Annotated in this window: 35 protein-coding genes (1 of these 35 only partly in view); 22 read left to right on the plus strand and 13 right to left on the minus strand. The window is 36.1% G+C overall.

Annotated elements, in window-relative coordinates; genetic code table 11:
* Window positions 1-694 carry the end of an alpha-L-rhamnosidase gene (locus VB796_RS02830; protein ID WP_323344991.1) on the plus strand. It extends 2,051 nt beyond the left edge of the window, so 694 of the gene's 2,745 nt are visible here — the last part of the coding sequence; the start codon falls outside the window, past its left edge; the stop codon is at window positions 692-694.
* Between the two features lie 219 nt (window positions 695-913).
* Here the strand turns inward: VB796_RS02830 and VB796_RS02835 are convergent, their stop codons facing one another.
* Both VB796_RS02835 and VB796_RS02840 read right to left on the minus strand, forming a co-directional pair.
* Window positions 914-1,963 carry a DUF4249 domain-containing protein gene (locus VB796_RS02835; protein WP_323344992.1) on the minus strand — a complete coding sequence of 350 codons (1,050 nt, stop codon included), beginning with the start codon at window positions 1,961-1,963 and terminating at the stop codon, window positions 914-916.
* Between the two features lie 12 nt (window positions 1,964-1,975).
* Window positions 1,976-4,408: a TonB-dependent receptor gene (locus VB796_RS02840; protein ID WP_323344993.1), complete on the minus strand. Its 2,433-nt coding sequence runs from the start codon at window positions 4,406-4,408 to the stop codon at window positions 1,976-1,978.
* 255 nt (window positions 4,409-4,663) lie between these two features.
* Between VB796_RS02840 and hemE the strand changes: the two genes are divergently transcribed.
* Both hemE and VB796_RS02850 read left to right on the plus strand, forming a co-directional pair.
* On the plus strand, window positions 4,664-5,689 hold the full coding sequence (gene hemE, locus VB796_RS02845; protein ID WP_323344994.1) for a uroporphyrinogen decarboxylase: 1,026 nt from the start codon (window positions 4,664-4,666) through the stop codon (window positions 5,687-5,689).
* Between the two features lie 448 nt (window positions 5,690-6,137).
* Entirely contained in the window at window positions 6,138-7,214 is a 1,077-nt protein-coding gene (locus VB796_RS02850; RefSeq protein ID WP_323344995.1) for a T9SS type A sorting domain-containing protein, read from the plus strand.
* Between the two features lie 217 nt (window positions 7,215-7,431).
* Here VB796_RS02850 and ribD read toward each other — a convergent pair whose 3' ends face one another.
* The gene (gene ribD / locus VB796_RS02855; RefSeq protein ID WP_323344996.1) at window positions 7,432-8,478 is read right to left on the minus strand and encodes a bifunctional diaminohydroxyphosphoribosylaminopyrimidine deaminase/5-amino-6-(5-phosphoribosylamino)uracil reductase RibD; all 1,047 of its coding nucleotides are present in this window, start codon (window positions 8,476-8,478) and stop codon (window positions 7,432-7,434) included.
* A 49-nt stretch (window positions 8,479-8,527) separates the two neighbouring features.
* On the opposite strand from ribD, the gene prmC reads away from it, so the two are divergent.
* Entirely contained in the window at window positions 8,528-9,391 is an 864-nt protein-coding gene (gene prmC, locus VB796_RS02860) for a peptide chain release factor N(5)-glutamine methyltransferase (RefSeq protein WP_323344997.1), read from the plus strand.
* 241 nt (window positions 9,392-9,632) lie between these two features.
* Here prmC and VB796_RS02865 read toward each other — a convergent pair whose 3' ends face one another.
* Window positions 9,633-11,525 carry an amidophosphoribosyltransferase gene (locus VB796_RS02865; RefSeq protein WP_323344998.1) on the minus strand — a complete coding sequence of 631 codons (1,893 nt, stop codon included), beginning with the start codon at window positions 11,523-11,525 and terminating at the stop codon, window positions 9,633-9,635.
* Window positions 11,526-11,808: 283 nt separating this feature from the next.
* Entirely contained in the window at window positions 11,809-12,051 is a 243-nt protein-coding gene (locus VB796_RS02870; RefSeq protein ID WP_323344999.1) for a MoaD/ThiS family protein, read from the minus strand.
* 181 nt (window positions 12,052-12,232) lie between these two features.
* On the opposite strand from VB796_RS02870, the gene moaA reads away from it, so the two are divergent.
* On the plus strand, window positions 12,233-13,216 hold the full coding sequence (moaA, locus tag VB796_RS02875) for a GTP 3',8-cyclase MoaA (protein WP_323345026.1): 984 nt from the start codon (window positions 12,233-12,235) through the stop codon (window positions 13,214-13,216).
* Here moaA and VB796_RS02880 read toward each other — a convergent pair whose 3' ends face one another.
* On the minus strand, window positions 13,217-14,659 hold the full coding sequence (locus VB796_RS02880; protein WP_323345000.1) for an AAA family ATPase: 1,443 nt from the start codon (window positions 14,657-14,659) through the stop codon (window positions 13,217-13,219).
* 162 nt (window positions 14,660-14,821) lie between these two features.
* Here VB796_RS02880 and VB796_RS02885 point away from each other — a divergent pair, with 162 nt between their 5' ends.
* The gene (locus VB796_RS02885) at window positions 14,822-15,799 is read left to right on the plus strand and encodes a bifunctional ADP-heptose synthase (protein WP_323345001.1); all 978 of its coding nucleotides are present in this window, start codon (window positions 14,822-14,824) and stop codon (window positions 15,797-15,799) included.
* A 388-nt stretch (window positions 15,800-16,187) separates the two neighbouring features.
* Here VB796_RS02885 and VB796_RS02890 read toward each other — a convergent pair whose 3' ends face one another.
* Window positions 16,188-16,499, minus strand: a complete 312-nt coding sequence (locus tag VB796_RS02890; RefSeq protein ID WP_323345002.1) for a hypothetical protein — start codon at window positions 16,497-16,499, stop codon at window positions 16,188-16,190.
* A 227-nt stretch (window positions 16,500-16,726) separates the two neighbouring features.
* Window positions 16,727-17,107 carry a RidA family protein gene (locus VB796_RS02895; protein WP_323345003.1) on the minus strand — a complete coding sequence of 127 codons (381 nt, stop codon included), beginning with the start codon at window positions 17,105-17,107 and terminating at the stop codon, window positions 16,727-16,729.
* A 108-nt stretch (window positions 17,108-17,215) separates the two neighbouring features.
* Here VB796_RS02895 and VB796_RS02900 point away from each other — a divergent pair, with 108 nt between their 5' ends.
* From VB796_RS02900 to VB796_RS02920, 5 genes are all read left to right on the plus strand, one after another.
* Window positions 17,216-18,577: a HAMP domain-containing sensor histidine kinase gene (locus tag VB796_RS02900; protein ID WP_323345004.1), complete on the plus strand. Its 1,362-nt coding sequence runs from the start codon at window positions 17,216-17,218 to the stop codon at window positions 18,575-18,577.
* Between the two features lie 219 nt (window positions 18,578-18,796).
* Window positions 18,797-19,075 (plus strand): hypothetical protein, encoded by a 279-nt coding sequence (locus tag VB796_RS02905; protein ID WP_323345005.1) that lies wholly within the window; start codon window positions 18,797-18,799, stop codon window positions 19,073-19,075.
* Window positions 19,076-19,236: 161 nt separating this feature from the next.
* Window positions 19,237-19,413, plus strand: a complete 177-nt coding sequence (locus VB796_RS02910; protein ID WP_323345006.1) for a hypothetical protein — start codon at window positions 19,237-19,239, stop codon at window positions 19,411-19,413.
* A gap of 32 nt (window positions 19,414-19,445) precedes the next feature.
* Window positions 19,446-20,135, plus strand: a complete 690-nt coding sequence (locus VB796_RS02915) for a response regulator transcription factor (RefSeq protein ID WP_323345007.1) — start codon at window positions 19,446-19,448, stop codon at window positions 20,133-20,135.
* A gap of 46 nt (window positions 20,136-20,181) precedes the next feature.
* Window positions 20,182-20,811 (plus strand): LysE family translocator, encoded by a 630-nt coding sequence (locus VB796_RS02920; RefSeq protein WP_323345008.1) that lies wholly within the window; start codon window positions 20,182-20,184, stop codon window positions 20,809-20,811.
* Window positions 20,812-20,863: 52 nt separating this feature from the next.
* Here the strand turns inward: VB796_RS02920 and VB796_RS02925 are convergent, their stop codons facing one another.
* Genes VB796_RS02925 through VB796_RS02935 form a run of 3 tightly spaced genes read right to left on the minus strand, consistent with a single transcriptional unit; the run spans window position 20,864 to window position 22,405 of the window.
* Complete coding sequence (locus VB796_RS02925; RefSeq protein WP_323345009.1) at window positions 20,864-21,550, minus strand: Crp/Fnr family transcriptional regulator; 687 nt, start codon at window positions 21,548-21,550, stop codon at window positions 20,864-20,866.
* Window position 21,551: 1 nt separating this feature from the next.
* Window positions 21,552-21,947 (minus strand): DoxX family protein, encoded by a 396-nt coding sequence (locus tag VB796_RS02930; protein ID WP_323345010.1) that lies wholly within the window; start codon window positions 21,945-21,947, stop codon window positions 21,552-21,554.
* Window positions 21,944-22,405 (minus strand): YHS domain-containing (seleno)protein, encoded by a 462-nt coding sequence (locus VB796_RS02935; protein ID WP_323345011.1) that lies wholly within the window; start codon window positions 22,403-22,405, stop codon window positions 21,944-21,946. Before VB796_RS02935 ends, VB796_RS02930 begins: the two co-directional genes overlap by 4 nt.
* Before the next feature lie 172 nt (window positions 22,406-22,577).
* Between VB796_RS02935 and VB796_RS02940 the strand changes: the two genes are divergently transcribed.
* Entirely contained in the window at window positions 22,578-23,024 is a 447-nt protein-coding gene (locus tag VB796_RS02940; protein WP_323345012.1) for a DoxX family protein, read from the plus strand.
* A 129-nt stretch (window positions 23,025-23,153) separates the two neighbouring features.
* On the opposite strand, the gene rpsJ is transcribed toward VB796_RS02940, so the two are convergent.
* Window positions 23,154-23,459 (minus strand): 30S ribosomal protein S10, encoded by a 306-nt coding sequence (rpsJ, locus tag VB796_RS02945; RefSeq protein WP_184135098.1) that lies wholly within the window; start codon window positions 23,457-23,459, stop codon window positions 23,154-23,156.
* Window positions 23,460-23,982: 523 nt separating this feature from the next.
* Here rpsJ and rpoB point away from each other — a divergent pair.
* From rpoB to ftsA, 4 genes are all read left to right on the plus strand, one after another.
* Complete coding sequence (gene rpoB / locus VB796_RS02950; RefSeq protein ID WP_323345013.1) at window positions 23,983-27,843, plus strand: DNA-directed RNA polymerase subunit beta; 3,861 nt, start codon at window positions 23,983-23,985, stop codon at window positions 27,841-27,843.
* A 109-nt stretch (window positions 27,844-27,952) separates the two neighbouring features.
* On the plus strand, window positions 27,953-32,287 hold the full coding sequence (gene rpoC, locus VB796_RS02955; RefSeq protein WP_323345014.1) for a DNA-directed RNA polymerase subunit beta': 4,335 nt from the start codon (window positions 27,953-27,955) through the stop codon (window positions 32,285-32,287).
* A 286-nt stretch (window positions 32,288-32,573) separates the two neighbouring features.
* The gene (locus VB796_RS02960; RefSeq protein ID WP_323345015.1) at window positions 32,574-33,338 is read left to right on the plus strand and encodes a cell division protein FtsQ/DivIB; all 765 of its coding nucleotides are present in this window, start codon (window positions 32,574-32,576) and stop codon (window positions 33,336-33,338) included.
* An 81-nt stretch (window positions 33,339-33,419) separates the two neighbouring features.
* Window positions 33,420-34,805, plus strand: coding sequence for a cell division protein FtsA (gene ftsA, locus VB796_RS02965; RefSeq protein WP_323345016.1), 1,386 nt, complete (start codon window positions 33,420-33,422; stop codon window positions 34,803-34,805).
* Window positions 34,806-34,925: 120 nt separating this feature from the next.
* Here the strand turns inward: ftsA and VB796_RS02970 are convergent, their stop codons facing one another.
* Window positions 34,926-35,345 (minus strand): nucleoside-diphosphate kinase, encoded by a 420-nt coding sequence (locus tag VB796_RS02970; RefSeq protein WP_323345017.1) that lies wholly within the window; start codon window positions 35,343-35,345, stop codon window positions 34,926-34,928.
* 197 nt (window positions 35,346-35,542) lie between these two features.
* Between VB796_RS02970 and VB796_RS02975 the strand changes: the two genes are divergently transcribed.
* The 6 genes from VB796_RS02975 to VB796_RS03000 all read left to right on the plus strand — a co-directional run bounded on the left by VB796_RS02975 (window position 35,543) and on the right by VB796_RS03000 (window position 42,918).
* Window positions 35,543-36,568 (plus strand): bifunctional oligoribonuclease/PAP phosphatase NrnA, encoded by a 1,026-nt coding sequence (locus tag VB796_RS02975; protein WP_323345018.1) that lies wholly within the window; start codon window positions 35,543-35,545, stop codon window positions 36,566-36,568.
* Between the two features lie 82 nt (window positions 36,569-36,650).
* Window positions 36,651-37,517: an FKBP-type peptidyl-prolyl cis-trans isomerase gene (locus VB796_RS02980; RefSeq protein ID WP_323345019.1), complete on the plus strand. Its 867-nt coding sequence runs from the start codon at window positions 36,651-36,653 to the stop codon at window positions 37,515-37,517.
* Window positions 37,518-37,699: 182 nt separating this feature from the next.
* A complete protein-coding gene (locus VB796_RS02985) occupies window positions 37,700-38,608 on the plus strand; it encodes an FKBP-type peptidyl-prolyl cis-trans isomerase (protein WP_323345020.1) in 909 nt (302 codons plus the stop codon).
* A gap of 12 nt (window positions 38,609-38,620) precedes the next feature.
* Window positions 38,621-39,490, plus strand: a complete 870-nt coding sequence (locus VB796_RS02990; RefSeq protein ID WP_323345021.1) for an FKBP-type peptidyl-prolyl cis-trans isomerase — start codon at window positions 38,621-38,623, stop codon at window positions 39,488-39,490.
* 65 nt (window positions 39,491-39,555) lie between these two features.
* A complete protein-coding gene (locus VB796_RS02995) occupies window positions 39,556-40,131 on the plus strand; it encodes a non-canonical purine NTP diphosphatase (RefSeq protein WP_323345022.1) in 576 nt (191 codons plus the stop codon).
* Window positions 40,132-40,377: 246 nt separating this feature from the next.
* On the plus strand, window positions 40,378-42,918 hold the full coding sequence (locus VB796_RS03000; protein ID WP_323345023.1) for a DUF5686 and carboxypeptidase-like regulatory domain-containing protein: 2,541 nt from the start codon (window positions 40,378-40,380) through the stop codon (window positions 42,916-42,918).
* Window positions 42,919-43,330: the final 412 nt, after the last annotated feature.

Here is a 43,330-nt window from a genome sequence, read left to right on the forward strand (position 1 = left end):
TTCTCAAACGGCTTATGTTTTGGCTTTGATGTTTGATTTATTACCCCAAAATCTGCAAAGTAAAGCGGCTGATTATTTAGTAAAAGATATTAAAAGTCGTCAAAATCACCTTTCAACGGGCTTTTTGGGAACGCCTTATTTATGCCACGTACTTTCTCAAAGCGGACATACCGACGTTGCTTATGATTTGCTTTTGCAAGAAACTTATCCTTCTTGGCTTTATCCTGTAAAAATGGGAGCAACTACCATTTGGGAACGTTGGGACGGACAAAAAGTGGATAGCACTTTTCAAGATGTAGGGATGAACTCGTTTAATCACTATGCTTACGGAGCAATCGGTGATTGGATGTATCGAGTAGTGACAGGAATAGAAATTGATTCAAAATCAACGGGTTATAAGCATTTTTATATTAAGCCAGAACCTTCGGCGAAATTGTCTTACGCAAAATCATCGTTAAATAGTCCTTACGGAGAAATTGCTTCGGGTTGGGAATTGAAAGATGGAAAAATCAAATTAACCGTTAAAATTCCTGCTAATACTATCGCCACGATAACGCTACCAAAAGGTACAAATGAGGCAACAGAAGGCGGAAAAACAATCGCACAATCAGGTTTCCAAAATATAAAAACTACTGAAAAAGGACTTGAATTTGATGCTGGGGCGGGAGAATATGTTTTTGAGTATAAGTTTTAATTGTTCCAAAATTTAGTTCAACGCAGACAGGGTTCAAACCCTGTCTGCATTATTATTTCGGAAGAATAACGGGTTTGTCACAATACGAACGATAGACCACTGATGAAACGGATTATACTGATTTTATCTGACTGTGTGTCCCAGTGTAAATCCGTAAAATCAGTTCAATCTGTGGTCTAAATTTGTCTGCGACAAATAGTTTATCGTTTCGTTATTTTATCACTTCAACAAATCATATTCTATTTTAGTCATATTATATCCTGCAAAAACGCCCAGTCCGCCTTTTACATTAGAATACGTCAAAACGGCTTCACTAAATGGGTCATCATTATTGATTCCTTGCGAGTTAATTAAACCCTTATTATACTGATAATAAGCCTTATCGGTTACAGCTAAATAAATAGAAAGTTTGTTGGATATTACCAGTGTATTTTGTGGATTTGGATTACTGGAGTCGGTAGAATAGTATCCTAAAGAAATGTTTGCCTTTTTAAAATTTAAAGTTTTACCATTCTGTTTATAATCACTGATAAAATCACTAAAAGACTGTTGTTCCGTAATAGTTTGTGTAATAAAACCGCCTTTCCCATCATTATATTTATATATTTTATTAGTATAATAAGCAATGGCATAATAACTTTCTTCGGATACTAAATCTTTCACCGTTACATCAAATCTTCTTGATAATGTATAATATCTATTTGTTATCACGCCATTCGTATTTGAATAACCATTCTGAATAGAATCAATTGAGCTTCCTTTCAATATAGTAAAATCATTACCATCAATTAATTGCCTACTGGGAATTGTACAAGTAGCCGAAACATCGGGCAAATTGAGTGCTTTGGCAGTAAGCGTATAAGTTTTTCCTGCCACGATTGGGAAGTCTTTCGCCTTCAAAAAATATCCTCTACGTGATTGAGGAATGGGTTTGCCTGTTGATGGGTCATACTCTGTTCCAAAAGGATTAATGATGGTTTGTAATTGAAAAGTCGCTTTTTTCTGCCCATCCGAGATTTCCACAATTGCTCCTTCAATAATTGGTTTTGCTTCACTGCCAAAACCTCCATAGGATTGATTACTTGGAAAAGTACCAACAACGGGTCGAGTTTTAGACACTTTTACTTCCAAAAGGGTATCTTGTGGGGAAATAAAAGATTCAATCACCAAACGTTCTTCGTAGGGTAAATTAATATTTTCAACCACCGTTTCGCATGAAAGCATTGTGCAGGTTGATAATAAAAAAAAGAGGTATTTAAGTGTTTTCATCGGTGTTTAGGATTAGAATTTGAAACTATAACTTAACGAAGGAATAATCCCTAATAAAGAATAGCGAGTTAGATTTCGAGTAGTTGCTTGAGTCGCATTGTTATAAGTATTCGAAAAAGAATAGAAATACGGATTCTTGCGATTATAGAGATTATAAATACTGAATTCCCAAACTCTTTCATGTCCTTTTTTCATAATTTTATGAAACTGTACGCCAATATCTAAACGGTGATAAGCCTCAGCTCTAAAATTATTGCGTTCGCCATAATCAGGATATTCTCTGAAATAATTATAAGTGTAACCCGTACTTCCAGGAATGCCAAAAGGAGAAACGCCAGGGTTGTGAACATTGGCAGTATAAGCCGCCGTAGGTACTGTCAAAGCATTTCCTGTACCATAAATCCATGTTCCAGAAAGGGTAGTGCGAGGAGATAAATGATAAATACCAACTACCGATAAGTCATGGCGGCGGTCATTTTTTGCCCAAAATTCTTTCCCAAAATTCAATTCATCAAATTGATGTTTTGTCCATGAAAGCGTGTAGCCAATCCAGCCCGTCAATTTTCCAACTTTTCGTTGTAGTAAAATTTCTGCTCCGTAAGAACGCCCTTTGCCCGAAGTCACTTGGTCGTCCCACGATTTGCCTTGTTCTTTATCCTTCGCTAATTCTTCTGGGCCATCCTGCAACAATGACGAAGAGCCTTCTTTATACGCCACGATATTATCCATTTCCTTGTAATATCCTTCAACAGTTAAGGCAAGGTTCTTTTCGTTAAAATCCTTAGCCATACCCATCGCAAATTGGCGTGACCGTTGGGCAGGAAGTTTATCCGTAGAAGGAACCCACAAATCAGTCGGAAGGCTTGCCCCTGAGTTAGAAAGCAAATGAATATACTGATTCATCGTAGCAAATGAAGCCTTGAAAGCCAAGTTATTACGGACAGAATATGCCATTGCTACACGAGGCTCAGGATTTAGATATTTTACTTTATTGGTAGCAAAAGAGCTTAAACGAATCCCGGCATTGATTTTCAGTTTATCAAATGGTTTATAAGTGTCTTCCGCATACACTCCACTTTCGGTAGCCTCAATGCTTTCAACATTGTTTTGATACTTACCAATAGCATCATCTTTTACCACAATTGAACTTGGCGAAAACTGGTGAAATGTTCCTGAAAAACCGAATTTGATGGAATGTTGAGGATTCGGCAAATAATCAAAGTCCGTTTTAAAACCCACATCCCGAATATTTGAAAGATAACTTAATTCATATTCAACCTTTTTATTTTGTTGTATAGATTGGTCGATGGCGTAAATTTTAAACTGATAATTACTGAAAATAAACGAAGAATTCATAAAAAGGCGTTCATTGTACAAATGATTCCAACGAAGCGTAGCCGTCTGATTTCCCCAATCAAGTCCAAACTCATTTTGTGTGCCATCTGTTTGTTTATCAATGCCAAAGAAAACGTCTTTTCCAAAATAACCACTCAGATATAGTTTGTTATTCTGCCCAAAATCGTAATTGACTTTAGCATTAAGGTCATAAAAATAGTAGCCACCGTCACCATCATCTTTGTTAATAAATGGACGAACTAAAGCATCAATGTACGTCCGTCTTCCCGAAATGAGAAAAGACGATTTTTTATTTTTACCAATCGGAGATTCTACCAAAAGCCTACTCGAAATTAAGCCAATGCCACCCTCTACGTGTAGTTTTTCACGATTACCTTCTTTCATTTGCATCTCAATAACGGACGATAATCTACCTCCAAAACGAGCAGGGAAACCGCCTTTTGTCAGTTCAACCGACTTGAGGGCATCACCATTAAAAACGGAGAAAAATCCAAAAAGGTGAGAAGCATTATAAACGGGAGCATCGTCTAAAATCAAAAGATTTTGGTCTGCACCACCACCACGTACATAAATGCCCGAATTGCCTTCCGACCCTTTCTGAACGCCAGGCATCAATTGTAAGACTTTCAGCACATCTTTTTCGCCCAAAAGAGCAGGGATTTCTTTGATTTGTTGAATAGGAACAGAAACTTGCGACATCTGAACATTCTCGGAAATCTTCTGTTGTTCGGGAGAGTTTGCCCGAACGGTTACTTCTTTAAGTTCTTGAAAATCAGGGGTAAGTTCGATATTCATTTCTAATTTTTTCGGAATTTTAAGCGTCTTGCTTTCCGAACGATACCCCACAAAACTATACACAATCGTAATTTCTTCGGAAGTGTTTAGCGTTAGCGAATAAAAACCATAGTTATTGGTTTGCATACCAATTTTTTTGTTTTTTACATACACGCTCACCCCTGGAAGTAACTCGCCAGAGCCTTTTTCACGGACATATCCGTTAATCGTAAATCGTTCGGTTGATTGAGCTTTAGAGGTAAACGAAGCAATAAAAATAAAATAAATAACAGACCATTGTAGGTGTTTTTTCATTAGATAAGAGTAGTTTAAGTGTTAATAGCGTAATTTAGAGAATATGATTTTTCATTGATGGGACATCCGAAAGTATAGAAACCCCTACTTTAAACGAATCTAAAATTAACTAATTGTTTAAGGTACTCGATAATTCCTGCTCTAATTAAAATCCATTCTCAGCTTTCAATCGTATCTTTGTTGCCCGATGCTTCTGCATCGGATATTAAAAAGAATATCCTTATTCGGTTCAGGAGAGTCGAGATACATTTCTTTATGGAAATTTTACAAAACGATTTATTATTACGTGCCGCTCGTGGTGAGCGTGTAGAACGCACCCCCGTTTGGATGATGCGTCAGGCAGGAAGAATTTTGGCTGAATACCGTGCCGTTCGTGAGAAGGCAGGTAGTTTTATTCAATTGGCAACCAATCCAGAATTAGCGGCGGAGGTAACAATCCAACCTGTTGATATTTTGGGCGTTGATGCTGCCATTATTTTCTCAGATATTTTGGTTGTTCCCGAAGCAATGGGTTTGCCGTATATCATGGAAGAAAAAGTAGGCCCAATTTTCCCAAATGTCATCAAATCAATGGCTGATGTGGATAAATTGATAGTTGCCAATCCAGAAGAGGAATTGAAATACGTGTTGGATGCCATCAAAATTGTAAAACGTGAATTGAATGGACGTGTACCTTTGATTGGTTTTGCGGGAGCTCCATTTACATTGCTTTGTTATATGATTGAAGGTCGTGGTTCAAAAACTTTCTCAAAAGCGAAAAAAGCACTTTATACCGAATCAGAACTTTCGCACGCTCTTTTACAGAAAATTACAGATACAACAATTGCCTATTTGAAAGCTCAAATTGCTGCAGGAGCCAATTTAGTACAGATTTTTGACTCTTGGGCGGGCATTCTTTCACCAGAGCAATACCGTATTTATTCGCTTCCGTACATTTCTCAAATTTGCGATGCCATCACGGAAGTGCCTGTAACGGTTTTTGCCAAAGGAGCATTTTTTGCCCGTGAAGAAATGGGAAAATTGAACTGCGAGGTAATTGGTTTAGATTGGAATATGGACATTGCCGAATCTCGTAAATTGATTGGCGATACCAAAACGTTACAAGGAAATCTTGACCCATGCGTATTGTACGGTTCATTTGACGAAATCAGAAAACAAACTCGTTCAATGATTCAACAATTTGGTGGACACAGACATATCGCAAACTTAGGACACGGCGTTTATCCAGATACCAATCCAGACAATGTAAAATGCTTTATTGATACTGTGAAAGAAGGGTAAAATAGAGAAGAGTTATATAGTAAGAGTATGTTTGAATTTTGTAAATGTCTAAAAATGAAGAATTTATGGAATAAACTGTAAGCTCTTTGCGAAATCCCGTTGTCTGAGCGTAGCGAGTTTCGGGATTTCTTGATTTTCTTTTGTTACTTTTCTTGTATCAAGACAAGAAAAGTAAGCAGTAGCGAAAGGGAATATTGTTATTCCGAAACAAGCCAAATAAAATTTTAAATATCTTCTAAGGGTAAAAGGGGTAAATACCTTTTTACCCTTTTTTATTGCCCAATTAACAGATATTTTTAATTTTGTGGTAAAGAAAATTGTAAATTTAAACGATACGATGTTCGACTTGGAGCTTCCCGAAAGTTCTAAAACTTTCGGGAAGTCAAACGATAGTCTTATTTTTACAATTTTCCTAAAGAAGATTCTCACTTTTGATTTATAAAATTTTATGAAAACGTTTCTTACTATTTGCCTTATTTTAAGGCTTTTACAGGTTTGTACTGCCCAAACCGTTTTTAGTTTTGAATTTAATGAATATGCAGGAACACCCCCACCCATCTCAGCCTCTGTTGGGGCTGCAACGCTTACGCACAGTGGATTAAGCAATTTTGCCGAACATGCTTGTACAGGCAAAGGGTTTTCTGTAAATGGTTGGAGTACAGGTGATTATCTTCAAGTGCAAGCCAGTACGCTCGGTTTTATTGGTCCTTTCAATTTTAGCTATGACTACCGAATGTCGGATGTTGATTTAGGGAATTTTGAAATCCAAGTAAGTGCAGATGGAGCAAATTTTTCTAAAATTGGCGACTTAAATGCTTCTGCACCAACCGCAGGATGCAATGGCTCTGGGCCTATGATTTTAGGAACGGAATATAATAATCTTCCCAATATTTATTTCCGATTTTACAAGAAAAATGATGCTGTAACTGCTCTGAATCGTTTGAGGTTAGACAATATTATCTTAAAAGCATCGGCAGTTCCAGTAGAAATTACTTCTTTTCAAACCCAAGTTTCGGATAATCAAAAAGTGAATATTCGATGGGAAACGGCTTCGGAAATTAATAGTCATTATTTCGTTTTAGAACATTGCAGAGATGCCGTAAACTATAAAATGATTGCCAATATTGAAGCCGCAGGTTCATCTCAAACCAAGAAGTTGTATAGTTTTATGGATGAAAATGCTCTTTTCGGCACAAATTATTACCGTTTAAAACAGATTGATAAAGACGGAACACAACAAGTTTTCCGACCTCAATCGGTCATTATTGAGGATAAAAATGTTCCTTTTGGCATTTTCCCGAATCCCTTATTAGTCGATGAATTTAAGGTGAAAGTTGAAGATGCTGATGAAGCCCAATTGCTATTAACCGATTTTGAAGGCAATGAAATAAAGATAAAATCGGATAAATTAACACAGACAATTTTAGAAATAAAGCCTTTGGAAAATCTAAAAATGGGAGTGTATTTACTACAAGTTCAGACTTTGGGGAGTGTGAAAAGGCATAAAATTTTGGTACTGAAATAAAATTATTCCTTTTCAAAGACGGCTTCGTTTCAAATGAAGCCGTTTTTGTTTAGATTAAAAATTTACGGAACGATAAAGGGTTTGTCACAAGACAAAAGATAGACCACAGATTGAACAGATTATACTAATTTTTCTTTACTTTATCCGACTGTGTATCCCTGTGTAAATCGGTAAAATCCGTTCAATCTGTGGTCTAAATTTGTCTGGGACAAATAGTTTATCGTTCCGAAAATTTATAACAAACAACACTATCACCCGCTAAATCTTCTCTTGAATGTTCAGTTATATTCAATTTGGGAGCGTTAATTCCTTCACCTAAAATCTTCTTGCTTTTCAGAACAATTGCTTCGTCCCAAAGTTCTGAGTTGATAAAACTTTGTAGTAAAAGAGTACCGCCTTCAATAATCACAGATTGTACTTTTCTTTGATAAAGGTCTTGAATGATAAACTTTTCAAATGAATGATTTTCTTCAACTTTTACCCAAATGTTATTATTTAAAATCTTGTTTTTTAGCAAATTATAACAAATAGTTACTTGTGAATTATCAAAAATATTTAAGTCTTTTGATAAAGATAAATCCTTGTCAATCAGTACCCTAATAGCATTTTTCCCAGTCCAGAAACGAGTGTCTAATTTAGGATTATCATAGCGAGCGGTATTTGTACCAACCATGATGGCATCTTCTTCGGCTCGCATTTTATGGACAAATCTTCGGGAAAGCAAGTTAGAAATTTGAACGGCTTGAAAGTCTTTTTTCGCAATAAATCCATCGGCAGATTCCGCCCATTTCAAGATAATATACGGGCGTTGTTTCTCAATAAAAGTAAAAAAACGCTTATTAACTTCTCTTCCTTCAGCTTCTAAAATCCCAATTTCGACCTCAATTCCTGCCTGACGGAGTTTTTCAATGCCTTTTCCAGCCACCAACGGATTAGGGTCGAGATTACAAACAATTACCTTTTTAACTTGATGTTTAATCAGTAAATCGGCACAAGGAGGCGTTTTCCCAAAATGAGAACAAGGCTCAAGCGTAACGTAAACCTCAGATTCTGCAAGTAATGTTTTATCTTCAACCGAATTTACCGCATTTACTTCTGCATGACCTTCGCCATATTTTCGATGCCAACCTTCCCCAATGATTTTTCCATCATGCACAATAACACAGCCTACCATCGGATTGGGCGACACAGCCCCTTTCCCTAAGCGAGCGAGTTGTAAGGCACGTTGCATATAAAATGATGATGTGAGTTGTGATTGGGGCATTTAGTTGTTCTTGGTTTTAAAGGTTAACTTTGTGTTTTATGCTAAAAATATGAATTTATCAAAGACACTTTTCAATCAATTAGTTTCCGAAATTACTTCCGTTTACGAAGAAAACGAAGCGAAAAGTATTGTTTATTTGCTTTTAGAGCATTATTTGAAAATCTCTAAGACAGATATTTTATTAGATAATCCAGTTGCTCAATTGTTTGATTTTACGGAGATAATACAAAGAATAAAAGCTCAAGAACCTGTACAATATATTATCGGTGAAACAGAATTTTACGGTAGAAAATTTAATGTAACCCCCGATACTTTAATCCCAAGACCTGAGACTGAGGAGCTTGTTCTGTTAACAGTTAACAGTTATCAGTTAGCAGTAAACAAGAGCCATTTTGAGGTAGAAGCAAAGATTTTAGATATTGGTACAGGAACAGGTTGTATTGCAATTTCATTGGCTTGCGAATTGCCCAACTCACAAGTTTACGCTTATGATATTTCAGAAAATGCCTTGAAAGTGGCAAAAGAGAATGCTGAAAGAAATGGCGTAAAGGTAATTTTTGAAAAGACGGACTTTTTAACCCTAAAACCTAACCCCCAACCCCTAAAACTTACTATTATCGTCAGTAATCCACCTTATGTAATGAACTCCGAAAAGCTGGAAATGGAGAGAAATGTATTGGAATATGAGCCACATTTAGCTCTTTTTGTGGATGATGATAATCCTTTGATATTCTACAAAAAAATTGCAGAATTTGCGGCTAAAAATCTGGTAGAAAGTGGCTTGTGTGTAGTGGAAATTAATCAAGCTCTTGGTTTAGAAACCGCAGAATTATTCTGGAATCAGGGTTTTCACTACGTAGAAGTGGTGAAAGATATGTTTGGAAAAGATAGAATGGTGAAGGCGATTAAGTAGGACAGGTTTCCAACCTGTCAACCGAGTACAATGAAAAAGGTTTCCAACCTGTCAACCGAGTACAATGAAAAAGGTTTTCAACCTGTCAACCGAGTACAATGAAAAGGTTTCCAACCTGTCAACCGAGTACAATGAAAAAGGTTTTCAACCTGTCAACCGAGTACAATGAAAAAGGTTTCCAACCTGTCAACCGAGTACAATAAAGTACAGATTGACAGGTTAAAAACCTGTCCTACAAAAATTAATATGCTCTAATCTCAACGCCTTTCATGAAGTTTACGAAAGCAGTATTTACCACTTTATTTCCTCCAGGTGTTGGATAATTTCCTGTAAAATACCAGTCTCCTGTATCGTTTGGACAAGCCTTATTCAGATTTTCAACGGTTTGATAAACAATCGCTAATTCTGCTTTTAAGTTCTTTGGTTTTACTAATTCAGCAATTTTAGCAGAAATTTCTTCTGTTGTAAATGGCTTATAAATAGCTTTTACAAAATTTTCTTCCGAAGCAGTTCCCAGTTCAATTGCTGCCAAACAGCGTCCCAAAGTTTCCTCCAAAACATCATCCATATTACGCTCAACTAATAATTCGTAAGCGGCACGGAAAGCAACAAATTCCTTCATTCTCGACATATCAATTCCATAACAGTCAGGATAACGAATTTGTGGAGCAGATGAAACGATAACAATTCTTTTAGGCCCTAATTTATCCAAAAGACTCACAATTGAACGCTCCAAAGTTGTTCCTCTTACAATCGAGTCATCAATCAAAACTACATTATCAACGCCTTTCTTGATTACCTCAAAAGTGGTGTCATACACGTGAGCCACCATATCATTACGGTCGGCATCGTTGGTGATGAAAGTACGTAATTTTACATCTTTTGAAATCAATTTCTCAACTCTTGGACGGAAAGTCAATAAATCTTCAAGGTCTTTTTCAAAGATAATTCCTTCCAAAATCGCCTTCTTGCGTTCTTTGGCAAGATGGTCTTCCAAACCTTCAATCATACCCAAAAAGGCAGTTTCGGCAGTATTTGGAATGTATGAAAATACCGTATTTTTTAGGTCATAATCAACCTCTTGAAGCACTTGTGGAATTACTAAACGTCCTAATTGCTTACGTTCAGCATAAATATTGGGGTCAGAAGCACGTGAGAAATAGATGCGTTCAAAACTACAAGATTTTCTTTCGATAGGCTCAATAAACTGTTTTTCAGAATAAGAACCATCTTTATTGATGATTAAAGCATGACCAGGTTGGACTTCTCTAATTTCATCATAATTACAATTGAAACTGGTTTTGATAGCTTGTTTTTCAGAAGCAACTACTACAACTTCATCATCAGCATAATAAAAAGCTGGTCTGATTCCCGCAGGGTCTCTTGCTACGAAAGCCGCACCGTATCCAGTGAGTCCACACATGGCATATCCGCCATCAAAATCACGGCAAGAACGTTGTAGAACTCGTTGTAAATCAATGTTTTCTTCAATAATATCCGACAATTCTGGATTGTGGTATTCGCTTTTGAAGTATTCAAATTGGCGTTGGTTTTCTTCGTCCAAAAAGTGTCCGATTTTCTCCATTACCGTTACCGTATCCACTCTTTCTTTTGGATGTTGTCCCAACGAAACTAATTTGTCGAATAATTCATCAACATTAGTCATGTTAAAATTTCCAGCCATTACCAAGTTTCTACTTCTCCAATTGCTTTGTCTCAGCATTGGGTGGCAGTTTTCGATTTCGTTCTGCCCGTGCGTACCATAGCGAAGGTGTCCTAACAAAACTTCTCCCGAAAAAGCGACGTTCTCTTGAATCCAATGAGCGTCTTTGGCTTTTTCTTTGTTGCCTTTAATGGCTTTCTGAAATTTTTTGTGGATTTTTCTGAAAATATCAGGTACGGCATTTTGTTCAACAGAACGATAGCGACTGATATAACGATGACCAGGCGGCACATCAATTTTGATGTTGGCAACACCAGCTCCGTCTTGCCCTCGGTTTACTTGTTTTTCCATCATTAAATACAACTTATTGAGTCCATAAAGGGGCGTGTTGTATTTATTGATATAATACTGGTAATCCTTCCGAAGACGGATAAGTGCTATACCGCACTCGTGTTTAATTGCGTCAGACATGACCTTAATTAAGATTTTGAATTGAAAGAACCTTATTTTAAGAAATAAAAGTTCCGTAAACCAACTGTATTATATGAGGGTTCAGTAAATTTTCGCAATAAATCTTGGTTAAATTATAATTATGGGGAGGTTATTTTTCTATGAACAAAATTAGGCAAATTCTAAGGAGATTTCCAAATTAAACTTGGGGAATTATCATAAATTAAGAATGTAATGAAATACAAAAAATAAGTGTTTTTACTTATAAAATAGCTTTTCGATAAGTTTTTATCTTTCTCCGTTCTTAACCACCGCTCACAGGTGGAATCAAAGCGATTTCGTCATTTTCAGTTAACATTAAATCTGCTTCTGCATATTCACTATTAACGGCAATTAAAAGTGATTTTATCTCTTGTAATTTAGGAAAGTCAGTTTTTAATTGTTTCAAGACCGTTTGAACATCCGCTGCTTGATTTATTTCTACTTCAGTAATATTCTTTCCAACAATATCACGGGTAATTCCAAAAAGGTTAATTTTATATTTCATGTTTTTCAATTTTAGAACCGTCTAAGCAAAGAAAATAAGGTTCAACGTAAATCTGGAAACTTTATTTATCCTTTTCTCATTAACTACTCAACCGCTTTCCTCTACTTTTGTTCCTTACAACATATTCACTAAATTTGTTCAACAAAGAAACTGATTAAAATTGAATACTCAAACTCCCAATATCATTTACGACAATCACGGTCGCCCGATAACCTACTTACGGTTGGCGGTAACAGACCGCTGTAATTTGCGTTGTTTTTATTGTATGCCCGAAGAAGGCGTAAAATATCTACACAAAACAAAATTACTGACTTACGAAGAAATGCTGCGTATCGTTTCGGTACTCGCTGAGTTAGGCGTTTCAAAAGTTCGGATTACGGGTGGTGAGCCTTTCGTGCGGAACAATATGGTTGATTTTATGTATCAACTTTCTGAAATTAATGGAATTGACGAATTAAATATTACTACCAATGGAATTTTGACGGGGCAATATATTCGTCAAATGAAAGAAATGGGCGTGCGTGCCATCAATTTGAGTTTGGATACTTTGGACAAAAAACGCTTCTTTGAAATCACTCGTCGTGACGAATTTGATAAAGTTTATAGTACCCTTTTTCAGTTAATAGATGCAGGTTTTGACGTAAAAGTGAATGCCGTTGTAATGGACGGAAAAAATACCGAGGACATTTTGCCTTTGGTAGAATTAACCCGAAATCATAAAGTTTCTATCCGTTTTATTGAAGAAATGCCTTTCAACGGAGAAGGTTCACATTATCCAAAATTAGAGTGGAATTTACACCGTATTTTAGCAGAAATAAAAAGCCAATATCCTGACTTACAGAAAATCGTAGATTCACCCAATTCAACGTCTTATAACTATCAAGTGCCTAATTATCAAGGAAATGTAGGTGTAATCGCTGCCTTTTCTCGTACTTTTTGTGGAACTTGCAACCGTATCCGTCTAACCGCCACAGGTGAGTTGAAAACTTGTCTTTACGATGAAGGCGTATTGAATATCAGGGATTTACTCCGTGATGGGATTTCAGATGAAGACTTGAAATCGACCTTTTTGCAAGTATTCAAAAATCGCCCCAAAGATGGTTTTGAAGCCGAGCGTGGTCGTAAATCAGTGATTACGGAATCAATGACTACGATTGGGGGGTAATTATTGATTTTCAAACAAAACATCAACCTCTAAGGAATTATTGATTAACCCAGTACTATGTTCATTGGGTTTTGAACCATAAATGCTGAGTAAACTCAAAAAAATCTGTTTACGAGTACCCGTCAGTTGTTTAAACGTGCCGACTTTTTCACGCAAAATGTCGGCATATTTTTTAGTCAAAATAAATGGTTCAGCATAAAATTTTAGTTCAAATAAATTGATAACATTATCTTTTCGGTCTATCAATAAATCAATTTGTACACCCTGTTGTTCTGAGGTTCCTTTGTGATAGTAACTACTGGTTCCTGAATAAATTCCCGCAATACCCAATGCTTTTTTTATTTGGTCGATATGTTTCAGGCATAAATTCTCAAAAGCATAGCCTGTCCAACTCTTAAACATGGATGTTTGACTCAAATTTTGCCAACTATCTTTTGTAAATTTATTTTGATGTTGAATAAAATGAAGATAGAATAATGAATATTCGTCAGTAAGACGATATAGTGCATCTTTTTGCTTCTTTCCGAAAGCATTATAAGCAGAAATAAAACCAGAATGAAGTAATTCATCCAAGTAACGACTTAGATTTCCACCATCTGATAAATTGGTTTCCTTAATGATTTCTTGCCTTGTCAAACCTTTCCATTTATGTCCTAAAGCATTAATAATACTGATATGATGCGTGGCGTTTTCAAACAAAGCTGGGTACAATTTCATAAACTCATCATTGAGTAAACCCGTACTCGAAAAACAAATTTGTTCTATATTTTGAATAGCACTTTTTCCAGCCTCTACTTCCTTCAAATAGTGAGGAATACCACCCATTGCCATGTATAATTGCACAATTTGATATTTATCTAAGAATATATTTTTATTTTTTAGAAATAAATCTGTTTCATACAAATTGAATGGCATCAGATGAATTCTGCGTGTAATTCTATTATGTAAACCGCCTTTGTTGTAAACCACTTGTTGAATCATCCATGAAGCAGCCGAACCACAAATGATAATTACAACATTATTTTTTACTGCCCAAGAATTCCAAAAATAACTTAATCCATCCAAAAAGCCCGATTTCCGTCCTGCTAACCAAGGTAATTCATCTAAGAAAATGACCGACTTTGTAGCTGGGTTTACCGTTTTTTCCCAACATTCAATCAACTGCTGAAATGCTTCAAGCCAATCCGTAGGTTTTTCTTTGGGAGCAATTGCTCCGAAGGCATTGCGAAGATGAATGGAGAAATTATTTAATTGTTTTTTGGCGGTCACATTTTGCAAACCCGTTATTTCAAATCGAATTAATGAATCATATACAGAACGCACCAAGAAAGTCTTGCCTACTCGCCGTCTGCCCAAGACAGCCACCAATTCAGCTTCAGGAGTTTCTAAAACTTTTAAAAGTATTTCTTTCTCTTTTTCTCGACCAATTAGCTCTTTTTGCATAATTTTAATTATATATGGCTGAAATTGTGTAAATATATATACTTTCAGCCATATATAGTTCTAATTTCCTGTTTTTTCAATTTGTTAAACTCATCAATACAGGATTTTACTAATTCTTTTATAAAGTTTTGGTACTTTTGTGGTGTATATAATTACCGAAAAATGACTATTCCAGAAATATTCGACAATTTCAATAAACTCAAAGTTCTCATCATTGGTGACGTAATGCTTGATGCCTATACATGGGGCAAAGTAGAAAGAATTTCACCCGAAGCTCCCGTACCTGTTGTTAATGTCCGTAGTCGTGAAATACGACTGGGCGGTGCAGGAAACGTTGTTATGAATGTGCAATCATTGGGAGCAGAACCAATTATTTGCTCAGTTATTGGTTCAGATTCTTATGGTGATTCTTTGTTAAATTTATTGAAAGAACAAAACCTCTCAACCGAAGGAATTATTCAATCCGAAACTCGAATTACAACGGTAAAAGAACGAATTATTGCGGGTTCGCAGCAAATTGTAAGAGTTGATACCGAAACAGATAAGCTCATTAATGATAATGAATGTCAAATACTGAGCGATAAAATCAAAGACTTAGCAAGTTCTGCCAGTGTTATCATTTTTGAAGATTATGACAAAGGCGTTTTGTCGAAAGAATTAATCTACGAGATTATCACGTTTGCCAATGACAATAATATCCCAACCATTGTTGACCCTAAAAAACGCAACTTTTTGTTTTATCAACACGCAACACTTTTTAAGCCAAATTTGAAGGAATTAAAAGAAGGTTTGTCTATTTCATTTGACGTAAAAAATCCTGATGAATTAGCAGATGCAGTTTCCATTCTAAAGAAAACCTTAGAGCTTAAAGGTGTTTTTGTTACGCTTTCTGAACAAGGAGTTTATATTGATTTTAACGGACAGAAGAAAGCGATTCCTGCTCATATTCGTACCATTTCGGATGTATCAGGTGCAGGAGATACTGTTATTTCTATTGCTGCTTGTTGTTTGGCTTTGGGGCTTTCTCCCGAATTAATTGCAGGGCTTTCAAATTTGGGTGGTGGACTTGTTTGTGAATCAGTGGGCGTTGTGCCAATTGATAAAGAATTACTGAAAAAAGAAGCATTATTGAGTTTGTAATGAAAAATATTTTTCAGCTAAAAATGCCTTAGATTACCTTTTTAACGAGGTTTTAAAATTAATAAAATAAAAATGAAAAATAATTCAACTATTTTTCAACTGTAAAACTTTTTTCCGAAATAAACGTTTTACTATTATATCTCCAAAAATAATTTTAAAAGACCTACAAGCGTAGGTCTTTTTTTATGCCCAAAAATTGGTATCAATTCCCTGATTTATCCCAAATGGAAATCGTAAAAATGTAACCCGATTCTCCATAATCGGATATACAAACGCCCCGATTCTGGAGAATCGGGTTACACATAATCGGATATACAAACGCCCCGATTCTGGAGAATCGGGTTACACAGAATCGGATATACAAACGCCCCGATTTTGGAGAATCAGGTTACACAGGTTTTTCTTCAATTCCCAGCATTGTCAAAGCAGGGTTTATTGTTCTGCAAGTAATGACAATTTTGAAAATCTTGTTTCCTGCCAAATTGAACTCTGCTACATATTTTTCTTTTTCCTTCAAACTTCTATAAACTGCCGTATAATTTATTTTTGAGTCCCAACCATTAATTGCCAAAGCCGTCGAAACTTGGTCGAGGCATTTGCTTAGGTTAGAAAAATAACTCAAAATTGTCTCTTTTTGTCGGATAGAATTTAATGACCCAATCGGAATTACGGCCACTTCATATATCGTTTGTTGTTTCATAGTAGCACAGACTTTAGTCTGTAAAAAAGTAGCACAAATTTTAGTCTGTAAATCGGTAATACAGACTAAAGTCTGTGTTACAAAAGAAAATGAAAAACTATTCAACTATTTTTCAAACATAAAACTTTTCACAAACGTTCGGCGTTTTACTGTCATACGTCTAAATTGACACAAAAAAGCCCCGCTCAATAGCGAGGCTTTTTTATTGTTCAAATTCTTGGAATTGCTTAAACAACTGCCGTGAATTCAATTTCTACCAAATAGTCAGGTGAAACCAATTTACTGATTTCATAAATTCCTGTTGTTGGCTTAATATCTTTGAAATATGCTCCATGTGCCTTCGCAATATTATCAAATTGAGCAATATCAGTTGTGAAAATTCTTGTTCTTACTACATCATTTAAACTTGCCCCAGCTTCTTCCAAAACCTTTGCAATACGTTCGATGATGTTATTTGTTTGAGCAAAAGCGTCATCAGCCTTTACATTTTCTCCGTCAACAATAGCAACTGTACCTGAAACTTCAATAATATTTCCGATACGAACGGCACGGCAATAGCCCATTTTGTCTTCCCAAGGCGAACCTGTAAGTATATTTTGTCTTGACATTTTATGTATTTTTTGATTGAGCGACAAAGATAAGGAAGAAAAAAAATCTAAAGAAAATCTAATGTAATAATGTCCAAAAACGTTTTTGCTTTCATGTAAATTTACACTATGACTATCCGAACCAGAATAACATTCCTTTTCTTAGGCATTGTTTCAACATTGTTGTTGATTTTTTGTCTTATTATTTACCTTGAAAGTGAGTTTCATCGTGAAAGCGAATTTAAAAATCGATTAAGAGAGGAGGCTCGTACATCGGCAGAAATCCTATTTGGTAAAGAAGAAATAAGTCCCGATTTATTAAAACTTTTGGACAAAAATCAAATGACTGTTTTGACTCAGGAGGAAATCGTTATTTACAACAGTAAAAATAAAATTGTGTACGAAAGTGGAACAGATTTTCTAACGATTCAATTAAAAACACTTGCCCAAATTCGCCAAGAAAAAGAACTTTATTTTCGCAAAAAAGACCGTGAGGTTTTAGGAATTGTTTTTAATAATGGAAAAGAAGATTTGGTTATTGTGGCTTCGGCTTTGGATAAATATGGATTGAGTGAACAGCGTAATTTGGGACTTATTTTAGCATTTGGAGGCTTATTGATGCTTTTAATTGTTAGTTATGCAGGGTGGTTTTTTGCAGGAAAGTCGCTAAAGCCTATTCAAGATATTATTAAAAAAGTAGATAGTATTGGAGCGTCTCAACTCAATTTGAGATTAAATGAAGGAAATGGAACGGATGAAATTGCTCAACTTTCTCAGCGTTTTAATCGAATGCTTGACCGTATTGAAAAAGCCTTCAAATTACAACGCTCGTTTGTTTCGCACGCTTCGCATGAGTTACGGACACCTTTGACTGCCATTACGGGGCAAATTCAGGTTTCACTTTTAGCGGAAGATGACCCGCAGGAGCTTAAAATGATGATTCAGTCAGTTTTAGATGATGTTCAGCAGTTGAACCGATTGACCAATAATCTTTTAGAAATGACAAGTATTGATTCAGACGATGCCCAAATCAAATTTTCATTGGTCAATGTTGCTGAATTGGTATGGCAGGTACGTGAAGTTTTATTGAAGAAAAACCCTCATTATCAAATTATTACTGAACTCGACGAAAATTCAGACCTATTACCAGAAGTAAAAGCTAATGAAGCATTGCTTTATACGGTTCTCTTGAATTTGATGGAAAATGGTGTGAAATTTTCACCCAAAAATAGGGTAGATATTAGGTTCCAAATTACTCAGCAAGAACTCATTTTGTCATTCCATAACGATGGTGCGGTGATTCCTGAAAAAGAATTGGGTCTTATTTTTGAGCCTTTTAGACGTGGTTCAAATTCTCGAAATATTAAAGGACATGGCGTTGGACTTTCATTAACTCAAAAAATTGTCAAGCTACATAATGGTAATATTTCAGTGCAATCAACAGAAAAAGAAGGGACTGTTTTTACGTTAAAATTGCTCAAAATACAATAAACCTGTTTGAAGTTATTCATTTTGTTGTCAATCGTTTCATTTTTGCGTGTGTATTCAATTATCATTCAAAACGAAAAATTTATACAATTTCTTAAATCTAATTATATTCTAATTTTCCTTTAATACGACGTTAAGTTCGCCTGAATAGCTTTGTTTCATTCAATAAGGACGTGCATTTTACCTCTTTATTGAGCGTTTTTACTTAAAACTGAAACAATCATGAAAACCGTTATTTTATTCATCAGCATTGTCAATTTTAGCCTATTTTCTCAGGAAATACCTCTTAATGACCCAAGTTATAGTGTTCATAATTATAAACATCCAAATAAAGCCGCTGCGGCAGCAAAAAGAGATTCGAGTAGAGGAGTTAGGGTTTCGATTGATGCAACAAACAGGGATTACAAAAAGGTAGCGTCAAAACAAACAGAAAGCGTTTTAAAAATTATTCAGAAAGACAATAATTTAAAAAGAGTAAACTACAAAATGCCGAATAACTAATCAGAACTATCTACAATTTGTCGCAATACAAAATTTGACAACAGATTAATGCTCTGACAGAGTTATGATTTTTCTTTAAATTTATCTGTTGAATCAGTACAATCTGTGGTCTGATTTTATGCTGCGACAAATTGTAGATAGTTTCGTAATTAATTAACTTTATGAACACAACCACCAGAATGTCGCCAATAGAATATGCCAAAATGATTTTGGAAAAAGTTAGCTTTGAACCCAAAATTTTCAAGAAAGAATTGAGAAAGGCTCTCAAAAATTCGTCAAAACAAGACTTTAAACATTTGATGGATTGGTGTAGAGAACGATTTGGGAAGAAGAAATAGTAGTTTGATTTTAAATTGCAAAAAGCATCAAAATGACAAACAATAAGCATATTTTAGTCGTAGAAGACGAGTTGAAAGTGGCAACCTTTATCAAAAAAGGCCTACAAACACAATCTTTTGAAGCAACAATTGCTTCAGACGGAGAAGAAGCAATTTCGCTACTTTCTGAACAAAATTTCGACCTCATCATTCTGGACTTGAACCTGCCCGACATGAGTGGTTTGGATGTTTGTAAACATATTCGAGAAAATAATACTCGTGTTCCTATTTTGATGTTGACTGCTTTGGGAACAATGGCGGATAAATTATCGGGTTTTGAAGTTGGAACGGATGACTATATGGTGAAGCCATTTGATTTTATGGAGCTGTTGGTTCGAGTGAAAGCTCTTTTGAAAAGAACAGAAGAAATCCCTCAGCCCGTTGAAAAGTTGCAAGTAGCTGATTTAGAGTTAGATTTAGATGAAAAAGTAGCCAGAAGAGGGGGGAATGTAGTAGAACTTACTGCTCGTGAATTTAGCCTGTTAGAATATTTAATGAGAAATAAAGGAAAGGTGGTTTCAAAGGTAGATATTGCAGAAAAAGTTTGGGACATTAACTTTGATACAGGTACAAATTTTGTGGAAGTTTATATTAATTATTTACGCAATAAGGTAGATAAAAATTTCCCTAATAAATTGATTCATACGGTAGTAGGTATGGGTTATATGTTGAAAAACAAGTAAATTATTACTTAATAATACTTAACTTGCAGTATAAACCCTGCTATGTTTGAAGACTTTAACTGTTTACTTTATTACGGCTCTTATTAGCTACGTTGCAACCATTCCGCCAGGCCCTCTGAGTGTTTTTGTTGCTCATACCGCTCTCCAAAAAAATATCAAAATTGCCTTTTGGGTTGCTTTGGGTGGGGTTTTGTGTGAAAGTAGTTACGCATATTTAGCCATTGAGGGCGTAAAGATATTTGACAAATATCCAATGGTTGAGTTTTGGATGCAAAGAGCCATCATTGGTATTCTGTTAACTGTTGGAATAATTACTTTTTTTCAGAAAAGTATCACCATAAAATCAGAAGAAGTATCTTTAAATAGTCGTTTCTTTTCATTCTTCAAAGGTATTTCTCTTTCTCTATTCAATCCAGCTTTATTGCCTTTTTGGGTAGTAGTTTTATTGAGTTATCAGAAATACGATTTCTTAAAAATAGAAACTGTTTTAGAAAAAACGAGCTTTGTGTTGGGAGCAGGAACAGGCACATTTTTATTAGTTTATACTTACGCATTTATTGCTAACCGCAAACGAGATTTGATTTTTCAATACATTACAGATAGTCGTTTGAATAAATTGATTGGTTGCATTTTTATCAGTTTGGCCATCTTGCAATTGGTGAATTTATTAGCGTAGCACAGGCTTCAGCCTGTAATAAATAGATTTAATAAACAGGCTGAAGCCTGTGTTACCTCAATTTCGCCACATCATGAACGATTATTTCGCTACGAGTATAATCAATCAGTCCTGCGTTTTTTAACTCATTAAATAATAAGGTTACAGTTTGGCGAGTGCTACAAATAAGTCCTGCAATGTCATTGTGAGTGAGATAGTTTTTAATGACGACTTCTTTATCTTTTCCGTTTCCTTCTTTCATCGCCCAATCTTTTATGAATAAAGCAAAGCGAGTTTTGACATCCTTAAACATCAAATTGGCGTAACTATTTGAAATTCGCTTGATTCTGAAACCGACCAATTTTGTATAACGGACGGCTAATTGTGGATTCCGTTTTAGGATTTCTTCAAAATCATTAATTCTGAAACTACAAAATACCACCTTGTCCGAAACTGCAACGGCATATTCATCTTGATTTTCATCTTCAATTTCATCAAAAGTATATTGTCCAAATAAATCACCCGACCTCAAAACATCTTTCACCGTTTCATTACCGTCGTTATCGACCCGTACAATTTTTAAAGTTCCACTTTTGATCGTATAAAGACGTTGCTCTTCGTCGTGAGAGAAATATAGAATTTCATTTTTTTTAACCGTTTTAAAGCTCGGAATTAAACATAAAGCTCGGTTTTCTTCTCGAGATAAAACCGAGAATAATTGATGGTCATGGAGATACCAGTATTTTGCTTCTTCTTGCATTTTAGGTTAAAAAGTAAAATTTCGCCAATATATCACTTTTGCGAATATAAGCCACAGTCAAGCAACAAGTTAGTGTGATTAATGCTAAGAAAAATAAATAGCCACCATCATATTCACTTTCAATACCCAAAATGGTGAGATGTGCCAAAATAGCTCCCGACATTGTACCAATTCCAAAAATTGCCCCTAACCAAGCTCTTCGTGCATTAAGAAGAAGAATAACGGTAATCAGTTCCATTGTACCAGCAGCATATCTTCCGAATGGCTCAATGCCCAATTTGGTAAAAAGAGCCATACTTTCTGCTGCTCCCGAAAATTTAAAGAAAAGCGTTTGCCCTAAAATAAAAGATGCTATAATTTGGGCAGTCCATGAAATATAGATTTGTTGCGGTTTCATCGTTTGATAAATTTATTCCAGTTAACATCTGCTTTTGGTTTCAATTCGCTTTCGTCTTTGTTCCAATCAGTGAGTGTATTGCTGAAAAATGTGTGATAAAATAAATGGAGCTTACCGTTTAAGATTTTATAAGTTTCGGGGTCAACCTCCACTTTTTCTCCTTTTGAACCCATTGCGTAGGCACACCAACCGCCATATTGAGGTTCGTATTTAGCAGGGTTTTTCTTGAAAGTGTCTAAATTATTGGTGTTTGAAAATTGATAAACCACACCTTCGTAGGTATATGAAAACTCCTTTTTGCCTTTTTGCGGTTTTCCCGAAAAATAAGAAGTTGGGTCGTATCCATTGATAGCGATTCCTTTCTCTAATAAAAATTCTTTTTTACGGATATTGATGTCTTGACTAAAACCTCTAAAGGCAAGTAATATCAAGACGGTGAGGTTTAATAATGATTTCATATTGTTCTGATTAATTAACATCACAAAGTTTGCACAATCAACGAAAATGAATTGTCGGGAAGATTACCAAACGATTATTTTAAAATTTTCACAAAAAAGTACAATTCAGACTTGATAATATAATGTTTTTTTATTAAATTCAATCTAACATTTAACTCAACGTATTACTACTATGACAGCAATCGAACGCATTGAACATTGGGGTGACGCACATCATCCCGCTTGGCTTGACATCGTAAGAATTGGATTAGGGCTTTTACTGTTTTTTAAAGGAATGAGTTTTATTGGGGATACTTCTCAATTATCAGCACTTACTGAAGGTTTACATTTTAACGCATGGAGTTATGTGGCAGTACATTATGTAGCTTTTGCACATTTAGTTGGAGGCTTGTTGATTACGCTTGGTTGTCTCACTCGGCTGGCTTCGGCTTTTCAAGTGCCAATTTTGTTTGTTGCCGTTTTCTTCACCAATATCCGTAATGGTTTTACAGCAGTCAATTCAGAGCTTTGGCTTTCATTACTTGTGTTAGGGTTATTGATACTTTTTTGGATATTAGGCTCAGGGAAATTTTCTTTTGATGAATATATGAGAAATCACCCTGCTTATAAAATGAAGTGATGGAAAAGGTAGTTAGTGGATGAGGAAAGTGTATAAAAGTAAAAAGGTGAAGAGTAAATAGTTGCAGGCATTAACGCCTTTTCTATTTACCCTTCACCTTTTACCGTTTTAACGTCTAATCAAGGTAAACTACACTTTGATTTCAACATCAACACCTGAAGGCAATTCTAATTTCATTAACGCATCAACTGTTTTTGGAGAAGATGAGAAAATGTCAATTAAACGCTTGTAAGTACACAATTGGAATTGTTCACGAGCTTTTTTGTTAACGTGTGGAGAACGTAAAACTGTGAATTTTTCAATTTTAGTTGGTAACGGAATAGGACCCGAAACAACAGCACCCGTAGCTTTAACCGCCTTAACGATTTTCTCAGCCGATTTGTCCACCAAAGTGTGGTCAAATGACTTCAATTTAATTCTGATTTTTTGATTCATTGCATTGGTACATTAATTTGAACCCAAAATCGAAAGTACCATTTGCTTCGATTTTGGGACTGCAAAATTAAGAGAAATGATTGAAAATTAATAGTTTAGAAAGAAAAAAAACAAAAACATTTTATAAAAATTGTTTGCGATAAAAAAAGCGAACGATATAGACTTGAATGATATAGGTAATTATCTGAGCAAAAATGATAAAAATCTCTCTCAAATACTTGATAATCAATATTTTTTTCGTACTTTTGCAGGCTGATTTGCAACGTTTTTACAGACAAATCAGTTTATAAAAAGTAATCGTTTCTGAAACACCTCTTTTTTTCGTAGGAAAGAAGCAAAGGGAAACGAGATGCTCACTTCTACGAGGCTCCATTTTTTCGGGCGTTTTGCCCTGTTATTGGCTATTAATTATGCGTTATTAGTTATTTACAATTCAATTTTAGTGAATTCTTAAACTAATAACCAATAATCAGTTTCCAATAACCAAACTCAAACTTCAAAACAGTAAAAAGCCTTGACACAGATGACAAAAACAGGCAGAATTAGTTTTGCCAAAGTCAAAAACTTACTCGAGTACCCAGATTTCTTGGATATTCAGGTGAAGTCGTTTCAGGATTTCTTCCAGTTGGAAACCGCAGCCGAAAATCGTACCGATGAAGGTCTTTTCAAAGTATTCGCTGAGAACTTTCCCATTGCGGATTCTCGTGAAAACTTCGTCCTTCACTTTATTGATTATTCAGTTGACCCTCCGAAATACTCAGTTGATGAGTGTATCGACCGTGGATTGACGTACTCAGTGCCTTTAAAAGCGAAGTTACGTCTTATCTGTAACGATACCGACAACGAAGATTTCGAAACCATCGAGCAGGAAGTATTCTTAGGAAATATTCCGTACATGACCGAGCGTGGTTCGTTCGTAATCAACGGAGCTGAACGTGTTATCGTATCTCAATTACACCGTTCTCCAGGGGTGTTCTTCTCACAAAGTCGCCACACAAACGGAACAAAATTGTATTCGGCTCGTATCATTCCATTCAAAGGTTCTTGGATTGAATTTGCTACGGACGTAAACAGCGTAATGTACGCATACATTGACCGTAAGAAGAAGTTTCCAGTAACAACGCTTTTACGTGCTATTGGTTATGGTTCTGACAAAGACATTTTGGATTTGTTCGGTCTTTCTGAAGAAATTAAAGCTGACCAAACTAACTTGAAAAAAGCCGTTGGTCGTCGTTTGGCGGCAAGGGTTTTAAGAACTTGGCAAGAAGATTTCGTAGATGAAGATACAGGTGAAGTAGTTTCTATCGACCGTAACGAGGTTTTGATGGAGCGTGATTCAACCATTACTGCTGGTGACATCGAAACAATTCTTGATGCTGGTTTAGACACAATCATTCTTCACAAAGAAGATATGAACGTGAATGATTACAACATCATTTATAATACGTTACAAAAAGATTCATCGAACTCTGAGAAAGAAGCGGTTGAGCAAATCTACCGTCAATTACGTAATACAGAGGCACCCGATGAACAAACGGCTCGTGATATTATCCAAAACTTGTTCTTCTCTGATAAACGTTATGATTTAGGAGAAGTTGGTCGTTACAGAATCAACAAGAAATTGGGTCACGATATTCCGATGGAAACGAAAGTTTTAACGAAATCAGATATTATCTCAATCGTTAAATACTTAATCGGACTTATCAACTCGAAAGCTGTTGTCGATGATATTGACCACTTGTCTAACCGTCGTGTTCGTACAGTTGGTGAACAATTATACGCTCAGTTTGGTGTTGGTTTGGCTCGTATGGCTCGTACTATCAAAGAACGTATGAACGTTCGTGATAACGAAGACTTTAAACCAGTTGATTTGATTAACGCACGTACATTATCGTCGGTAATTAACTCATTCTTTGGAACAAACCAGTTATCACAGTTCATGGATCAAACAAACCCATTGGCGGAGATTACGCACAAGCGTCGTCTTTCAGCACTTGGGCCAGGTGGTCTTTCTCGTGAGCGTGCAGGTTTTGAGGTTCGTGACGTTCACTATACCCACTACGGTCGTTTGTGTACCATTGAAACTCCAGAAGGTCCAAACATTGGTTTGATTTCATCACTTTGTGTTCACGCCAAAATTAACTCGATGGGCTTTATTGAAACGCCTTATCGTACAATTGAGGACGGAAAAATCAAAGTTGAGGAAATTACTTATTTGACCGCAGAAGAAGAAGACGGCAAAAACATTGTACAGGCAAATGCTCGTTACAACGAACAAGGCGTTTTTGAATCAAATCTTGTAAAAGCTCGTTTTGAAGGTGACTTCCCATTGGTTGACCCAAATAGTGCTCAATTGATGGATATTGCACCAAACCAAATTGTATCGGTAGCGGCTTCATTGATTCCTTTCTTGGAGCATGATGATGCCAACCGTGCGTTGATGGGTTCAAACATGCAACGTCAAGCAGTACCATTGTTACGTCCAGAAGCTCCAATTGTGGGTACTGGTTTGGAAGCAAGTGTTGCTCTTGACTCTCGTACATTAGTAGTTGCAGAAGCAGACGGTGTTATCGAATACGTGGATTCTATCAAAATCATTGTAAAATATGATATGTCTCCAGAAGAGTATTTGGTAAGTTTTGAAGGAGATACGAAGGAATACAAAATGATTAAATTCCGTCGTACCAACCAAGATACTACTATCAACTTGAAGCCAATCGTTCGTAAAGGTCAGCGTGTTAATAAAGGACAAGCACTTTGCGAAGGTTATGCAACACAACAAGGAGAATTAGCATTAGGTCGTAACATGAAAGTTGCCTTCATGCCTTGGCAAGGATACAACTTTGAAGATGCGATTGTAATTTCTGAGCGTGTAGTACGTGACGATATTTTTACTTCTATTCACATTGAAGAATTTGAATTGGAAGTACGTGATACAAAACGTGGAGAAGAAGAATTAACAGCGGAGATTCCAAACGTAGCTGAAGAAACAGTGAAAAACTTGGATGAAAGCGGTGTTATTCGTGTAGGTTCTGATGTAAAAGAAGGCGATATTTTGATTGGTAAGATTACACCAAAAGGAGAATCTGACCCAACACCAGAAGAAAAACTTCTTCGTGCAATCTTCGGAGATAAAGCAGGTGATGTAAAAGATGCTTCTAAAAAAGCACCTCCATCATTGAAAGGAGTTGTAATTGATACAAAACTTTTCAGCCGTCCAAAGAAAGATAAAGACGAACGTGAGAAAGCGAAGAAAGAAATCGCTGCTTTATCTAAACAACTATCAAAAGATTTGACAGCCATCCGTGCAAAGATGATTGGCAAAATGGTAGAATTGTTAGAAAATAAAGTTTCAGGTGGTATCAAACATAAATTCGGAACGGTAATTATTGAAGCAGGTGTTAAAATGTCAGCTCGTAACATCGAGGAGGCTTTATTCCCAGCTAAAAACCTTTACCGTGATGATAGTTCATATAGCGTTCCAGAAGAAGCAAACTTAATTGCAGACTTAATCTTGGAAAATGCTACTGAAGATGCAGATACTAACGTTTTATTATTGCAAATGGTGAAAAACTACAACGTTCGTCGTAACGAAGTAGTAGGTCGCTACAAGCGTGAGAAATTCGTATTGGAAGTAGGAGACGAACTTCCAGCGGGTATCGTGAAATTAGCAAAAGTATATATCGCTAAGAAACGTAAATTGAAAGTAGGTGATAAGATGGCGGGTCGTCACGGTAACAAAGGGGTTGTTGCCCGTATTGTACGTGATGAAGATATGCCATTCTTAGAAGACGGAACACCAATGGACATCGTGTTGAACCCACTTGGGGTACCTTCACGTATGAACATCGGTCAGATTTATGAAACCGTATTAGCATGGGCTGGTGAGAAATTGGGTCGTAAGTACGCAACACCAATCTTTGACGGTGCATCATCTACTGAAGTTGCTAAAGAATTAGAAGAAGCAGGTTTACCAGCATGGGGACGTACTTATTTGTACAATGGTTTAACGGGAGATATGTTCGACCAACCAATTACAGTAGGTATTATCTATATGTTGAAACTTGGTCACTTAGTTGATGATAAAATGCACGCCCGTTCAATCGGACCGTACTCATTAATCACTCAACAACCATTAGGTGGTAAAGCTCAGTTCGGTGGTCAGCGTTTTGGAGAGATGGAGGTTTGGGCATTAGAAGCATTTGGTGCAGCTAATATCTTACAAGAAATCTTAACGGTTAAATCTGATGACGTGATTGGTAGAGCAAAAGCCTACGAAGCCATCGTTAAAGGAGAAGCCATGCCAAAACCAGGTATTCCAGAATCATTCAACGTATTGATTCACGAATTAAGAGGTTTAGCTCTTGAAATTACATTAGAGTAATTTCAGTGAACAATTATCAGTAAGCAGATAATGCAAAAACTGTTTACTGATAATTGCCAACTGTTTACTGAAAATATTAGAACCATTTTCAACACAAACAAACACGAAAATGTCATTCAAAAAGAATAGAAAATTAAATAGTGATTTTCAAAAAGTAACCATCTCTTTAGCATCGCCCGAATCAATCCTTGAAGGCTCGCACGGAGAAGTTACTCAACCTGAAACTATCAATTACCGTACTTACAAGCCTGAAATGGGCGGTTTGTTCTGTGAAAGAATTTTCGGGCCAACAAAAGACTGGGAATGTCACTGTGGCAAATACAAGCGTATTCGCTATAAAGGTATCATCTGCGACCGTTGTGGTGTAGAAGTTACCGAGAAAAAAGTACGTCGTGAGCGTATGGGACACATCGAATTAGTTGTGCCTGTTGCCCACATTTGGTACTTCCGTAGTTTACCAAACAAAATCGGTTATTTGTTAGGTCTATCTACGAAAAAACTTGACCAAGTAATTTATTACGAAAGATACGTAGTAGTTCAAGCTGGTGTTAAGGCAGAAGACGGTGTAAACAAAATGGACTTCTTAACAGAAGACGAATATTTGGACATTATCGACAAATTGCCTCGTGAAAACCAATTGTTACCAGACGAAGACCCTCAGAAATTCATCGCTAAGATGGGTGCTGAAGCTTTGGATATGTTGTTGAAACGTACTGAATTAGATAACTTATCTTATACATTACGTCACTCGGCTGCAAATGATACTTCTCAACAACGTAAGGCAGAAGCCTTGAAACGTTTGAAAGTAGTTGAAGCATTCCGTGAAGCAGGTACTCGTATTGAAAACCGCCCAGAATGGATGGTTATCAAGATGGTTCCAGTAATTCCACCAGAATTACGTCCGCTTGTGCCTTTAGATGGTGGTCGTTTTGCGACTTCGGATTTGAACGACCTTTACCGTCGTGTAATTATCCGTAATAACCGTTTGAAGCGTCTAATCGAAATCAAAGCTCCTGAAGTAATCTTACGTAACGAAAAACGTATGTTACAAGAAGCTGTCGATTCATTATTCGATAACTCACGTAAAGTAAATGCGGTACGTTCAGAAGGTAACCGTGCCTTGAAATCACTTTCAGATATGTTGAAAGGAAAGCAAGGTCGTTTCCGTCAAAACTTATTAGGTAAACGTGTCGATTATTCTGGTCGTTCGGTAATCGTAGTAGGTCCTGAATTGAAAATGCACGAATGTGGTCTTCCAAAAGACATGGCAGCGGAGCTTTTCAAGCCATTTGTTATCAGAAAATTGATTGAAAGAGGAATCGTGAAAACGGTAAAATCTGCCAAGAAAATTGTTGATAGAAAAGACCCAGTAGTTTGGGATATTTTGGAAAACGTAATGAAAGGACACCCAGTTCTTCTAAACCGTGCCCCAACGCTTCACCGTTTGGGTATCCAAGCATTCCAACCTAAATTAATTGAAGGAAAAGCAATCCAATTGCACCCATTAACTTGTACGGCATTTAACGCCGATTTTGATGGTGACCAGATGGCGGTACACGTACCACTCGGACAGGAAGCAATCTTGGAAGCCTCTCTTCTAATGTTAGGTTCACACAACATTTTGAACCCTGCCAATGGTGCTCCTATTACAGTACCATCTCAGGATATGGTTCTTGGTTTATACTACGTAACGAAAGGACGTAGAAACGCACCAGAATATGAAGTGAAAGGTGAAGGAATGAAATTCTATGGTTTTGAAGAAGTTGTTATCGGTATGAATGAAGGCGTTGTTTCTAAACACGCAAATATTACTGTAAAAACAAACGTTCGTCAAGAAGATGGTACATTGAAATCTCAAATGGTAGAAACCGTAGCAGGTCGTGTATTATTTAACCTTTGCGTTCCAGAAGAAGTAGGATATATCAATGAATTGTTGACAAAGAAAAAATTACAACAAATCATTGCTCAAGTATTCAAGATTTCAGGCGTGGCTCGTACCGCTAAATTCTTGGATGATATTAAAGAATTAGGTTATCAAATGGCATTTAAAGGTGGTCTTTCAATGGGTCTTGGCGATATTATCGTTCCAGAAGAAAAAGCTGACCTTGTAGTAAAAGCCAAAGCTGATGTTGCTTCGGTAACAGAAAACTATTTGATGGGTTTAATCACAGATAACGAACGTTACAACGCCGTTATTGACATTTGGACAAAGGTAAACTCGAAAATTACGGATACCTTGATGAAACAAATGGAGAATGACAAACAAGGTTTCAATGCCATCTTTATGATGATGCACTCTGGAGCTCGTGGTTCTCGTGAACAGATTCGTCAGTTAGGTGGTATGCGTGGTTTGATGGCAAAACCTCAGAAGAACTTAGCTGGTTCGGTAGGTGAAATCATCGAAAACCCAATTCTTTCTAACTTTAAAGAAGGACTTGACGTACTTGAATACTTTATCTCAACGCACGGTGCTCGTAAGGGTCTTGCCGATACTGCCTTGAAAACTGCCGATGCGGGTTATTTAACTCGTCGTTTGCATGACGTAGCTCAAGACGTAATTGTTAATGAAGATGACTGTGGTACATTAAGAGGTATTCAGATTGCAGCGTTGAAAGACAACGAGGAAATCATCGAACCATTATCAGAACGTATCTTAGGTCGTGTTTCTATCCATGATGTGTATGACCCAATCACGGGTGCATTATTAATCACAGCAGGAGAAGAAATCAGCGAAGAAGCAGCTCTTTCAGTAGATGATACAGCGATTGATTCACTTGAAATTCGTTCAGTATTAACTTGCGAAACTCGTAGTGGAGTTTGTGCTAAGTGTTATGGACGTAACCTTTCAACAGGTAGAATGGTAGGTATCGGTGAAGCCGTAGGTGTAATTGCCTCACAGTCAATCGGTGAACCAGGAACACAGCTTACACTTCGTACATTCCACGTTGGGGGTACAGCCCAAAACGTAACCTTAGATGCTGCTATCAAAGCTAAATTTGACGGTATCATTAAGTTTGAAGAAGTTCGTACCGTTGGTTCTGTTGATGCAGAAGGAAATGCAGTTGATATTGTTATGGGACGTTCGGGTGAGGTTCAAATCTTGAATGCAGCTAATCCTCAACAAGTATTTATTGCCAATAACGTACCTTACGGTTCTTATTTAAGAGTAAAAGACGGACAGACGATTACAAAAGGAGAAGAGATTTGTGCTTGGGACCCTTATAACGCTGTAATCCTTTCAGAAGTTGAAGGTAAAGCAGAATTTGATGCCATCGAAGAAAACGTTACTTACAAAGAAGAAGCCGATGAACAAACAGGTCTTCGTGAGAAAGTAATCATTGAATCAAAAGATAAAACGAAAAACCCTACTATCTTAATTAACGTAAAAGGTGCTGATGAACCAGTAGCTTACAACGTACCAGTAGCGGCTCGTTTAGCAATTGAAAATGGAGCGAAAATTAAACCAGGTCAAATCTTGGCGAAAATTCCACGTGCGGCAGGTAAAACTCGTGACATTACGGGTGGTCTTCCACGTGTAACGGAATTATTCGAAGCTCGTAATCCATCTAACCCAGCGGTTGTATCTGAAATTGACGGTGTAGTAACTTTAGGTGGTATCAAGCGTGGTAATCGTGAAATTTACATCCGTGCAAAAGATGGTGCTGAACGTAAATATCTTGTACCATTATCGAAACACATCCTTGTACAAAACAATGACTTTGTGCGTGCAGGTGTGCCACTTTCAGATGGAGCTATCACACCTTCAGACATTTTGGCAATCAAAGGACCAACTGCTGTACAAGAGTATTTGGTAAATGAAATCCAAGACGTTTACCGTCTTCAAGGTGTGAAGATTAACGATAAACACATTGAGTCTATCGTTCGTCAAATGATGCAAAAAGTAATTATCGTAGAATCAGGAGATACCATGTTCTTGAATGGACAAAATGTTGACAGATTCTTATTCCGTGAAGAAAACGATAAAATCATGGATAAGAAAGTGGTTATGGATGCAGGTGATTCAGACAAAATGAAAGAAGGTATGATTGTATCGGCACGCTCTTTACGTGATGAAAACTCATCATTAAAACGTCGTGACTTGAAAATCGTAACTGTTCGTGATGCTTCACCAGCGGTTTCACAGCCAAACTTGCAAGGTATCACCCAAGCATCTTTAGGTACAGATTCATTCATCTCAGCGGCATCATTCCAAGAGACGACTAAAGTATTGTCAGAAGCATCAATCCGTGCGAAAGCAGATACATTAGATGGCTTGAAAGAAAACGTAATCGTTGGTCACTTAATCCCAGCGGGAACAGGTGTACGCAAGTATGCAGACTACGTAATTACTTCAAAAGAAGAATTGCAACAAGTAGAAGCAGCCAAAGAAGCAAAAGCAGCCGAGAGAGTAGGAAACTACCGCAAAGCTCGTTGGTCGGTATAATATAAAAGTATAGTTTAGCGTTAGAAGCTAAACGAATCAAGCCCTCAGGTTAATTTCTGAGGGCTTTTTCATTAAAAATAAATTTAGCGTGAAAAAAGATAAAAGTCCAGCGTATTTTCTTAAACAAAATACTCAACACAAGAAATAACTCTATCTTCTCCACATTTTCCCTTTTAATAAAAAATTATAAAATTTCAGCTATTTTTTTTTAATTTCGTATAGTTTTGAACAGATTAGGAATTTAGATGAAAAAATATTAGCATCTTTACAGTCCAATCTATTATTATTGATTGTCTTGAAATCCTTACTGAAGTTTAAAAAATGGATATGGTTCGCAGTGTTAGCTTGTCTTTCACTCTCACTTGTGGTTTTTGCAAAAAATATCCACCGTCTTCAGAAGTGCAAAAAAATCAATGTAGAAATTGTTGGTAACAACGAAAACCGCCTAATAACACCCCAAGAAATATATTCACTAATAGCCCCAACCATTGTTGATAGCCCTGAAGGAAAACCTTTTGATAGGATAAACTTTAAGAAAATTGAAAACAGAGTGCGAGCCAATAGACTCGTCAAAAATTGTCAAGTTCACCGTGATTTAAGCGGAGAATTGACAGTAGATATCGAAGAACACACCCCAATCGCAAGAATAGTAAGTAACAATAAACCAGATGATTACGTAACAGAAAGTGGAGAGTTAATAGGAGTTTCACCACACTATACCGTAAGAACTTTATTATTGTCAGGTAGTTATTTTGAACAAACTCAAAGTCTCAAAGAACCGAAAAGTAAGCCCATTATCGACCTTGTTAGGGCGATTAATGAAGATACTTTTTGGAAAGCACAAATTTCACAATTAGTAGTTGAAATTGACGGCGGGATTACACTCGTTCCAGAAATTGGTAATCACCAAATTGAATTTGGAATGGGTATAGAGATTGAAGCAAAATTTAAAAAATTAAAAATATTATATAAAGAAATCCTACCCTCGAAAGGTTGGGATAAGTATAAGAAGATTAGCGTTAAATATAGAAATCAGATTGTGTGTGAGTAACAGTGGTTAGACTTTTGGTATTGGGTAATTAACTTACCCCAATCCCTGATGCCTAATCCCTAAATTAAAACTACCCCTCCCATGAGTGAAATAATTGTAGGACTTGACATAGGCAGTAAGCAGGTGAATGTCGTAGCGGGCAGACTTGACCATTTGGGCAAGCTGGAAATACTTGGTTTGGGAAAAGCAGATACTACTGGACACGTATCCAAAGGTGTCGTTTTGAATGTCAATAGGACAATTGAGGCTGTTCAATCCGCCATTGAACAAGTTGAAAATCAAGCAAATATTCATATTAGAGGTGTCTTTGCAAGTGTTGCAGGGCCTAATATTCATAGTATAAAACATCGTTCAGCCATTACTCGTCAAACTGAAGGAGAAGAAGTAACAGTAACCGATGTTGACCAAGTAGCAAATGATGCCAAACGTACCTTTATCTCTAAAGGTAATGCCATTGTGCATACTCTTCCGCAAGAATATTTTGTGGACTCAATTGGTAATATCTATGACCCCGTAGGTATTAGTGGTTTAAAGTTACAGTGTGATTTTATGATGATAACATCACCACAAGTTGAGTTTGACAAAACCAAAAGATGTATTGAGAGTGCAAAAGGAAAGATGGAAATAGAAGGAGGTTTAGTATTTTCTCCTTTGGCAGCATCTTTGGCGGTACTAACTCCCCAAGAAAAAAAGAGTGGAGTTTGTTTAGTTGATATTGGTAGCGGAATGACTGAAATAGTCATTTTCCATAAAGGGATTGTGCGTCATATAGCAGTATTGCCATTTGCTGGAGATTCTATCACGGCAGATATAGAGCAAGGATGTGGTATTTCAACCGAACACGCAGAACAATTAAAAGTAAAGTTTGGCTGTGCCGTTGCCGACGAAATTCCAGTAGAAGAAGTAGTATCAATTCCAGGAATAAATGGACGTAAAACAAAAACCATTTCAATCAAAAATGTTGGGATTATTATCGAAGAACGATTGAAAGAAATCGTAGCTTTGGTAGAAGCTGAAATTAGTCGTTGTGGTTACGGAAATCGTTTGAATTGTGGAATTGTGTTAACAGGTGGAAGCGTACAAATGTCGTACATTGACGAGCTATTTGAGCGTGTAACAGGACGTGATGTAAGAATTGGACATCCTAATGAGAATTTAGGAAAAACCCTTACCGAAGAAATCAAAAATCCGACTTATGCAACGGCTGTTGGGTTGGTTTGGAAAGGAATAAAAGACATTGATGAGCGTGAGGATATTTACAAAGAATTACGTAAAGATGCTCCGCCAATTATAGTTCCTCTTCCAATTGCACCAGCTGCAAGCAATGGAAATACAGGAAAGAAAGAAAGAGAATCAAAAAAGACTGGTGGAGGTTGGAATTTTTTCGGAAGTATTAAAAAAGTAGCTGGAAAAATAATCGGAGAGGATTTGGGAGATTCAGATGCTTACGATAAAGATAAAGCATAAACAGATTTCAGTAAACAGTTATCAATTATCAGTAAATTATAAATTGATTATTGAACTTCAATTCAAGAAATAATTTTTTAAACTGATAACTGATAACTGATAACTGATAACTGATAAAAATTAAAACTGTTCTAAACCTGCAAAGAAGAATGAGCCTTCAATGGCTGCATTCTCATCAGAATCTGAACCGTGAATGGCATTTGCACTTAATGATTTAGCAAATAATTTACGAATAGTTCCCTCATCCGCCTTAGTTGGGTCAGTTGCACCAATCAATTTACGGAAGTCCGCCACTGCGTTTTCTTTCTCCAAAATCATAGGAACAATTGTTCCAGAAGACATATATTCACACAAATCTGGATAGAATGGTCTTTCTGCATGAACTGCATAAAATTCACCCGCACGAGTTTGTGTCAATAACGTTTTCTTCATTGCCACGATTCGGAAGCCAGCCTCCTCAATCATTTTAATAATTGCCCCAGAATTACCATCTGCTACCGCATCAGGTTTAATCATCGTGAATGTTCTGTTAGTTGCCATGAATTGGTCTTTAAGTTGTAATATGTATTTTTTTTACAAAATTACGTAACCTAAACTGTTTTAGAAACGTTACCGTCTTTTTTATGAAGATTTCTCCCTAACTTTGTTCTTCATTTTTTGGTTTTAGATTATTAGATTGCTTTCATTGCGTATATCTTAATGTTAGGGTCTATTAATTGCAACCGCTATCGATACAAATGCAAAATCTGGAAGCCTTTCGTGAGTTAATCAGCACGCCTCGAAACATTGTTATTACTACTCATTTTAAACCTGATGCTGATGCACTGGGTTCGTCGTTAGGTTTGGCGGGCTATCTCAAAAAGAAAGGGCATAAAGTTACCGTAATAACGCCTTCTGACTATCCGAAATTTATTGCTTGGATGGCTGGGAATGAAGATGTTATTAATTATGAAGAATATAAACTTCGTGGGAAAACAAATCATGCCATTGCCAATGCTGATATTATTTTTTGCCTTGACTTTTCGGTTTTGGCTCGTATAGAAGCAATGGCAGAACCAGTGCGACAATCAAAGGCGATAAAAGTGATGATTGACCATCATACTTTTCCCGAAGATTTTGCTCAGTTTGTTTATCATGATACCAAAGCTGCTGCTACGGCTCAGCTCATATTTCAGTTAATTGAACTATTGGGGGATAAGGATTTATTGGATGTTAATATATGCGAATGTCTATACGCAGGAATTATGACTGATACTGGTTCGTTCCGTCATCCAAGCACAACCCCAGCAGTGCATCGTATTGCGGCTGATATTATGGAATTGGGTGTAAATACCAATCTTATTCACAGGCGAATTTATGATAGCTCTACGATGGAACGTATGAAGTTTTTAGGATATGTCTTATCTGAAAAATTAGTGGTACTTCCAGCATATAGAGTTGCCTATTTTACAGTTACAGCAGAAGAGTTGAAAAGATTTAACTCGCAAACAGGAGATACCGAAGGAATTGTAAATTATGGTTTACAAATTGATGGCGTTGTAATGTCTGTGATAATTGTGGATAGACCCGAAGCCGTAAAAATGTCATTCCGTTCGGTTGAAGAATTTGCCGTTAACCAAATAGCCTCAAAACATTTTAGCGGAGGTGGACACAAAAATGCTTCAGGTGGCAAAACAACAGGAATAGGTTTAGAAGCAACCGTTGAAAAATTATTAAGTATTTTACCAGAATATCAAGAAAGTCTTTTGGCGGTGAAGAGTTAGTTATGGGTTCTCAATTCCTAATAACCAGTGACCAATAACGGATAACCAGTAATAAACAACTAACGAATAAAAAACAGAAAAAATGTTAAAAAAACTAAGTGTAGTAATGCTTGCTGCCAGTGTATTGGTAGGCTGTAACAAAAATCGTGTAGAAGTAAAAGAAGGTGTGAAAATCCAGATTCATAGCCATGATGATAATGCTAAAAAATTAAAAGAAGGTGATATTGTATCTTTTTTAATTCGTATTAAAACAGGTTCAGATTCACTTCTTCAAGAGTCAATAGACGTAACAAAGCCTGCACGTGATATGGTTCAACCTGTTGGACAGGCTGGATATAAAGGTTCGTTGCAAGATGGTTTACGTTTGTTATCAGTAGGAGACAGTGCAACAATTTATGTTCCAGTTGATTCAATTGCAAAAGCAGGTGGTCAATTACCTCCATTCTTGAAAAAAGGTACAGACATCAAATATTCAATCAAAATCTTGAAAGTACAGTCAAAAGCCGAATTTGAAAAAGACATGGCTGCTGAACAAGCAAAAGCTAAAGTAGAATCTGAAACTCGTAAAGCACAGTTGCCACAATTGATTGCTGATTATGTCAAAAAAACAGGTTTAGCATTCAAGACTACTGCTTCGGGTTTACAATATACAGTTGCACAAGAAGGAGCTGGTAATAGCCCTAAAAATGGAGACGTTTGTAAGTGTAATTATGTAGGTAAATTCTTAGATGGAAAAATCTTCGATCAAAATAAAGGAATTGATATGCCAATCGGTGGTATGATTCCAGGTTTCAACGAAGCATTGATGTTAATGAAAAAAGGTGGAAAAGCAACATTCGTTATTCCTCCAGCTATCGGTTATGGAGAGCAAGGTGGCGGACCAATCCCAGGAAATACTCCTTTAGTATTTGAGGTTGAATTGTTAGATTTCAAACCAGCAGGACAATAATTTTATAGGGATTAGGTTGATGAATTGAGGACTTAGTTATGTCATAATAATTATTTAAACCTCAATCCAGAGCCTAATCCTTTTCTTTTTAACAGTTTTTAACGCCAATATTCGCAATCAAATTCGTTATTTTGCGTTTTATATAAAAACTAAAATTAAGTCTCTGTTACTGAGATAATATAATGAAAATCAGATTATTACAAAGTATAGCGTTAGGGGTATTAATTTACTCGTTGAGTTCTTGTCTCTCAAAAGTAGTTTTGGAAGATGACCTTATTGTACAACAAAATGAGGCTAAAATTCAGCAGTATATCAGTAGCCAAAAGCTAACCATGCAAAAGGCTACTAATGGAGCGTATTATACCATCACCAAGTCGAACCCTACGGGAAGACAACTGATTTATGGAGATACAGTACGTTTGCATTATGTTATTAAATCATTAACGGATAGTGTTATTGCCAGTTCGTCGGTTGCTAAAAATCAGCCATTTGTATTTTATCATAATGGAGGTAATACAAATATCTTTCTAAAAATGCTACCGCAAATGCGTGAAGGAGAGCAAGCTACCTTTATTTTGCCTTCTGAGTTAGCAGGTGGAACTCAAGGTTTTCCTAATTTGCCAGCAAACTCCCCAGTAAGATGTGACATTACATTTTTCAAAACATACGGTGAAGAGCAAGATATTGATGCCTATGTGGCACAAAATAAAATCAGTGTAACTGAAAAAGTAGAGGTAGTAAGTACAACAACAGGATACACCAATAATGTTCGTTATATCAGAGTAAAGGACGGAGCAGCAGATTTAGTGACGGGAAAAGTAGCCAAATTGAAATATACAGGAAGACTTTTGAACGGTTATGTTTTTGACAGTAATGTTAGTAGAACAGACTCCTTGAATTATACAGTGGGAGGTACTAATTCATTTGTACAGGGTTTTTTAGTGGGAGTAGCCAAAATGAGACTTGGAGAGAAAGCAACAATCATATTTCCTTCAGGATTGGGATATGGAAGAACAGGAAGTGGAAGTAAAGTGCCAGGGGAGTCCCCTCTAATTTTTGATATTGAAATTGTAGCCTTGAAAGATAAATAAACACAACAAATTATGAACAGAAGTATCATTTATATATTTTTAGTAAGTATCATCGGTTTTTTGAGTGCTTGTGGAGTTGAAAGTACATTGCCCAGTACCGAAGTCTCAGCAGAGACATTAGCTAAAATTACTGCTTATGGTACGGCACAAGGAATCACATTTACAAAATCTCCAGAGTCAATCTTTTATAAGATAACGACCTCAAATCCTACTGGAAGAGTTCCACAATTAAATGAATATGCTAAAGTTCATTATGTCTTCTCAAAATTAGATGGAACAATTGTAGATAGTACAGGTCTAAATCGTAAAATACCATTTACCTTTTTGTACTCAACTTCTGCATCTTCACTACCTAATTATGGTATTTCTTTTATGAAAGAGGGTGAGTCGGCAGTATTTGTATTTCCAGTGACTTCAAATTCAAGTGAGCCTATCGCAATGAAAGTAACTTTGCTATCAACACGCAATGAAACAGAGCAAATTGATGAATATGTGAAAACTAATTTTGTAGGATTCCCAATTAAAAAAACTGCTTCGGGTTTGAATTATTTCTTAACAAAAACCAGTGTTTCGGGAGATACTGCCAAAACTGGAAAAACAGCAACAGTAACCTATACAGGTAAGTTTTTATACCAATATAGAGCAGCAGATTCAAATGGATTTCCGATTTATACGGATAAATTTGACTCAGGAAGCCTTTCGCTCCTTGTTGGAGGAGGAGGATTTGTTGCAGGTTTTGAAGAAGCAACAAAACTCATGAAAGTTGGCGATAAAGGAACATTTATATTTCCATCGTCTTTAGGTTATGGAACAGCAGGGAGAAGTACGATACCTGGTTATACCCCATTATTGTTTGAGATAGAAGTAACAGCAGTAAAATAAAAAAACTTATTAAATTCAAAATTAAGCCTTCTCAGTAATGAGGAGGCTTTTTTCCGTTTTAAAATATGAAAACAACACTATGTTTCGCTACGAATAACGCCCATAAATTAGAAGAAATACAAGCTATTTTGGGTGGAACGTTTCATTTATTAAGCCTAAAAGATATTAATTGTAACGAAGAATTACCAGAAACGGGTAATACTTTAGAAGCCAACTCACTACAAAAAGCCCAATACTTATACGACCATTATCAAGTAAATTGTTTTGCCGATGATTCTGGATTGGAGGTCAATGCTTTAAATGGAGAACCTGGGGTTTATTCAGCACGTTATGCAGGAGAGCAACGTAGCCATTCAGATAATATCAATTTTCTTTTAAAGAATTTATCAGGTAAATCTGACCGTTCTGCTCAATTTAGAACGGTAATAACACTTATTCAGAATGGAGAAATATGTCAATTTGAGGGAGTAATAAAAGGACAAATCATTGAAGACTTGAGAGGAACAGATGGGTTTGGTTATGACCCTGTCTTTAAACCAGAAGGTTTTGAAAGAACATTTGCAGAAATGTCTTTGGAAGAAAAAGGTAAAATATCGCACCGAGCAAAGGCTTTTGAAAAGTTAGTAGATTTTTTGAAATAGTTTTTGGTAGGAAAAATCTATAAAAGAGATAAAAAAGGGAAGATACCCTAAAAAAACGTTTATTCACTCAAATATTTGATATTTGGAATGATATACAAGATTAAGGTGTGGGGGGAAAGTATAGATAAGTTGTCAGATAAGTACGACCAAATTGTAAAGTATGGCGAAAGCTATTAACTTAGATATAACAAAGACTAAATTGCTTACTAAACTCTTCATAATATTATAATGACTCATCAAAAAATTATGAAGCTACTTATATCCTGTATAGTAGCTTTTACACATCAAACAATTTTTGCTCAATTTACCATTTCAGGACGAATAACAGATGCTAAAAATGGTGACCCTCTGCCATTTGCATCAGTAGGTTTAAAAGGATTAAATGTAGGAACTCAAACTAACTTTGATGGTGTTTATACTATCAAAACTAAATTTCTTTCTGATTCAATTTATGTAAGTACCGTTAATTACAAGAAGAAATCTAAAGCTATTGATAAGACTGCGACCACGCAAACAATTGACTTTCAGATGCAAGCTGAAGCCAAATCATTGGATGAGGTGGTCGTCTATTCGGGTGAAAATCCTGCCTTCAAGATTTTAAGAAAACTGCGTGAAAATGCTGAACAAAATGACCGCAAACGGTTAACTGCTTTTGAGTACGATTCATATTCAAAAATGGAGTTAGACGTAGATAATATTTCCGATAAATTCAAGGAAAAAAAGGTCATGAAGCAAATTCAGGGAGCGATTGAAAAGTTTGAAAAAATAGCAGGGGAAGATGGTAAAGCGGTTATTCCAACTTTTATTTCTGAAACACTTTCTAAATTCTACTTCCGTGAAACACCTAACCGTAAGAAAGAGATTGTGCAAAAAAATAATATCAAGGGCGTAGGTGTAAAAGAAGGGAGTTTTATTTCTCAATTAGTGGGAGGGAATATATTTGCCAACTATAATTTTTACGATAATTATGTGCCATTTTTGGGTAAAGACATTATTTCGCCCGTTGGTAGTAACTGGAAAGGAACTTATACCTGGTATATTTCTGATACCACAGACGTGGATGGTCATGTTTGTTATGGAATGGAGTTTGACCCCAAAAATGATAAAGATTTAGTCTTTGTTGGAAAAGCATATATTGATACCACATCGTATGCACTTGTACAAATAGACGCAACTATTGGAAAGCAAGCTAATATCAACTTTATTGATAAAATTAAGATTTCTCAGGAATTAGAAAAAACAGAAGAAGGGGCATGGTTACCAGCTAAAACACGGTTTTTGATTGATATTGCCGAAATTTCTAAAAACTCGGCAGGAATGTTATTGAAAATGTATATTTCCAATAAAAACTTTGTCATAAATAAACCTCGAGATTTATCTTTTTATGATTTACCTGTTGAAGTCGCAGAAGATTCCAAAGAGCCAGACCCTAATTTTTGGCTAAATGCACGTCATGAATCACTTTCTGCCCAAGATATTCTTGCTGCCAAGTTGATTGACACCGTGAGAAATGTGCCGATTGTAAAAACGTACATTGAAATTGCAGAAATTATAGCAAGTGGCTATAAACGTTTTGGAAATAAGTTTGCCGTTGGTCCTTATATTAATCTTTTTGCATTGAACTCGGAAGAAGGACTTCGTACTCGTTTTGGATTTAAAACTTTAGCAGGTTTTGATAAAAAATGGATATTGAAAGGTTGGCTTGGATTTGGGACAAAAGATTTAGTTTTTAAATATGGCGGAGAGGTTGATTACATCTTATCACGTCGGCATTGGACAGTAGCTGGAATTAAACACAGCTATGACCTCGAACGCATTGGATTGACACCTGAATTGATAGGTGATAATAAAATTTTCTACGCATTTACTCGTTGGGGACGTTTCACAGGAGCATATTATCGTCGAGAGAGTGAAATATTTTTGAAGACAGAACCCTCTAAGGGTTTATCTTTTAATATCGCCTTTACCACTCGTAATTTTGACCCATTATTTAACTTTCAGTTTAGAACAAAACCAGAGTTAGGGCCAAGGTCACCATCTTTAGATGGCTATGATGATAGTTTTATTACTGTTGAAGCACGTTTTGCCAAGAATGAAACCTTTTTAATGGACGGCAATGAACGTATATCATTGGGTTCAAAAAGAGTTCCAGTTGTTTCTATTGCATATCAACAAGGCTTTAAGGGAATATTAGGTAGTAATTTTAACTACCAACGCATTACTGCCAAAATTTATCAATCCTTTCGTTTAGGTTCTTTTGGGCGTTCTGACTATACTGTTCAAGCTGGTTATATCCCTTCAGATTTACCTGCTCCACTTTTGTTCCCACATTTAGGGAACCAGACATTTTTTTATAATAGAGCCGCTTTCAACACCATGCACTTTTTTGAATTTGTAAGTGATAAGTTTGTTTCATTAAATTATAATCACAATTTTGAAGGATTACTTTTCAATCGTATTCCAGCCATTAGACAATTGAAATGGCGTTTGATAGCATCAGCCAATGTATTATTTGGTAGCCAACGTCAACAAAACCTTGACTTGATGAAAGAAGCTATACCTGTAATCAATCCCCGTCATAAGGATGGGAAGTTGCTTCCAAGATATAATTTTTCAGCTCTTGACCCCAACATTCCATATATAGAAGTTGGGTATGGCATCGACAACATTTTTAAAATATTTAGGTTACAGGCTTTTCACCGTCTAACCTATCTTGACCACATATCACCAAATGGAGAGTTGCCAAAATCTTTTGCGTTAAAAGCTTCTGTACATTTTTCTTTCTAAGAAAAATATAATAGCTTTACAAAATTCTCCTTCTCTTGCTTGTATTTATAACACGTATGAGGGGGAGTTTTTTTGTGGGGAGTTCAATGGACTTAAGAGTTCCTATAGAACAATAGTAGCTTATATTTCAGAGATAAGAAATGATAGATGGTGTATTAAAAACGAATTTCACTTTATTCGTATCTAATTGAGTAACTGTAGTTTTTTTGATATTTAATTTATTTGATTGTACGTTTTTCATGATTTTGATATTTATGAGTTAATATTTTAGTTTTCTATTAATTTATATTTTAGAGATAAGAAATGATAGATGGTGTATTAAAAACGAATTTCACTTTATTCGTATCTAATTGAGTAACTGTAGTTTTTTTGATATTTAATTTATTTGATTGTACGTTTTTCATGATTTTGA

This window comes from Arcicella sp. LKC2W, from assembly GCF_034931005.1.
Classification (GTDB): Bacteria; Bacteroidota; Bacteroidia; order Cytophagales; family Spirosomataceae; genus Arcicella.

Coding starts and splice junctions, on each gene's coding strand:
- VB796_RS02835 (WP_323344992.1), bottom strand. CDS start 1,963: ATGAAAACACTTAAATACCTCTTTTTTTTATTATCAACCTGCACAATG.
- VB796_RS02840 (WP_323344993.1), bottom strand. CDS start 4,408: ATGAAAAAACACCTACAATGGTCTGTTATTTATTTTATTTTTATTGCT.
- hemE (WP_323344994.1), top strand. CDS start 4,664: ATGGAAATTTTACAAAACGATTTATTATTACGTGCCGCTCGTGGTGAG.
- VB796_RS02850 (WP_323344995.1), top strand. CDS start 6,138: ATGAAAACGTTTCTTACTATTTGCCTTATTTTAAGGCTTTTACAGGTT.
- ribD (WP_323344996.1), bottom strand. CDS start 8,478: ATGCCCCAATCACAACTCACATCATCATTTTATATGCAACGTGCCTTA.
- prmC (WP_323344997.1), top strand. CDS start 8,528: ATGAATTTATCAAAGACACTTTTCAATCAATTAGTTTCCGAAATTACT.
- VB796_RS02865 (WP_323344998.1), bottom strand. CDS start 11,525: ATGTCTGACGCAATTAAACACGAGTGCGGTATAGCACTTATCCGTCTT.
- VB796_RS02870 (WP_323344999.1), bottom strand. CDS start 12,051: ATGAAATATAAAATTAACCTTTTTGGAATTACCCGTGATATTGTTGGA.
- VB796_RS02880 (WP_323345000.1), bottom strand. CDS start 14,659: ATGCAAAAAGAGCTAATTGGTCGAGAAAAAGAGAAAGAAATACTTTTA.
- VB796_RS02885 (WP_323345001.1), top strand. CDS start 14,822: ATGACTATTCCAGAAATATTCGACAATTTCAATAAACTCAAAGTTCTC.
- VB796_RS02890 (WP_323345002.1), bottom strand. CDS start 16,499: ATGAAACAACAAACGATATATGAAGTGGCCGTAATTCCGATTGGGTCA.
- VB796_RS02895 (WP_323345003.1), bottom strand. CDS start 17,107: ATGTCAAGACAAAATATACTTACAGGTTCGCCTTGGGAAGACAAAATG.
- VB796_RS02900 (WP_323345004.1), top strand. CDS start 17,216: ATGACTATCCGAACCAGAATAACATTCCTTTTCTTAGGCATTGTTTCA.
- VB796_RS02905 (WP_323345005.1), top strand. CDS start 18,797: ATGAAAACCGTTATTTTATTCATCAGCATTGTCAATTTTAGCCTATTT.
- VB796_RS02910 (WP_323345006.1), top strand. CDS start 19,237: ATGAACACAACCACCAGAATGTCGCCAATAGAATATGCCAAAATGATT.
- VB796_RS02915 (WP_323345007.1), top strand. CDS start 19,446: ATGACAAACAATAAGCATATTTTAGTCGTAGAAGACGAGTTGAAAGTG.
- VB796_RS02925 (WP_323345009.1), bottom strand. CDS start 21,550: ATGCAAGAAGAAGCAAAATACTGGTATCTCCATGACCATCAATTATTC.
- VB796_RS02930 (WP_323345010.1), bottom strand. CDS start 21,947: ATGAAACCGCAACAAATCTATATTTCATGGACTGCCCAAATTATAGCA.
- VB796_RS02935 (WP_323345011.1), bottom strand. CDS start 22,405: ATGAAATCATTATTAAACCTCACCGTCTTGATATTACTTGCCTTTAGA.
- VB796_RS02940 (WP_323345012.1), top strand. CDS start 22,578: ATGACAGCAATCGAACGCATTGAACATTGGGGTGACGCACATCATCCC.
- rpsJ (WP_184135098.1), bottom strand. CDS start 23,459: ATGAATCAAAAAATCAGAATTAAATTGAAGTCATTTGACCACACTTTG.
- rpoB (WP_323345013.1), top strand. CDS start 23,983: ATGACAAAAACAGGCAGAATTAGTTTTGCCAAAGTCAAAAACTTACTC.
- rpoC (WP_323345014.1), top strand. CDS start 27,953: ATGTCATTCAAAAAGAATAGAAAATTAAATAGTGATTTTCAAAAAGTA.
- ftsA (WP_323345016.1), top strand. CDS start 33,420: ATGAGTGAAATAATTGTAGGACTTGACATAGGCAGTAAGCAGGTGAAT.
- VB796_RS02970 (WP_323345017.1), bottom strand. CDS start 35,345: ATGGCAACTAACAGAACATTCACGATGATTAAACCTGATGCGGTAGCA.
- VB796_RS02975 (WP_323345018.1), top strand. CDS start 35,543: ATGCAAAATCTGGAAGCCTTTCGTGAGTTAATCAGCACGCCTCGAAAC.
- VB796_RS02980 (WP_323345019.1), top strand. CDS start 36,651: ATGTTAAAAAAACTAAGTGTAGTAATGCTTGCTGCCAGTGTATTGGTA.
- VB796_RS02985 (WP_323345020.1), top strand. CDS start 37,700: ATGAAAATCAGATTATTACAAAGTATAGCGTTAGGGGTATTAATTTAC.
- VB796_RS02990 (WP_323345021.1), top strand. CDS start 38,621: ATGAACAGAAGTATCATTTATATATTTTTAGTAAGTATCATCGGTTTT.
- VB796_RS02995 (WP_323345022.1), top strand. CDS start 39,556: ATGAAAACAACACTATGTTTCGCTACGAATAACGCCCATAAATTAGAA.
- VB796_RS03000 (WP_323345023.1), top strand. CDS start 40,378: ATGAAGCTACTTATATCCTGTATAGTAGCTTTTACACATCAAACAATT.